The following is a 41834-nucleotide window of genomic DNA, read 5'->3' on the forward strand; positions in this document are numbered from 1 at the left end:
GAACCGGTGCGGGCGCGCCCGGCGGAGGCGCGGCGCAGCCGGCCGCCGGTCACCTGGTTGGCGGCCAGGCGGCGCAGCAGCGGCCGCACTCGGTCCTGGTCGGCGAGGGCGCGCAGGGCGAGGCCCGTGGAGACGAGGAGCGGGCGGTCCGTGCCGAGGGCGGCGTCGAGGGCGGCGAGGCCCTGCTCGACGGTCAGCGGGCGCAGGCCCTGGCGGCGCATGCGCTCCAGGTCGGCCTCGGTGAGGGCCTCGCTCAGGCCGGTGCGGGTGTCCCAGAGGCCGTAGGCGAGGGCGGTGCCGGGCAGGCCCTCGGCGCGGCGGGCGGCGGCGAGGGCGTCGAGGTAGGCGTTGGCGGCCGCGTAGTTGGCCTGGCCCGCGTTGCCCCAGGTGCCGGCGAGGGAGGAGAGGAGGACGAAGGCGGTGAGCGGCAGCTCGCGGGTCAACTCGTGGAGGTGCCGGGCGGCTTCGGCCTTCGGGGCGAGGACGTGGTCGAGCTGCGCCTCGGTGAGCGCGGTGACGGGGGCGTCGGCGAGGGTGCCGGCGGCGTGGATCACGGCGGCGAGGGGGTGCTCGGCCGGGACGGAGCCGATCAGCGCGGCCAGGGCTTCGCGGTCGGAGACGTCGCAGGCGGCGACGGTGACGCTCGCGCCCAACGCGCCCAGCTCGTCACGGAGTTCAGCTGCTCCGGGTGCTTCGAGGCCGCGTCGGCTGGCGAGCAGCAGGTGACGCACGCCGTGGGTGACGGCCAGGTGCCGGGCTGCGAGAGCGCCGAGGCCACTGGTGCCGCCGGTGATCAGCACGGTGCCGTCGAGTGCCGGGGCGGCGGCCGTCTCGCGCAGCCGGACGAGGCGCGGCGCGCTCAGCGTGCCCGCGTGGAGGGCGAGTTCGGTCTCGTCGGTGGCGAGGGCGGCGGGGAGCAGCGGCAGGCTCTCCTCGTCGAGGTCGACCAGGACGAACCGGCCCGGGTGCTCGGCCTGCGCGGCCCGGATCAGGCCCCAGGCGGCGGCGAGCGCCGGGTCGGACACGGCGGGGGCGACGGCGCCTCGGGTGACCACGGCGCCCCGGGTGACCACGGCCAGGCGGCAACCGGCGAACCGCTCCTCGGCCAGCCACTCCTGCGCGAGGGCCAGTACCTCCCGGGTGACGGTCCGGACGGCCTCCGGGCCCTCACCGCTGCGGACCTCGGCCAGCACGACCTCGGGCAGCGGCCCGGCGGCGGCCAGCGCGTCGAGGCCCTCGTACGGGTCGACGCCGAGCGCGGAGGTACGGACGGCTGCCAGGCGCGGGGCCTGATCGGCGGTGGGGACGGGCAGCTCGACCCACTCCACGCCGAGCAGCGCGCCGGACGCGCCGCCCGTCAACTGCCCGGCGGTGACCGCCCGCAGGACCAGCTCGTCCACGGACAGCACGGGCGCCCCGGCGCCGTCCGCGACCTGGAGGCGGACGGACGGGCCGTCCGCGCGGGCGACCCGGACCCGCAGCTCGGTCGCGCCCGCCGACCACAGGGTTACGCCCGACCAGGAGAACGGCAGGCGGGTCTCGGACTCCTCCTCGCCGCCGCCCAGCGCGATGGTGTGGAGGGCGGAGTCGAGCAGCGCCGGGTGGAGGCCGAAGCGGGCGGCGTCGGCGTGCGTCTGCTCGGGCAGTTCGACGGCGGCGAGGATCTCGCCGTCCAGCGACCAGGCGGCGGTGACGCCCTGGAACAGCGGGCCGTAGCCGAGCCCGAGGTCCGCGAGGCGGTCGTAGAGGCCCTCGACGGCGATCGGCTGGGCACCGGCCGGGGGCCAGGCCGTGAACTCCTGGGCGGGCGGGACGTCCCGGCCGGCGAGCAGGCCGTCCGCGTGGAGGGTCCAGGGCTCCTCGGAGTCCCCGTCGGCCGGGCGCGAGTGGATGGTGACGGCGCGGTGGCCGGTCCCTTCCGGCTCGGAGACGGTCACCTGGAGCTGGCGGGCGCCCTGCTCGGTGAGCACCAGTGGGGCCTGGAGGGTGAGTTCGTGCAGGTGGGTGGTGTCGGTGCGGTGGGCGGCCTGGAGGGCGAGTTCGACGAAGGCGGTGCCGGGGAGGATGGGGGTGCCGTGGACGGTGTGGTCGGCGAGCCAGGGGTGGGTGGTGAGGGAGAGGCGGCCGGAGAGGACGAACTGGTTACCGGCGGCCAGCTCGGTCACCGCGCCCAGGAGCGGGTGCTCGACGGCGCTCAGGCCGGCGGTGGTGAGGCCACCGGTCGTGGGCTGGGGCTTGATCCAGTAGTGCTGGTGGTCGAAGGCGTAGGTGGGCAGGTCGACGGGGGCTGTCTGGGCGGGGAGCAGCGGGGTCCAGTCGATGGTTGCGCCGCGTGTCCAGAGGGTGCCGAGGGCTTCGAGGGTGGTGCGGGCTTCGTCGTGGTTGCGGCGGGTGAGGGGTGCGGCGGTGGTCTGGGGGGCGTCGGCGAGGATCTGGCGGGTGAGGGCGGTGAGGATGGCGTCGGGGCCGGTTTCGATGTAGGTGGTGATGCCCTGGGCGTGGGCGGTGGTGAGGGCGTCGGCGAAGCGGACGGCTTCGCGGACGTGGCGGACCCAGTACTCGGGGTCGGTGAGTTGCGCCGAAGTCGCCATCTGGCCGGTGACGTTGGAGACGACGGGGATCGTCGGTTCCCGGTAGGTGACGGTGGTGGCGACCGTGCGGAACTCGTCGAGCATCGGGTCCATGAGCGGGGAGTGGAAGGCGTGGCTGACGCGCAGGCGCTGGGTCTTGCGGCCTTCGGCGGCGAGCTGCTCGGCGATGGCGGCGACCGTGGCGTCCTCGCCCGAGATCACCACGGAGGTGGGCGCGTTGACGGCGGCAATGGCTGCGGTGTGCTCGTGTCCGGCCAGGAACGGGAGGACGTCGGCCTCGGTGGCCTGGACGGCGATCATCACGCCGCCCTCAGGCAGCGCCTGCATCAGGCGACCGCGCGCGGCGACCAGCCGGGCCGCGTCCGTCAGGGAGAAGACCCCGGCGACGTGCGCGGCCGCCAGCTCACCGATGGAGTGGCCGATCAGGGCGGCGGGTCGCAGCCCGTGGCTCTCCAGCAGGCGGTAGGCGGCGACCTCGAACGCGAACAGAGCGGGCTGGGTGTACTGCGTCCGGTCCAACTCATCCGAGTCCGACTCGAAGCACAGTTCGCGCAGCGACCGCCCGAGCAGCGGATCGAACGCCGCGCACACCTCCTCGAAGGCCGCCTCGAACACCGGGAACGCGGCACACAACTCCCGCCCCATCCCCGCCCGCTGAGCCCCCTGCCCAGTGAACAGCACCCCCACCTTCGGCGCGTCGGACACGGCCTCGCCACCGACCAAAGCCCTGAGCCCGTCGACCAGTTCGCCGACCTCCGACCCGGTGACCACCGCCCGGTGCCCGAACACCGTCCGTCGCGCGAGCGCGGCCGCGACCGCCGCCGGTTCGGCCTCCGGCCGCTGCTCCAGGAACGCGGCCAGCCGTGCCGCCTGCCCGCGCAGCGCTTCGGGGTTCGCGGCGGAGACCAGCAGCGGGACGAGCCCGGTGGGCGTCTCCACCTCTTCGACGCTCTCGGCCTGTTCCAGGATGACGTGCGCGTTGGTGCCGCTGATGCCGAAGGAGGAGACGGCCGCCCGGCGCGGACGGTCCACCGCCGGCCAGTCCCGCTGCTCGGTCAGCAGCTCCACCGCGCCCGCCGACCAGTCCACGTGCCGGGTCGGCTCGTCCACGTTGAGCGTCTGCGGCAGCACACCGTGCCGCATCGCCATGACCATCTTGATGACGCCGCCGACACCGGCCGCCGCCTGGGAGTGCCCGATGTTGGACTTCAGCGACCCGAGCCAGAGCGGTTCCTCGCGCTCCTGCCCGTACGTCGCCAGCAGCGCCTGCGCCTCGATCGGGTCCCCGAGGGCCGTGCCCGTCCCGTGCGCCTCGACCGCGTCGACGTCGGCCGAGGCCAGTCCGGCCTGGGCGAGTGCCTGCCGGATGACGCGCTCCTGGGAGGGGCCGTTGGGGGCGGTCAGCCCGTTGCTGGCACCGTCCTGGTTGATCGCCGAGCCACGCACCACGGCCAGCACCCGGTGGCCCTTGGCCTGCGCGACCGACAGCCGCTCCAGTACGAGGACGCCGACGCCCTCGGCCCAGGAGGTGCCGTCCGCGCCGGTGGAGAAGGACTTGCAGCGCCCGTCCGGGGCCAGCCCCCGCTGGCGGCTGAACTCGACGAACGACGAGGGCGTGGCCATCACCGTCACGCCGCCCGCCAGCGCCAGCTCGCACTCGCCCTGGCGCAGGGCGTGCGCGGCGAGGTGCAGGGCGACCAGGGAGGAGGAGCAGGCGGTGTCGACCGTCACCGCCGGGCCCTCCAGGCCGAGGGTGTAGGCGATGCGGCCGGAGGCGATGCTGCCCGCGCTGCCGGTGCCGACCATGCCCTCCAGTTCCTCCGGGACGGCGGCCACGGGCGGCTGGTAGTCGTGGTACATCACGCCCGCGAAGACGCCGGTGCGGGAGCCGTGCAGGGCACGGGGGTCGAGGCCGGCGCGCTCGATCGCCTCCCAGGAGGTCTCCAGCAGCAGCCGCTGCTGCGGGTCGATGGCGACGGCCTCGCGGGGGGAGATGCCGAAGAACGCCGGGTCGAACCGGCCCGCGTCGTGCAGGAACCCGGCCTCCCGGCAGTAGGAGGTGCCGGCCTTCTCCGGGTCGTCGTCGAACAGGGTGTCGAGGTCCCAGCCACGGTCGGTCGGGAACGGGCTGACGCCGTCCCGGCCGTCCGCGACGAGCCGCCACAGGTCCTCGGGCGAGGCGACCCCGCCGGGGAACCGGCAGGCCATGCCCACGATCGCGATCGGCTCCTGCTGCCGCTCCTCCATCTCCCGCATCCGGCGGTTGACGTCCCGCAGCTCTGCCGTGGCGCGACGCAGATACTCGCGCAGACCGCTCTCGTTGTTCGACATCGCCAGTCCCCTAGCCCTAGCTCAGAGATTCAGAAGGTCGGAAGATCAGAAGGTCGCAACTCTGACCCAGTCAGATCCGGAACCCGGTCAATCCAGAAACCCGGTCAGTCCTGGAACCCGGTTAATCCAGAAACCCGGTCAGGTCCGGAACCCGGGAAGGCTCCGAACCCGGTCAGGATCAGAAGTTGTGCAGCTCGCTCTCCAGCGCCGCCAGCAGGTCGTCCTCGGACGCCTCGGCCAGCTCGGTGTCCGCCGTCGACCGCGCCAGCTCGCGCAGCCTGGCGGCCACCTCGTGACGCAACTCGTCGTCGGGGGAGAGCGCCGCCATCGCCGCCTCGATCCGGTCGAGGTCGGCGAGCAGCGGGTTGGGTGCCTCGGCCGGGGCCAGCTCGGCGAGCAGGTGCCGGGCGAGGGCGGTGGGGGTGGGGTGGTCGAACACGAGCGTGGCGGGCAGACGCAGGCCGGTGGCCTGGTTGAGCTGGTTGCGCAGTTCGAGGGCGGTGAGCGAGTCGAGCCCGAGGTCCTGGAAGAGCCGGTCCACGTGGACGGCCTCCGGCCCGGCGAACCCGAGCACGGCGGCGATCCGGCGCCGGACGACGTCCAGCAGCAGGTTGAGCTGCCCGGAGGCGTCCAGCCCGGTGAGCCGGGCGGTGAGCGCCTCCCGATCCGAGGGGCCCGAGGCGCCGGCGCCGCTGGAAGCGGAGGCGGGGCCGGCGGCGGCCCGCGGCGGCCGCGCGGTGATCAGGCGCCGCAGCAGCGGCCGCACCGGCGTCCGCTCGGCCAGCCCCCGCAGGTCGAGCCGCGCGGGGACGAGCAGCCCGGCGTCGCCGAGCGCGAGGTCGAGGGCGGCGAGCCCCTGGGCGTCGGTCAGCGGCAGCACGCCGGAGGCGGCGAGGCGGCGCACCTGCGCGTCGTCCAGCTCACCCGCCATCCCGCCCGCGTTCCAGAGCCCGTACGCGAGCGCCGAACCCGGCAGGCCGGCGTCCCGCCGCTCGGCGATCAGGGCGTCCAGGTAGGCGTTCGCGGCGCCGTAGTTGGCCTGCCCGGGGTTGCCCCAGACTCCGGCGAGCGAGGAGAGGACGACGAAGGCCGTGAGCGGCAGATCCCGGGTCAGTTCGTGCAGGTGCCGGGCGGCGTCGGCCTTCGGCCGGAGCACAGTGTCGAGGTCCTCCGCCGTCAGCCCCTCGACCAGGCCGTCGTTCAGGACACCGGCCGTGTGGAGGACGGCGGTGAGCGGGTGCTCGGCCGGTACCGAGGCGATCACCGCGGCGAGCGCCTCGCGGTCGGAGACGTCGCAGGCGGCGACGACGACCTCCGCGCCCGCCGCGACCAGCTCCTCCCGCAGCTCGGCGGCCCCGGGGGCGCCGGGGCCGCGCCGGCTGACCAGCACCAGGCTGCGCACCCCGTGGGCGGTGACCAGGTGCCGGGCGGCCAGCGCGCCGATCCCGCCCGTCCCGCCGGTGATCAGCACGGTGCCGTCGAGCGCCACGGCGGCGCCCTCCGCCTCCCGCAGCCGGACCAGGCGCGGAGCGCTCACCGTCCCACCGCGCAGCGCGAGTTCGGGCTCGCCCGTGGCCAGGGCGGCGGGGAGCAGCGGCAGGCTCTCCCCGTCGGCGTCGACGACCACGAAGCGGTCGGGGTGCTCGGCCTGCGCGGCCCGCAGCAGTCCCCGGGCGGCGGCGAGCGCCGGGTCGGGCGACTCACTGCGGGTGACCACCACCAGCCGGGGTTCCCCGCTCTGCGCCAGGTGCAGTTGCACATGGGCGAGGGTCTGCCGGGTGGCGCTGCGCAGCCGGGTGAGCGGGTCGTCGGCGGGGTCGGTGGCGATCTCCGCCAGCGCGTACGACTCGGGGGCGTGCTCCCCGGCGCCGGCCACCGGCTCCCACGCGACGTGTAGGAGCGCGTCCGTCGCGGCGCCCAACTGCCCGGCGGCCAGCGGGCGCAGGGTGAGGGCATCGACGCTCAGGACGGGCGCGCCGGCCGGGTCCGTCAGGTGCAGCGCGTACTCCTGCGGGCCCCGGACGGCCAGGTGCACCCGCAGTACGGTCGCGGTCGAGGCGTGCAGGGTGACGCCCGACCAGGTGAACGGCAGCAGGGTGTCCGACCGGCCCGAGGCCACCGAGTGCAGGGCGATGGGGTGTAGGGCGGAGTCCAGCAACGCGGGGTGCAGCGCGAAGCCGTCCGCCCCGGCCGCCTCGGGCAGTTCGACCTCGGCGTACAGCGCGCCCTCTGTGCGCCACGCGGCGCGCAGGCCCCGGAACGCCGGTCCGTACTCCAGGCCGACGGCCGCCAACCGCCCATGGGCGTCGTCCAGTTCGACGGGCTCGGCCTCGGCGGGCGGCCATGCGGCCGGAGCGGGCTCCGCCGTCGAGGGATCCGCCGTCGAGGGATCCGCCGGAGTGGGCTCGCCCAGCAGCCCGGTGGCGTGCACGACCCACCCGCCGTCCTCGGCGTCCCCCTCGGCGCGGGAGTACACGCCGGCCTCGCGCCGCCCGTCCTCGCCGGGCGCCTCCACGACCACCTGCAACCGGAGGGACTCTCCCTCGGCGATCACCAGCGGTGCCTGGAGGGTGAGTTCGTGCAGGCCGGGTGCCCCCGTCCGGGCGCCGGCCTGGAGGGCGAGTTCGACGAAGGCCGCGCCGGGGAGGACGACGGAGCCGTGGACGGCGTGGTCGGCCAGCCACGGCTGGTCGGCGAGGGAGACCCGTCCGGAGAGGACGAGCCGGTCCCCGGTGGCGAGTTCGGTGGCGGCGCCGAGCAGCGGGTGCGCGACGGCGTCGAGTCCGACGGTGCTCGGGTCCCCGGCGGTGACGTGGGTGCGCAGCCAGTAGTGCTGGTGGTCGAAGGCGTACGTCGGCAGGTCCACCGGGCCCGAGGCGCCCGATCCCAGCGGCGACCAGTCGACGTCGACCCCGCGCGCCCAGAGCCCGCCGAGGGCCGTGACCAGCGTGGTCGCCTCCTCGTGCTCGCGCCGGGCGACGGGGAGGGCGACCACCCGCTCGTCCTCGGCGAAGACCTGCCGGGCCAGCGCGGTGAGGATCGCGTCTGGACCGGCCTCCACCAGGGCGCGGGCCCCGGCGGCGTGCGCGGCGGCGAGCCCGTCGGTGAAGCGGACGGCCTCGCGGGCGTGGCGCACCCAGTACTCGGGATCGGTGAGCTGCCCCGAACCGGCCAACTCACCGGTGACGTTGGAGACCACGGGAACCGTCGGCTCGCTGTACGCGACCGTGGCGGCGACGGCGCGGAACTCCTCCAGCATCCCGTCCATCAGCGGCGAGTGGAACGCGTGGCTCACCCGCAGCCGCTGGGTCTTCCGGCCCTCGGCGGCCAGCTTCTCGGCGACCGCCGTGACGGCCTCCTCCTCGCCCGAAACCACCACCGACAGGGGCGCGTTCACCGCCGCCACCGCCGCCCGGGACTCCAGCCCGGCGAGCAGCGGCAGCACCTCCGCCTCACTCGCCCGGACGGCGACCATCGCCCCGCCCTCGGGCAGCTCCTGCATCAGCCGCCCACGTGCCTCGACCAGCCGCGCCGCGTCCGCCAGCGAGAACACCCCGGCGACGTGCGCGGCCGCCAGCTCGCCGATCGAGTGCCCGACCAGCACGGCCGGCCGTACCCCGAACGCCTCCAGCAGTCGGTACGCGGCGACTTCGAACGCGAACAGTGCGGGCTGGGTGTACTGCGTCCGGTCCAGTTCGTCCGAGTCCGAGTCGAAGCAGAGGGCGCGCAGCGAGCGCCCGAGCAGCGGGTCGAAGGCCGCGCACACCTCCTCGAAGGCGGCCTCGAACGCCGGGAACGCGGCGCACAACTCCCGTCCCATGCCGGAACGCTGGGCGCCCTGCCCGGTGAACAGCACGCCCGCCTTCGGCAGCCCGTGCGCCACGCCCGTCACGGAGAACTCCGCCAGCCTGCCCGCCAGTTCGGCCGAGGAGGACCCGACGGCCACACCCCGGTGCTCGAACGCCGTCCGCCCCCGCAGCGCGGCGGCGACGGCAGCCGGGCCGGGCTCGCCCGGCTGCGACACGAAGGCCGCCAGCCGCGCCGCCTGCGCCCGCAGCGCCTCGGGGCTCGCCCCCGACAGCAGCCAGGCGTGCGGCCCGGCCTGCACAGAACCCTGCACAGAACCCTGCACAGACGTCGGAGCAGAAGCCGGCACGACAGCCGACGGCGCCTCGACGGGCTCCGCCTGCTCCAGCACCACGTGCGCATTGGTCCCGCTGATCCCGAAGGAGGACACCCCGGCCCGGCGCGGCCGGTCCAGCGCGGGCCACTCCCGCTGCTCGGTGAGCAGCCGCACCGCGCCCGCCGACCAGTCCACGTGGTGCGTCGGCTCCTCCACGTGCAGGGTCCGCGGCAGCAGGCCGTGCCGCATCGCCATCACCATCTTGATCACGCTGCCGACACCCGCCGCCGCCTGCGCGTGCCCGATGTTGGACTTCAGCGAGCCCAGCCAGAGCGGCTCCTCACGCCCCTGCCCGTACGCGGCCAGCAGCGCCTGCGCCTCGATCGGGTCCCCGAGCGCGGTGCCGGTGCCGTGCGCGTCCACCGCGTCGACGTCGGCCGAGGCCAGTCCGGCCTGGGCGAGCGCCTGCCGGATCACCCGCTCCTGGGAGGGGCCGTTGGGGGCGGTCAGCCCGTTGCTGGCGCCGTCCTGGTTGATGGCCGAGCCGCGCAGCAGCGCCAGTACCCGGTGGCCCTTCGCCTGGGCGACCGACAGGCGCTCCAGCACCAGGACGCCCACGCCCTCGCCCCAGGAGGTGCCGTCCGCCGTGGTGGAGAAGGACTTGCAGCGCCCGTCCGGGGCCAGCCCGCGCTGGCGGCTGAACTCCACGAAGGAGGCCGGGGTCGCCATGACCGTGACCCCGCCCGCCAGCGCCAGCTCGCACTCGCCCTGGCGCAGCGCGTGCGCGGCGAAGTGCAGGGCGACCAGCGAGGAGGAGCAGGCGGTGTCGACCGTCACCGCGGGGCCCTCGAAGCCGAGTTCGTACGAGACCCGGCCGGAGGCGACGCTCGCGGCCTTGCCGGTGCTGGCCATGCCCTCCAGGTCGCCGGGTACGGCGGGGAACGGCGTCGCGTAGTCGTGGTGCATCAGGCCGGTGTAGACGCCGGTGCGGGAGCCGCGCAGGTCACGCGGGTCGAGGCCCGCGCGCTCCAGGGCCTCCCAGGAGACCTCCAGCAGCAGCCGTTGCTGCGGGTCGACGACCATGGCCTCGCGGGGCGAGATGCCGAAGAAGGCGGGGTCGAACTCGGCGGCGTCGTACAGGAATCCGCCGGTGCGGGTGTAGCTGGTGCCGTGGTGGTCCGGGTCCTCGTCGAAGAGCCGGTCGAGCGGCCAGCCCCGGTCCTGCGGGAACTCGCCGATGGCGTCCCGCCCTTCGGCGACCAGCTGCCACAGCTCCTCGGGCGAGGTGACCCCGCCGGGGTACCGGCAGGCCATGCCGACGATCGCGATCGGTTCGCGCGCGGCGGAGGCCAGCCGGCGGTTCTGCTCGCGCAGCCGTTCGGTCTCCTTCAGCGACGCGCGCAACGCATCGATCAGCTTGGTGTCGTTGGCAGCCATCTCTGCTACTCGCTCCTCGCGGCCGGGCGGAAGGACAAGGACAAGGACAAGGACAAAAGACAAGGGCAGGGCGAAGCGGACCGTCCGTGCCCACGGCACCGGAGCGCGACCACCAGGGCGGGCGCGGGCACGGACGGCGTACAGGGGCCGTCCGGGCCGGTGAGGGCGGGCCCGGACGGCGGGGGACCTTGAAGGGTCAGCCCTGGTGGGCCCTGACCTGGTCGGCCAGCGTCCTCGGGGTCGGGTTGGCGAAGAGGTCGGCCAGCTTCAGCCGGACCCCGATCTCCTTGCTGATGCGCTGGAGCAGCTTCGCCCCCAGCAGCGAGTGGCCGCCGCTGGTGAAGAAGTGGGTGTCGGCGTCGAGGCCCGTGGTCTCCAGCAGGTCGTTCCACATCGCGGTGAGGGCGTCGACCACCTCGTCCCCGGTGCCGCCGGCCGCCGCGCCCTCCCCGCCGCGCGCCCGCTCGGCCCGGCGGGCGATCGCGGCGCGCACCAGCGCGGGGTAGTCGACCTTGTCGTTGCCGGTCATCGGGAACGCCTCGACCACGTGGAAGTCCTGCGGCACGGCCGCCCCCTGGAGCAGCGCCCGGCTGTGCGCCCACAGCCCGTCCGAGAGGTCGGCGTCAGAACTCTCGCCGGCCGGGACGACGAAGCCCACCAGCGCCCCGTCCGTGGTCGGGTCCCCGACCGGGACGACGGCCGCCGCCCGCACCGCCGGGTGCTCCAGCAGCACGGATTCGACCTCGCTCAGCTCGATCCGGTTTCCGCGCAGCTTCACCTGCCGGTCCATGCGGCCCAGCACCTCCAGGGTGCCGTCCGGCAGCCAGCGGGCGAGGTCGCCCGTGCGGTAGTGGCGCCCGTAGCGGGGGTGGTCGGCGAAGCGCTCGGCGGTCAGGTCGGGCCGCTCGTGGTAGCCGATGCCCACCCCGGTCCCCGCGATGCAGAGCTCACCGCGGAGACCGACGGGCAGTTCGCGGCCACGGGGGTCGGCCACGAAGATCCGGGTGTTGGCGATCGGGCCGCCGACGTGCAGCCGGCCGCCCTCCTCCAGGTCGTCCAGCCGGCCGGAGGCGGACCAGACGGTCGTCTCCGTCGGCCCGTAGACGTTGCGCAACTCGCCGCCGGTGGCCAGCAGCTGGCGGGCCAGGGCGGGCGGCAGCGGTTCGCCGCCGGAGAGCAGCTTGCGGCCCTCCAGCCGGGCGCCGGCCTGCTGGACGACGAGCCGCCAGGTGGTCGGCGTGGCCTGGACGAGGTCGACGGCGTGCCGGTCGAGCACCTCCAGCAGCCGGCCGCCGTCCACCCGGGCGTCGTCGGGGGCGACGACGATCAGGCCGCCGGTGGCGAGCGGGACGAACAGCTCCAGGGCGGAGATGTCGAAGCTGAAGGTGGTCATCCACAGCGTCGAGGTCTCCGGCGCGCAGGCCAGCTCCTCGGCGAAGTGGGAGGCGAGGTTGGCGAGGTTGCGGTGGCTGATCAGAGTGCCCTTGGGGCGGCCGGTGGAGCCGGAGGTGTAGATCAGGTACGCGCAGGCGTCCGGGTCGATCTCGGGCAGGGACAGCTCGAGGGCCCGTTCGGGGCCGGGGCCGCCCAGCGGCAGGACCGTCCGCTCGCCGCCCTCGGGGACGGCCACGCCTTCGGCGGCGAGGACGAACCGGGCGTCGGCGTCGTCGAGCTGGTAGGCGATCCGCTGCCGCGGGTGCTCCGGGTCGAGCGGCAGGTAGACGCCGCCGGCCAGCCAGACGCCGAGGACGGCGGCGGCCAGCTCGGCGCCGCGGCGGCCGAGCAGGGCGACCACGGCGTTCGGACCGGCGCCGGCCTCCCGCAGCCGGGCGGCGACGGCCTGCGCGTCGGCCCACAGCTCGCCGTAGGCCAGGGTGGTCTCGTCCGTGCGGACGGCCGGGGCCCCGGGCGTGGCGGCGGCCCGCTCGGCGACGGCGTGCAGCACGGACGGGTACGGCACCTCCTGCTCGGTGGCGTTGGCGCCGTCGATCACCGTCCGGTCGCACCGGGACCAGGCGTTGAGCTCGCCGAGGGTGACGTCCGGGTCTTCGCCGACGGCGAGCAGCAGCGCTTCGTAGCGGTCGATCATCAGCTCGACGTCGGCCCGGTCGTAGGCGTCGCGGTAGAAGGCGGCCCGGATCTGCAGCGTGTCGCCGGACTCGGTGACGAAGAACTCCAGGTCGAACTTGCTGTAGCCGTTCTCGACGGTCACCAGCCGGGCCTTGCCGCCGCCGATGGTGAAGCGCGGGTCGCTCTGCGGCACGTAGTTGAAGACGTGGCGGAAGAGTGTGTTGCGCCAGGAGGCGTCGGCCCGGGGGACGATCTCCAGCAACTCGTCGACGGGGAAGCCGGCGTGGCCGACGGCGTCCAGGAAGGTGCTCCGCAGGCCCGTGGTCAACTCGCGGAACGTCCGCTCGGGAGCGACGGACTGACGCAGCGTCAGCACGTTGATGTGGTAGCCGACGGTCCTGCTCTGCTCGCGTCCGCGCACGCTGATCGGCGAGCCCACGGTGAGGTCGGGGCCCGCGCCGTGCGAGGTCAGCAGGGCGAAGTAGCCGGCCAGCAGGACGACCACCTCGGGGGCGCGCAGCTCGCGCTGGAGGCGCTTGGCGGCGGCGGCCGCGGCCGGGTCGAGCCGGCGGGTGACCCAGTCGCCCTCCAGGGTGGTGCGGGCGGGCAGCGGGCGGTCGTTGCCGAGGTCGAGCCCGGAGGTGCTCAGGCCCGCGACCTGCCGCTGCCAGAACTCCCGGCTGCGGTCGTTCGGTCGGGGCTCCGTCCAGCGCGGCGCCTCGCCGGCCAGCTCCTCCGGGGTGGGCTCCCCGGAGTCGAAGGCGTCGTAGAGGTCGCGGAACTCCTCCACCACCACGCCGGTCGACATGCCGTCGTAGACGCTGTGGTGCAGCACCAGGCAGAACACGTCTCCGCCGACCTGCCCGCCGTCGGACTGGTCGCCCACCGGGCCGGAGCCGGGCGGCAGTTGGACGTGACGGGCGCGCAGCAGCGGGCTGCCGTCGGCGCGGAACGGCGTGGCGGTGAAGGCCGTCAGCTCCGCCAGCACGTCGGCGCCCGGCTCGGGGCGGCTGTGCGACAGCGGGACGGCCGCCCGCTCGGCGGGGACGGTCGTGCGCAGCAGTTCGGAGCCGGCCTCGCCCTCGGTGGCCCGGAAGACGGTCCGGAGCACCTCGTGGCGGCGCACCAGCGCGGTCAGCGCCTGGCGCAGCACCTCGTGGTCGAGCGGGCCGTCCGCCTGGAAGGTGAAGGTCAGGTTGTTCACCCCGGCGCCGGGGACGAGGTCCTCCAGCAGCCAGAGCGCCCGCTCCTTGCTGCTGGCGGGCGTGCCGTCGGCGACGGCGCGGTCGGTGTGTTCCATCTCGGTGCCTCCGGTCGTCATCGTCATCGGATCCCTCGTCGTCCCTCGTCGTCCTTCGCGTCTTGGCCCTCGCGCCTACCGGGAGGCCAGCAGCCCGTCGACGGTCTTGGCCACCGCGTCGCCGCGCAGCAGATCGGCGTGGACCAGGCCGGGGAAGGGGATCTCCTCGGCGACGAACGGCCCGTCGCGGTGCAGGATGTCGTTGCGCACCCGGCTGAGGCCGTTCTCCGCGCTGGAGGAGGACAGGGCGGTCGCGGCGGCCCAGCGCGGCAGCGGCTCGGCTTCGTCGGCGATCGCCAGGTAGGCCATGAAGGAGGTGAACGCCTCGACCACCTCGACCACGAACTCCTCGTCCAGCCCGGTGCGTTCGCAGGCCAGGGCGATCGCGGCGCGGAAGCGCTCGATCAGCACCAGGGCCAGCTCGCCCGGGTCGGTGATCCGCTCGTGGGCCTCGCGGCCGGCCTCGCGCAGCTCCTCGATCTCCCCGGCGGCGAGGAACTGGTGAAGGCTCTCCACGAACATCGCGAACTGCCAGTACACCGTGCCGGCGTCGACCAGCTCCGGGTCGAAGAGGATCAACGCGGGCTTGCTGCCCTGGAGTTCGCCGATCTTCTCGGCCAGCAGGGCCGCGTGCACGCCGCCGACGCAGAAGCCGAACACGGCCCGCACCGGCAGCCCGGCCGCGCGCACGTCGTCCAGCCAGGGCCGGAGGTAGGCGTCGTGGTCGGTGACGCCGATCTCGGCGGGGGCGACGATGCTGCGCCAGAACGCGTGGCCGCCGGTGAGGCGGGCGGCGAGCTCGGAGAAGTCCGCCTGGAGGCGACCGGTGGCCGGGAAGTCGACGGCGAGGAGGACCTCTCCGGTCGTCCCCTCGGTGATCTTCGTCCAGCTGGGCGTCGGGACGCTCATGGTTCCCCCTCGGAGATGCGCGTGGGCACGGGTGTGACGGCTGGTGCGGTGACCGGTCGCCGGTGACGCTAGTCGGCCCGGACCACCCCGACCCACCCCTAAGGACCCCTAAAGGGCGAGGTGGGGGGCCCTGTCCCGGTTCGGGTACGACGCGGACCCCGTACGGCAGGGGGTGTGCCGTACGGGGTCCTCATGAGGCGCCCGGGGGTGTCAGGAGCGCCTCGGCACGGGGATCACGTACCGGCTGAAGACGAGGTCGCGCAGCACGTCGTCGCCGCCCTCGACGATCGACACGTAGCGCATGTCGCGCATCAGCTTTCCGATGGGCAGGTCGTCGGTGTAGCCGAGGCCGCCGAACATCTCGGAGCCCGCCGTGGCCACCTCCCAGCCGGCCTGGCCGCAGAACATCTTGGCCGTCAGCGCGGACTTGAGGGTGCCCTGCCGGTTGAAGACGGCGGCCGGGTCCGCGCCCTCCATGATCTCGTCGTAGTCCCGCGCCGCCTGGCGGCACTGGCTCTTCATGACGTCGATCAGCATCTCCATCTGCCCGAGCTTGGCCGCGAACACCGGGCTGTCGGTCAGCGTGCCGTCCCGGAAGCGCTTGGTCTTCGCGTACTCCATGCACAGGTCGCGGATGCGCCGGGCGATGCCGAGGGCGGTGGTGGCGATCAGGATGCGGCTGGCGTTGAGGCCGATCTCCAGCAGCCGGAGCCCGTTGCCCTCCAGCCGGTTGGCGGCGGGCACCCGGCAGCCGTCGAAGTGCACCTCGTACGTGCCGGAGGCGCGCAGCCCGATCATCTCCCAGCGCCGCACGACCGTCAGCCCGGGCGTGTCCCGGGGCACGACGACGGCCATGTGGTCGCTCGGGTCCTCGGCGGAGCGGGCCACGACCACCAGGAAGTCGGCGAAGCCGGAGTTGGTGGAGAAGAACTTCTCGCCGCTGAGCACGAGTTCGTCGCCCTCGCGGGCCGCGGTGGTCGAGGTGCGGCCCAGCTCGCTGCCCGCCTCGCGCTCGCTGCCGAGCGTGGCGCAGTAGCCGCCGCGCTCGGCCATCGGGCGCAGGTGGCGCTCCTTGAGCTCCTCCGAGCCGTACAGGGACACGATGCTGGTGCCGAGCACGGAGATGAACAGGGTGAACGCCACCCCGGCGTCGCCGTAGGCGAGTTCGTTGACCAGGTCCACGCCGTCGGCCAGCGGCAGGCCCTGGCCGCCGCTCTCCTTGGGCAGCCACCAGTTGGCGAGCCCGGTCTCCGCGAACCTCCCGTACAGGGGCAGCGGCATCTCGTCCCGGGTGTCGAGCTGGGCGTGCCGGTCCTTCAACTCCTGGGCGACGAAGCCGCGGACGGCCTTCCTGAGGTCGGGCGCCACCATGCGGTGCTCCTCTTTCTCGGTATCTGGGTGTGAGTACGGGCGGGGGTTACGAGTCGCTCTGCATGGCGAGCTGGATGAGGTCGTCGATCTGCATGCTGTCGATGTCCTGGTCGTCCGGACGGTCGCCGCCGTCCTGGCCGTCCTCGCCGTCCTGGCCGTCCGCCGCAGGGCCGCCGCCCTCGGTGAGCCGCAGCAGGGCGTCCAGCAGCCCGGCCTCGCGCAGCTGCCCGACGGGTACGGCGGCGAGCATCCGCCGCACCTCCTCGTCGCTGGGGCCCCGGTCCTCCTCGGGGGCCTCCTCCTCGGGGAACAGCAGGTCCCGGACGTGACCGGAGAGGGCGTCCGGCGTCGGGTAGTCGAAGACCACCGTCGTCGGGACCTGGACGCCGACCACCTTGTTGAGCCGGTTGCGGAACTCGACGCCGCTCAGCGAGTCGAAGCCCAGCTCCTTGAAGGTGTAGTCGGTGTCCACCTCGTCGGGCGACGGGTAGTCCAGGACGTCCGCGATGGTGTCGCGGATGATCTCCAGCAGCTCCCGTTCCTGCTCCGCCGCCGGCAGAGCGGCCAGGCGCGCCGCGAAGGCCGACAGGGCGGGTCGTCCGTTCTGGGTCGGCGCGGCGGCCGCCCGCGCCGCCTGCCGGGCCTTCGGCCGGACGAGCCGGCGCAGCAGCGCGGGCACCTCGTCGCGCTCGCGCAGCGCGGCCAGGTCGAGGCGGGCGGGCACGGTCACGGCCCGGCCGAGGCCGAGCGCCAGGTCGAACAGCGGCATGCCGTCCGCCTCGGTGAGCGGGGCGACGCCCAGGCGGCGGAACCGGGCCAGGTCCGCCTGGCCGAGCCCGTCGCCCATGCCGCCGCCCGCCGCCGCCCCCAGGTCCCACAGGCCCCAGGCCAGCGAGGTGCCCGGCAGGCCCTGCGAGCGGCGCAGTTCGGCGAGCGCGTCGAGGTAGGCGTTGGCGGCGGCGTAGTTGGCCTGGCCGGCGGTGCCGAGGGTGCCGGCGATCGAGGAGTAGGTGACGAAGGCCGTCAGCGGCAGCTCGCGGGTCAGCTCGTGCAGGTGCCGGGCGGCGTCCGCCTTGGGGCGGAACACCCGGTCGAGGCGGTCCTCGGTCAGCGCGTCGACCGGGCCGTCCGCCAGCACCCCGGCCAGGTGGACGACGGCGGTCGGGGGGTGTGCGGCGATCAGCGCGGCCAGGGCCGCCCGGTCGGTGACGTCGCAGGCGGCGAGGACGGTCTCGGCGCCCAGCTCGGCGAGTTCGGCGGCGAGCTTCTCGGCGCCCGGCGCGTCCGCGCCCCGGCGGCCCGCCAGCACCAGGCGGCGGACGCCGTGCTCGGCGACCAGCCGGCGGGCCGCCAGCGCGCCGAGGCCCCCGGTGCCGCCGGTGACCAGCACCGTGCCGTCCGGGTCCCAGACGCTCGCCGCCGAGCCGGAGACCGTGGCCCGTTCGAGCCGGGGCGCCAGCAGGCGGCCCCGCCGCACGGCCAGCTCCGGCTCGTCCGTGGCGAGGGCGGCGGGCAGGGCCTCGACGCTCTCCGGCGCCCCGTCCAGGTCGACCAGGACGAACCGGCCGGGGTGCTCGGCCCGCGCCGAGCGGACCAGGCCCCAGGCGGCGGCCAGCGCCGGGTCGGGGGCGGACCCCGGCTCGGCGGCCACCGCGCCCCTGGTCACCAGCGCCAGCCGCGAGCCCTCGAAGGCGGGCTCGGCCAGCCACTCCCGCACCAGCTCCAGCGCCCGGAGGACGGTCTCCCGGGCCTCGCCCCCGGCGGGCGCGAACAGCGTCGCCACGGTGTCCGGTACGGGCTTCGCGGCCCGCAGCGCCGCCAGGCCGGCGAAGCCCGTCCAGCCGGAGGGCAGCCCGGTGCCCAGCGCGGCCACGTGCACGGGGGCGTCAGGGCCCGGTACCTCGCTCCACTCCACGGTCAGCAGCGAGCCCGCCGAGGCCCCGGCGAGGGCGGCCGCCAGCTGCTCGGGGGAGGCCGGGCGCAGGTCGAGCGCGTCCACGGTCAGCACGGGCGCCCCGGCCGCGTCCGCCAGGTGCAGCGCGACCTCCTGCGGGCCGCGGACGGTGATCCGCACCCGCAGCGCGGTGGCGGCGGAGGCGTGCAGGGCGACGCCCGACCAGGCGAAGGGCAGCAGCACCGGCGCCTCGGCGGTGTCCATGCGGTCCGGCTCCAGCACCATGTGCAGGGCGGCGTCGAACAGCGCCGGGTGCAGGGCGAAGCCCTCCGCCCCCGCCTCCTCGGGCAGCTGGACCTCGGCGTACACGCTGTCGCCCGAGCGCCAGGCGGCGCGCAGGCCCTGGAACGCCGGGCCGTAGTCGTAGCCGCGCTCGGCCAGCAGCCGGTACGCCTCCTCCAGTGCGGCCGGCTGCGCGCCGGGCGGCGGCCAGGCCGTCAGGTCGGCGGCCGGGGCGGCGGGCTGGGCGGACAGGCGCCCGGCGGCGTGCAGGGTCCAGGCGCCGAGGTCCGCGTCCTCCGGGCGGGAGTGGACGGTGACGGCCCGCGAGCCGTCCTCCTCCGGGGCGGCGGCGCTCACCTGGAGCAGCCGGGCGCCCTGCTCGGTGAGCACCAGCGGTGCCTGGAGGGTGAGTTCGCCCAGGCCCGTGGTCTCGGTACGGGCGGCGGCCTGGAGCGCCAGCTCCACGAAGGCCGTGCCTGGGACGATCACCGTGCCGTGCACGGCGTGGTCGGCCAGCCACGGGTGGGTGGCCAGGGAGAGGCGGCCGGAGAGCACCAGCTGCTCGGTGCCCGCCAGTTCGGTGGCGGCGGCGAGCAGCGGGTGCCCGACGGCGGCCAGGCCCGTGGCGCTCAGGTCCCCGGAAGCGGCGGGCCGGGCCCGCATCCAGTAGTGCTGCCGCTCGAAGGCGTACGTGGGCAGGTCCGCCGGGGCGGCGGCGGGGAGCAGCGCGGGCCAGTCGATCGCCGCGCCGCGCGTCCACAGCGCGGCCAGCGCCTCGACGGCGGTGCGCGCCTCGTCCCGGTTCCTCCGGGCGAGGGGGACGGCGGTGACCTGCGCATCCTCGGCGAGGATCTGCCGGGTCAGCGCGGTAAGGATCCCGTCCGGGCCGGTCTCGACGAAGGCGGTGACGCCCTGCTCCCGGGCGGCGGCCAGGCCGTCGGCGAAGCGGACGGCCTCGCGGACGTGGCGCACCCAGTACTCGGGGTCGGTGAGCTGCGCCGAAGTCGCCATCGCCCCGGTCACGTTGGAGACGATCGGGATCGTCGGCCCGCCGTACGCGACGGTGGCGGCGACCTTGCGGAACTCGGCCAGCATCGCGTCCATCAGCGGCGAGTGGAAGGCGTGGCTGACGCGCAGCCGCTGCGTCTTGCGCCCCTCGGCGGCCAGCTGCCCGGCGATCGCCTCGACGACCTCCTCCTCGCCCGAAATCACCACCGAGGTGGGCGCGTTGACGGCTGCCACCGCCGCCCGGGATTCCAGCCCGGCGAGCAGCGGCAGCACCTCCGCCTCGCCCGCCTGGACGGCGGCCATCGCGCCGCCCTCGGGCAGCTCCTGCATCAGCCGGCCGCGTGCCTCGACCAGCCGCGCCGCGTCCGCGAGCGAGAACACCCCGGCGACGTGGGCGGCGGCCAGCTCGCCGATGGAGTGGCCGACCAGCACCGAGGGCTTGACGCCGAACGCCTCCAGCAGCCGGAACGAGGCCACCTCGAAGGCGAACAGGGCGGGCTGGGTGTAGCGCGTCCGGTCCAACTCATCGGATTCAAAGCACAGTTCGCGCAGCGACCGCCCCAGCAGCGGGTCGAAGGCCGCGCACACCTCCTCGAAGGCGGCGGCGAACACCGGGAACGCGGCGCTCAACTCCCGGCCCATGCCGGAACGCTGGGCTCCCTGCCCGGTGAACAGCACGCCCACCGTGGGCAGTCCGTGCGCCACCCCGGTCACGGCCGGATCGGCCAGGGCGCCCGCCAGTTCCTCCGAGGAGGCCCCGACGACCACGGCCCGGTGCTCGAACGCCGTCCGCCGGCTCAGCGCGGCGGCGACGGCCGCCGGTTCGGCCTCCGGCCGCCGCTCCACGAACGCGGCCAGCCGCGCCGCCTGCCCGCGCAGCCCGTCCGCCGTCCGGGCGGAGAGCGGCCACACCACCGGCCCGGCCTGCTCCTCCGAGAGTTCCTCGGAGGGCTCGGCCTGCTCGAGCACCACGTGCGCGTTGGTCCCGCTGATCCCGAAGGACGAAACGGCCGCCCGACGCGGACGGTCCACGGCCGGCCAGTCCCGCTGCTCGGTCAGCAGCTCCATCGAGCCCGCCGTCCAGTCCACGTGCGGCGTCGGCTCGTCCACGTTCAGCGTGCGCGGCAGCAGGCCGTGCCGCATCGCCATGACCATCTTGATGACGCCGCCGACACCCGCCGCCGCCTGGGTGTGCCCCAGGTTGGACTTCAACGAGCCCAGCCAGAGCGGTTCCTCGCGCTCCTGCCCGTACGTGGCCAGCAGCGCCCGCGCCTCGATCGGGTCGCCGAGCGCGGTGCCCGTGCCGTGCGCCTCCACGGCGTCCACCTCGGAGCCGGCCAGTCCGGCCCGGCCGAGGGCCTGGCGGATGACGCGTTCCTGGGAGAGCCCGTTGGGGGCGGTGAGCCCGTTGCTGGCGCCGTCCTGGTTGACCGCCGAGCCGCGCACGAGCGCCAGCACCCGGTGCCCCTTGGCCCGGGCGGCGGAGAGTCGCTCCAGCACCAGGACGCCCACGCCCTCGGCCCAGGAGGTGCCGTCGGCGGAGGAGGAGAAGGACTTGCAGCGCCCGTCGGTCGCCAGTCCGCGCTGGCGGCTGAACTCCAGGAACATGCCGGGCGTGGCCATCACCGTCACACCGCCCGCGAGGGCGAGGTCGCACTCGCCGAGCCGCAGCGACTGCGCGGCCAGGTGCAGGGCGACCAGGGAGGAGGAGCAGGCGGTGTCCACCGTCACCGCCGGGCCCTCGAAGCCGAGGGAGTAGGCGATCCGGCCGGACACCACGCTGCCCGCCATGCCGGTCAGCAGGTAGCCCTCGGCGCCCTCGGGCGCCTCGTGCAGCCGGGGCCCGTAGTCGGGGGCCATGACGCCGGCGAAGACGCCGGTGCGGGAGCCGCGCAGCGCGGTCGGGTCGATGCCCGCCTGCTCGACGGCCTCCCAGGAGGTCTCCAGCAGCAGTCGCTGCTGCGGGTCGGTGGCGGCGGCCTCGCGCGGGGAGATGCCGAAGAACGCGGCGTCGAAGCGGCCCGCGTCGTGCAGGAAGCCGCCCCGGGTGACGTAGCTGGTGCCGGAGTGCTCCGGGTCCGGGTGGTAGAGGCCCTCCAGGTCCCAGCCACGGTCCTCGGGGAAGCCGGTGATGCCGTCGCGGCCCTCGGCGACGAGGCGCCACAGGTCCTCGGGGGAGGAGACGTCCCCGGGGTAGCGGCAGGCCATGCCGACGATGGCGATCGGGTCCTCGTCCACGGCCGTGAGCGCGGTGACGCCGCTGTCACGGGAGCCGTCACGGGAGCCGTCACGGGAGCCGTCCGCGGCCCCGAGGACGGCCTCCCGCAGGTGCCGGGCCAGCGCCGCCGGCGTCGGGTGCTCGAACAACACCGTGGCGGGCAGGGCGAGTTCGCACTCGCCGCCGAGCGTGTTGCGGATCTGCACCGACAGGTGGGAGTCCACCCCGAGATCCTTGAACGTCCGGTCCTCCTGGACGGCCTGCGGATCGGCGTGCCCCAGCGCGGCGGCCGTGTGGGCGACCACCAGCCGCAGCAGCGCCGCCCGCCGGTCCTCCTCGGACAGCGGCTCCAGCTCCCGCCGCAGCGCCGAGGCGGGGGCCTGCCCGGGCTCCTCGGCCCTGTCGGTCCCGCCAGCCCCGCGGGTCCCGTCCGCCGCGCTCGCCCGCAGTCTCGGACGGGCCGTGGCCGCCTCGCCGTCCAGCCAGTACCGCTGCCGCTGGAACGGGTACCCGGGCAGGGCGATCAGCTCGCCGCCCAGCGGCGCGAACACCGCCGACCAGTCCACCGGCAGGCCCCGTACGTGCCCCTCGGCGAGCGAGGTCAGGAAGCGTCCGGCGCCGCCCTCCTCGCGGCGCAGCGTGCCGAGGGCCAGCGCGTTCGCCCCGGCGGCCTCGGCGCTCTCCTGCACGGAGACGGCGAGCACCGGGTGCGCGCTGGACTCGACGAAGAAGGCGTGGCCGTCGTCGAGCAGCGCCCGTACGGCGTCGGCGAACCGGACGGTGCGGCGCAGGTTGGTGTACCAGTACGCGGCGTCCAGCCCGGCGGTGTCGAAGGGGGCGCCGGTGACGGAGGAGTAGAACGGGATCTCGCTGCCGCGCGGCTCGATGCCGGTCAGCGCCTCGATCACCTCGCGCTCGATGAGCTCCACCTGCGCGCCGTGCGAGGCGTAGTCCACGGCGATCCGGCGGGCCCGCACGCCGTCCGCCTCGCAGACGGCGAGCAGTTCCTCCAGCGCCTCCGGCTCCCCGGAGACGACGCTGGAGGCGGCGCCGTTGACGGAGGCCAGCGAGATCCGCTCGCCCCAGCGGGCCAGCAGCTCGACCGTCCGCTCGGCGGGCAGGGCCAGCGAGACCATGCCACCCAGGCCGGACAGCCGCTCCTTGATGGCCCGGGCGCGCAGCGCGACCACCCGGGCGCCGTCGCGCACGCTCAGCGCCCCGGCGACGGTCGCGGCGGCGATCTCGCCCTGGCTGTGGCCGACCACGGCGTCCGGCTCGACCCCGGCGGCCCGCCAGACGGCGGCCAGCGAGACCATCACCGCCCACAGGGAGCACTGGACGACGACCACGTCCTCCAGCGGGGCCGCGTCCGGGCCGCCGCGCACGACGTCCACCACCGACCAGTCGACGTGCTCGCCCAGTGCCGCGTCGCACTCGGCCAGCCGGGCGGCGAACACGGGGGAGGAGTCCAGGAGTCCGGCGGCCATTCCGGCCCACTGCGAACCCTGGCCGGGGAAGACGAAGGCGACCTTGCCGCTCACGTCCGCCCGCCCGGTCACCAGCGCGGGCGCGGGCTGCCGGTCGGCCAGCGCGGCCAGCCCGGCCAGCGCCCCGACGCGGTCGGCGGCCACGACCACCGCGCGCTCCTCGAGCGCCGAGCGGGTCAGCGCCAGCGAGCGGCCCAGGTCGGCCAGTCCGTGTCCGAGCCCGGAGGCAGCGGCGGCCACGGCCACCTGCCCGGCCTGCGCCCGCAGCCCGGCCCGGTCGGCGGCGGAGACCGGCAGCGGCACCGGCACCTCACCGGTCAGCAGCGCGGGCCCGGTACGCCCGACGGGCTCGCCCGCCGCCCGGCCCGTCCACTCCGCCACCACCACATGGCAGTTGGTGCCGCCCATGCCGAACGCGGACACGCCCGCCAGCAGCGGCCGGTCCGCCTGCGGCCAGGGCCCGAGCTCCGTGCGGACCTCCAGGCCCAGCTCGGCGAGCGGGATGTCCGGGTTGGGCGTCTCGTGGTGGAGCGTGCCGGGCAGCTCCCGGTGCTGCACGCTCAGCAGCACCTTGAGCAGGCCCGTGATCCCGGCCGCGCCCTCCAGGTGGCCCACGTTGGTCTTCACCGAGCCGACGACCAGCGGGCGCAGCCGCCCGTCCGCCGTGCCGAGCGCGCCGCCGAGGGCCGCCGCCTCGATCGGGTCGCCGACCGGGGTGCCGGTGCCGTGCATCTCGACGTACTGGACGTAGGCGGCGTCCGTCCCCGCCCGCCGGTGGGCGAGCCGGACGACCTGCTCCTGGGCCTCGCGGTCCGGGGAGGTGAGGGTGGCGCCGCCTCCGTCGTTGTTGACGGCGCTGCCGAGCAGCAGGCCCCGGATCGGGTCGCCGTCCGCGACGGCCTTCGAGAGGAGCTTGAGGACGACGACCGCGCCGCCCTCGCCGCGCACGTACCCGTTGGCGCGGGCGTCGAAGGTGTGGCAGCGCCCGTCCGGGGAGAGCGCGCCGAAGGCGCCGATGCGCTCGGTGGTCTCCGGGACCAGGTTGAGGTTGACGCCGCCGGCCAGCGCGAGGTCGCTCTCGCCGCGGCGCAGGCTCTCGCAGGCGAGGTGGACGGAGACCAGGGAGGAGGACTGCCCGGTGTCCACGGTGAGGCTGGGGCCGCGCAGCCCGAGCACGTACGAGAGGCGGTTGGCGATGAGGCTGCGGTGCAGCCCGGTCATGGTGTGCGGGGTGACGGCCTCGGGGCCGAGCTGCCCGGTGAGGGCGGCGTAGTCGTCGGTGATGACGCCGAGGAAGACGCCGGCGGGCCGGCCGGTGAGCCGGTCGGCGGCGAGGCGGGCGTCCTCCAGGGCGTGCCAGCCGAGTTCGAGGGCGAGCCGCTGGTGCGGGTCCATCGCGACGGCCTCGCGGGGCGAGATGCCGAAGAACGCGGCGTCGAACTCGTCGACGGAGTCGAGGAAGGCGCCGCGCGGCCAGGAGGTGCGGGGGCCGTGCTCGTCGGACCAGCGGCCGGCGGGCGCCTCGGTGACGGCGTCGCGGCCCTCGCGCAGCAGGTGCCAGAAGGCGTCCGGGCCGGTGGCCCGAGGCAGTCGGCAGGCCAGGCCGATGACCGCGACCGGCTCGCCGACCGGCTCGTCGGTGGTGTGGTGGTTCATGGCGCGCTTGGACATAACCCCATCCACTTTCAGGAGAGTTCGGGAGCGGTGGTCAGCAGCTCGGCGGCCAGGAACTCGGCCAGAGCCAGGGGAGTCGGGTACTCGTAGACGGCGCTGAGGGACAGCTCCAGAGCGGTCTCGTCGCGCAGCCGGTTTCCGAAGTCGACGGCGGACAGCGAGGTGAAGCCCAGGTCGAGGAAGTCGGCGTCGGGCTCGATCTCGGCGCCGGAGCTGTGACCGAGGGCGCCGGCGCATTCGTCGCGCACGAAGCGGCACAGCTCCTCGACGAGGGCGGCCTCGTCCAGTCCGCGCAGCCGGTCGAGGAGGGTGGGCGCGCTCTCCTGCTCCTCCTCCGCGTCCTCGGCGCCGGCGGGCCGCTGCCCGCGCCACCAGGCGGTGAGCAGCGGCAGCAGCCGGTCCAGGGGCTCCTGGTGCTCGGTGGCGCCGCCGAGCAGGGCGAGCAGCTCGGCGCTGTCCCCGGTGTCGACGGCCTGCCAGAACCGGCCCTCGACGGTGCCGGCCCGGGCGGCGGCCGCGGGCGCCTGCCCGGTGCCCTCCAGCCAGTAGCGCTTGCGCTGGAAGGCGTACGTCGGCAGCTCGCCCGGTGCGGCCGGGGCGGCGGTGACGGCCCGGGCCAGGTCGACGCGGTGGCCGCCGACGTACAGCCCGGCGAGCGCGCCGAGCAGGGCGGTGGCCTCGGGCCGGTCGCGGCGCAGCGCGGGGAGCACGGTGGCGTCGGCGGTGTGGGCGGCGAGGCTCTCGCGGGCCATCGCGGTCAGGATCGCGTCCGGCCCGACCTCGACGAAGACGCCGACGCCCTGGGCCCGCAGCGCGGCGACGCCGTCGGCGAAGCGGACGGCCTCGCGGATCTGGCGCACCCAGTACTTGGGGTCGGTGAGCCGCCCGGGCTCGGCGAGCGCGCCGGTGACGTCGGAGACCACGGGGACGGCGGGCTCCCGGTAGGTGATGCCCTCGGCGACGGCCGCGAACTCGGCGAGCACCGGATCCATGTGGGAGGAGTGGAAGGCGTGGCTGACCTGGAGGCGCTTGGTGCGGCGTCCGGCGGCGGCCAGCGCGGCGGCGGCCTCGGTGACGGCGTCCTCGTCGCCCGAGAGGACGACGGCGGCGGGGCCGTTGACGGCGGCGACGCAGACCCGGTCGCCGTACGGCCGCAGCGCGGCGAGCACCTCCTCCTCGCCGGCCTGGACGGCCACCATGGCGCCGCCGGCGGGCACGCTCTGCATCAGCCGGGCCCGGGCGGTGACCAGCACGGCCGCGTCCGCCAGGTCGAACACCCCGGCGACGTGGGCGGCGGCCAGCTCGCCGATGGAGTGCCCGAGCAGGTAGTCGGGGCGGACGCCGAAGTCCTCCAACAGCCGGTAGAGCGCCACCTCCACGGCGAACAGCGCCGGCTGGGTGTACTCCGTCCGGTCCAGATCGTCCGAGTCCGAGTCCGAGTCCGAGTCCGAGTCCGAGTCGAAGCAGAGGTCGCGCAGCGAGCGCCCCAGCAGCGGGTCGAAGGCCGCGCACACCTCCTCGAAGGCGGCCGCGAACACCGGGAACGCGGCGCACAACTCCCGCCCCATGCCCACCCGCTGGGCGCCCTGCCCGGTGAACAGGACGGCGATCGGCCCCGGTGCGGCGGCGCGGCCCTGCACCACGGAGGGGTCGCCGCCCCCGGAGGCCAGCGCGGCGAGCCCGGCCAGGGTCGCCTCCCGGTCGGCGCCGAGGACGACGGCGCGGTGTTCGAGGCCGGCCCGGCCGACGAGCAGCGCGGCGGCCACGGCGCCCGGGTCGGCCTCCGGACGGGCGCTGAGGTGGGCGTGCAGCCGCTGCGCCTGCCCGCGCAGCGCCCGGGGGCTGCGGGCGCTCAGCGCCAGCGGCACCGGCCCCGCCGCCGCGCCGGGCGGTTCGGCGGCCTGCTGTTCGGCCTGTTCGGCCTGCTCCGCCTGTTCGAGGATCACGTGGGCGTTGGTGCCGCTGATCCCGAAGGAGGACACCGCCGCCCGGCGCGGCCGGTCCACGGCCGGCCAGTCCCGCTGCTCGGTGAGCAGCCGCACGGAGCCCGCCGTCCAGTCCACGTGCCGGGTGGGCTCGTCCACGTGCAGGGTCTTCGGCAGCACGCCGTGCCGCAGGGCCTGCACGGTCTTGATGACCCCGCCGACGCCGGCGGCGGCCTGCGCGTGGCCGATGTTGGACTTCAGCGAGCCCAGCCAGAGCGGTTCCTCGCGCTCCTGCCCGTAGACGGCGAGCAGCGCCTGCGCCTCGATCGGGTCGCCGAGCGCCGTGCCGGTGCCGTGCGCCTCGACGGCGTCGACCTCGGCGGGGGAGAGGCCCGCCTCGGCGAGGGCCTGGCGGATGACCCGCTCCTGGGAGGGGCCGTTGGGGGCGGTCATGCCGTTGCTGGCGCCGTCCTGGTTGACGGCCGAGCCGCGGATCAGGGCGAGGACGGGGTGCCCGTTGGCCCGCGCGTCGGAGAGGCGCTCCAGCACCAGCAGCCCGACGCCCTCCGACCAGCCGGTGCCGTCGGCGGACTGCGCGAACGCCTTGCAGCGCCCGTCCGGGGCGAGGCCGCGCTGGCGGCTGAACTCGACGAAGACGCCCGGGGTGGCCATCACCGTGGCCCCGCCGGCGAGGGCCAGGGTGCACTCGCCGCGCCGCAGCGACTGCGCGGCGAGGTGCAGGGTGACGAGGGAGGAGGAGCAGGCGGTGTCCACGGTGATCGCCGGGCCCTCGAAGCCGAAGGTGTAGGAGAGGCGGCCGGAGGCGACGCTGCCGGCGCTGCCGATCCCGATCAGGCCCTCGACCTCGGCCGGCGTGGGGGTGCAACTGTAGGCGTAGTCCTGGTACATGACGCCGGTGAAGACGCCGACCCGCTCCCCGCGCAGGGTGTCGGGCACGATCCCGGCCCGCTCGAACGCCTCCCAGGAGGTCTCCAGCAGCAGCCGCTGCTGCGGGTCGATCGCCACGGCCTCGCGCGGCGGCAGGCCGAAGAACCCGGCGTCGAACTCGCCCGCGCCGTACAGGAATCCGCCGAGCGTCGAGTAGGTCCTGCCGCTCGCCCGCGGATCCGGGTCGTACAGGTCGGCCACGGGCCAGCCGCGGTCCTCGGGGAACTCGCCGATGGCGTCCGTGCCCTCGGCGACCAGGCGCCACAGGTCCTCGGGGGAGGAGACGTCCCCGGGGTAGCGGCAGGCCATCCCGACGATCGCGATCGGCTCCTGTTCCCGCTCGGCCAGCTCGGTGAGCCGCTGCTGCGCCTGGTGCAGGGCCGTGGTGGTCCGCCTCAGGTATTCCCGGAGCTTTTCCTCGTTCGTGGACATGCGAACGTCTTTCTCCTCGTCGTGAAGAACGGACGGCCCGGTGAATTCCCGCGCAGGGCAGCGGGCGGGACGCGCCGACCCTAGCCATTCACGCAATTCCGGCTCAACCCCCGACGGCCCCCTAATGCGGCGCCTGCGGGCCCTTTGCGCACCGGCCGGGGCAGCCTGAGGTCAGGGGGAGCCCCCTATTGCGGGTAGGGGTGTCGGGGTGGCCATGAGGGGGGTTCTGCGGGTGGCCGCCCGGGGGCCGCCGCCGCTTGAATGCTAACGACCGGAATCGTCGGAGAGGACGGGATTCAGAATGTACGAGTCAACGGCCCGGGACCGGAGCAATCTGTGGATCCGGCGTTTCCAGCCGGCTCCGGCGGCGCCCTCCCAGCTGGTCTGCCTGTCGCACGCGGGCGGCTCGGCCGGGTACTTCCTGCCGGTCGCCCGGGCGATGCCGACCTCGGTGGACGTGCTGGCGGTGCAGTACCCGGGCCGCCAGGACCGCTCGGGCGAGCCCTGCGTGGAGGACCTGCACGAGCTCGCCGACCTCCTGGTGCGCGAGCTGGAGCCCTGGGCGGACAGGCCGTTCGCGTTCTTCGGCCACAGCCTGGGCGCCTCGCTCGCCTTCGAGGCGGCCGTACGGCTGGAGCGGGCGGGCATCGAGGTGCGGGGCGTGGTCGCCTCCGGACGGCGGGCGCCCTCGCGCCACCGCGAGGAGCGGGTGCACCTGCTGGACGACCGCGCGCTGATCCGGGACCTGGAGCGGCTGAGCGGGACGGACCCGAAGATGCTGCGCGATCCGGAAATCCTCGCGATGATCCTTCCGTACATCCGCAGCGACTACAAGGCTGCGGAACTCTACCGTTCCCGGCCGGGCGCGGATTCCATTCAGGCACCCATTCTGGTGCTCACCGGCGATGCCGATCCCCATGTCACGGATTCGGAGGCGGCGGCCTGGTCGGAACACACCTCCGGGGATTTCTCCCGGCGGGTTTTCTCGGGCGGCCATTTCTTCCTGAACGACCACGCGCTGGCGATCATCCCGGCGATCGCCGAATTCATCGGGGCGAATCGGGAGCTGGCCGGAGTCAAGTGAATCCGGCGCGCCCGGCCGGTGAAATCCGGGCGTTTCGCGAGTGGCCGGTCGGGGCTGTCGGACAGCCCCGACCGGCCGGTCGTGCAGCCCCCGTACGCCCTCGTGTGTCAGTACCGAAAAGTGTGGCACAGATCACAAATCAAGTTGATAGCGATACGCTCCCGTTGCGTATCGAAATCCCCTACAGTCCAGGGCCATGACGCAGACCACGATCCCCGAAGTCCAGCCCCAGGCTGGACATCCGCGCCGCTGGCTGATCCTCGGCGTTCTCGTCACCAGCCTGCTGGTGATCCTCATCGACAACACGATCCTCAACGTCGGTCTCCGGACCATCCAGCACGACCTGAACGCCACGCAGAGCGAGATGGAGTGGGTGCTCGACTCCTACATCCTGATCTTCGCCGGCCTGATGTTCACCTTCGGCGTCCTCGGCGACCGCTTCGGCCGCAAGCTGCTGCTGATCATCGGTCTGGTCCTGTTCGGCGTCACCTCGGTGGTCGCCGCCGTGTCCTCCGAGTCCGTGCCGCTGATCCTCGCCCGCGCCGGGATGGGCCTGGGCGCCGCGATGGTCCAGCCGCAGACGCTCTCGATCATCCAGAACGTCTTCCCGCCGAGCGAGCGCGGCAAGGCGATCGCGATCTGGTCCTCCTTCTCCGGCATCGCCATCGCCATCGGCCCCGTCACCGGCGGCGCGCTGCTCAAGGGCTTCTGGTGGGGCTCGCTCTTCCTGGTCAACATCCCGGTCGTGATCATCGGCGCCGTCGCGGTGCTCATGGTCGTGCCCGAGTCGCGTGACCCGAAGCCCAGCCGGCTCGACCCGCTCGGCGTCGTCCTCAGCACTGCGGGCGTCATCGGCGTGGTCTACGGGATCATCAAGGGCGGTGAGACCAACGAATGGTTCTCGGCCGCCGTGCTGGCCCCCACGGCCGCCGGCATCGCCGTCCTCGCGCTCTTCGTCTGGATGCAGACGCGCAGCTCCGCGCCGGCCCTGGACGTCAACCTGTTCCGCAACCGGCTCTTCTCCAGCGGCACCCTGGCCCTGTCCGTGACGATGTTCGCGCTGATGGGCGCGCTGGTCTTCATGGCCTACTACTGGCAGGCCGCCCGCGGCTACGACGCCCTCAAGGCGGGCCTGTTCGCGGTGCCGGTCGCCGTCGGCATGATGATCGGTGCGGGCAAGAGCTCCGGCCTGACGGCCAGGTTCGGCCACCGCGGCCCGGTCTCCACCGGTCTGGCCATGATGGGCGTCTCGCTGATCGCCTGGGTGGTCGTCGACCAGGACACCACCGTCTGGTACATGGTCTTCTTCAGCCTGGTCTTCGGCCTGGGCATGGGCAACGTGTTCGCCCCGGCCACCTCGCTCGCCATGTCCGCCGTCCCGGTCACCAAGGCCGGCGCGGGCTCGGCCGTCACCAACACCGTCCGGCAGATGGCCGGTGCGCTCGGCATCGCGGCCCTCGGTTCCGTCCTCTCGGCGGCCTACCGCGACGAGATCACCGACGCCGTCGACGCGGCCTTCCCGGAGCCCATGCGGCACAACGCGGCCGAGTCGATCGTCGGGACCGGATCCGAGGCCGAACGCCTGGTCGCCCAGGTACAGTCGGGTAGCGTTCCCCAGTCCGCGCTCGCCAATCTGCACGGACTGTTCGACAAGGCCCAGGACGCCTTCATCTCGTCGATGCACGTCACGTCGATCGTCGCCGGCGGATTCGCGCTCCTCGGCGCGTTGGCGGTCTTCCTGGCGATGCCCAGTCGGAACCCTCGCACCGAATAGGAGGCCCCACCATCCCAACCACGAGTGCGTCAACCCAGCGAACCACCAAGGTCCGTGCGGGCCGGCCTCGGAGTGAGGAGGCCGAGCGGGCGATCCTCGACGCCACGCTCTCCCTGCTCGCCGAGGTCGGCTCGGAAGTCCTCTCGATGGAGACCGTAGCGACTCGCGCGGCCGTCGCCAAGACCACCATCTACCGGCGATGGAAGACCAAGGACGAACTCCTGGTCGCCGCGATCTGTTCGCTCCGGGGCGAGATGCCCGGACTTCCGACCTCGACGGACCTGCGCGAGGCCCTGCTGGAATGCGTCAAGGGCATGCAGCAGATGCACGACGACCCGCGGTACCTCCGGCTGGTGCCCCGTCTGTACGGGGTGGCCGACCTCCATCCGGAGCTCTACCGCCAGTACGTCAACCAGGCCATCGCCCCCCGGCGGGACATCGTCCTCCAGGTCCTCCAGCAGGGAGTGGCCGAGGGGTCGATCCGCAAGGACGCGAACCTGCGCCTCGCGATGGACCTGCTCCTCGGGCCGGTGCTGATCCGCTCCTTCCGGTCCTCGGGAGCGGATCCGACCGATCCGAGCTACTCGGAGCTGGACCCGGCGGAACTGGTCGACGCGGTACTGGACGGGCTGGCGCCCAGGTGACCCACCCGGTCACGGGGGAAGCGGAAGACGACACACCGGAGCCCGGCGGACCCCGCCGGGCTCCAGGCGTTCCCGGGCGCTCCTGAACACGAGGGCCGCAACTGCGCCGCCCGGCCGCCCACCTGGCGCACCTAGCGCACCTAGCGCACCTAGTGCACCGACCCGTCGAACCGCTCGTCCTCGCCCAGTGGTTGCCCGACGGGCGGCACGAAGACCCGCTGGACCCTGGGCCTGGTCAGCCAGTTGACCCTCCGTACGTCCCGGGCCAGCGCCCGGGGCCGCCAGAGCTCGGTGAGCGCGGTGACGGCGCCCAGCACGATCCCCGCCGCCAGCCAGCCGGCCACCACGTCGCTGGGCCAGTGCACCCCGAGCGCGATCCTGGTCCAGCCGATGGTCAGCACCGTCGCGCCGGCCACGGAGCACGCGGCGATCCGCCCCCGCCGCTGGACCCGGTACCAGAGCAGGCCCACCAGCACCGCGCAGGTGATCGCCGAGGCCATCGCGTGCCCGGACGGGAAGGAGGAGCCGTCCGCGTGCGAGACCGGGTCGTTGAAGGAGGGCCGCGGCCGGTCGACGGCCGCCTTGAGCGCCCACTGGGCACCCCAGCCGGCCAGTGCACACGCGGCCACCCAGCCGGCCAGCACCCGGGCGCCGACCAGCCAGAGCCAGCCCGCCGCGATGGCGAGCAGGACGCGCATCGTCACCGTGCCGCCGATGTCGGAGAGCGTCTGCACCGCGGCCGTCCAGATCCGGTGGTCCCGGGCGTAGACGTGCAACTCCCCGGACCAGACCTGGTCGAAGCGCTCGAGCGGGTGCCAGTGCCGGGTGACCAGAGCCGCGAGGAGGCCGAACAGCCCGGTACATCCCAGCGCGAGCGCCGCGTCCCGGAGGAGGCGACGGTGACGCGCGGTGACGGACGTCCAGCTGTTGGTCAGGTGCATGTCTGACACCTTCCCAGTGTCCTGACCCCCACAGGGGCCCGGGGGATAGCGATTCGGCATCGGTTCTGGGGAGGACCTGCGTGCGCCGGGGTGTGCGAGCGGGCGGAAGCCCGGGCGCGCGGGAACGTACGCGACCCCACGGGGGTTCACCGGAAAGGGGCCCGGCGTTCGCCTCACGGTTCGAACTCCCGCCAGGGCGACGGTCGCAGAAGGTGCCCGACCGGTCACTCAGTGTCCATGGATGCGGTGAAAACCGGCAGGATACTCCATGAAGCGGAAGAATCTGAGTGACTTGGGAATGTTGTCCGGATTCTGTTCGTTGGATCGTTACGTGTGAGGGCCCGAGGGCCCACACTTCTTGTCCTCCCGGGGCAGGCAGGCAGACCTCGGCAACACCAGCAAAGGGAGCAAGCATGGCCACCCGTGCCGTCGTTCGCGACAGGGCCGACCGGACTCGCGCGGCCCGCCCGACCAACCTCGAAGCCGACCGCGACCTTGTCGGCATGTACCTCGACGAGATCGCCAGGACGCCCCTGCTCGATGCCGCCGAGGAGGTCGAGCTCTCGCTGCGGATCGAGGCCGGAGTGTACGCCCAGCACCTGCTGGAGCAGGACGAACTCCCCAGCGGCGTCACGCGCGAGGAGCTCGAGACGATAGCCGCGGACGCCGAGCGCGCCAAGGACGTCTTCATCCGGTCCAACCTCCGTCTCGTCGTGGCGGTCGCCCGCCGGTACCCGCGCAGCGGCCTCCCGCTGCTGGACCTCATCCAGGAGGGCAACGCCGGCCTGGTCCGCGCGGTCGAGAAGTTCGACTACGCCAAGGGCTTCAAGTTCTCCACCTACGCGACGTGGTGGATCCGGCAGGCGATCACCCGCTCGATCGCCGACCAGTCCCGCACGATCCGCCTGCCCGTCCACCTGGTCGAGGAGCTCGGCCGCATCCGCCGGGTGCAGCGCGAGAAGTCCAAGGAGCTGGGCCGCGAGGCCGAGCCGGCCGAGATCGCGGCCGAACTGGACACCACCGAGGCCCGGATCAAGGACGTGCTGGACTGGGCCCGGGACCCGGTCAGCCTCAACATGTCGGTCGACGACGAGGGCGAGACCCAGTTCGGCGACCTCGTCGAGGACACCGGCGCCACCTCCCCCGAGGACGCCGTGATGGTCATGCTCCGCCGCGAGGAGCTGGACGGCCTCATCGGCCGGCTGGACGACCGCACCGCCTCGATCATCCGCTCCCGCTACGGGATGGAGGACGGCCGCGAGCGCACCCTCACCGAGGTGGGCAAGCAGCACGGCCTCACGCGCGAGCGCATCCGCCAGATCGAGAAGCACGCCCTGGCCGAACTCAAGAAGATCGCCGACCACGCGGGCTTCGAAGCCGCCTAGCACCCTTCCCGCCGGCCCCGGTACGGAGCGCTCCGCACCGGGGCCGCGGCCTGCCGCGGAACTCTTAGGCTGGAAGGACAGCAGGCAGACCGACGGGGAGAGACGGGGAGAACAGAGTGAGCGAACAGGGACAGGGACAGGGACAGGAACCGGAGACGGACCAGGACGCGCAGGCCAGGGCCCGGGCCAAGGCCCGCCTGATCTTCGGCGACCCGCTGGACCAGCCCTCCCGGGACGACACCGACGCCGGCTGGGGCGGCCGCCCCGGTGCGGGGGAGAGCAGCGGGCGGGGGCTGGACTGGTACCTGAGCCAGCGCCCGCCCCATCACGGCGAATGACGAGGACGGGCGGTCAGCGCTGCGCGACCAGCGCGTCCCGGATCTCGGTGAGCAGTTGGACCTCCTTGGCCTCGGCCTCGGCCGCCACCTCGGCGAGGGTCTTGCGCTTGGCGGCCAGGCGGTTCATGGGAACGATCAGGATGAAGTAGACGACGGCCGCGGTGATGAGGAACGACAGCGCGGCACTGAGCACCGACCCCCACAGGATGAGGATTCCGTGCGTGACCTCCCCGGTGGCGCTCACCTCACAGGGCCCCTTGAGGCAGGAACTGTAGGACGCGAGGTCCTTCGTCCCGAACACGCCGACGATCGGATTGATCACGCCTTTGACGAAGGCGTTGACGATGTTGGTGAATGCGGCGCCGATGACCACGGCGACGGCGAGATCGACGACGTTTCCACGCAGCAGGAATTCCTTGAAGCCTTTCATGCCGCCTCGAACGACGAAGTCGTTCCCGCGTCACGGGTGATCTTCGGAAGCCGCCGATTGACAACCCGTTCGGCCCACCTCCCCGCCCGCGGGCGGCGGCAGACCGGCCCGCGCCGCCCCGGAGGCGAGCGCCGCAGCCACCGCGAGCAGCACCAGCGCGGGCACGCAGCCCCGCCGCCGCAGGACGCTTCGCCAGCGGTGCCGGCCGCCGCAGCCCCGCCGGATCGGCGGAAAACTCGGCACCTCCCGCCGGGGCGGCACGGCGGGAGCGGGCAGGGGGACGGTGAAGCTCATGGCGGTCACGGGGGTACCTCCGGGTTCGACGGGTTCGACGGGCTGGTGCCCACACGATGTGCGCGAATCCCGCCCGGCGACAGTCCTTTCCCACCGCCTGTGGATAACCCGCCCCCACCCGAAACCTCATCCCCCCGAACGGGGTAATCCGCCGCCCCGAAGGCATAGAACCCGGATAACCCCGGCAGCCCCGATACCCCCGATACCCCCGATACGCGAAAAGGCCCGCCCACCCCGCACGAAGCGGGGTGAACGGGCCTTTCGAAGTGTTCCCGAAGTCCTCAGCTCGCGGCCGGAGCCGGCGAGGAGGGCGCGGAGGACGAGGAACTCGTCGACGGGCTGGAGGTCGAGGACGAGGAAGTGGTGGACGACGTCGAAGACGACGACGAGGACCCCACCGCGCTGCTCGAGGACGAGCGGCTGTCGGTCCGGTAGAAACCGGAGCCCTTGAACACGACGCCCACCGCGGAGAAGACCTTGCGGAGCCGTCCCTGGCAGTCGGGGCACGTGGTCAGCGCCTCGTCGGTGAACTTCTGCACCGCCTCCAGGCCGTTGCCGCACTCGGTGCACTGGTACTGGTACGTGGGCACTTGTCTTCCTCCTGGCACTCTCGCCTGATGAGTGCTAACGATGGTCAATGATGCGGTATTCCGCAGGATCAGTCCAGCGACTCAGGTGTGAGATGGGCCCTGCACAAGGATTCGACGGGGCCGCACGGCGCCCGGGGTCAGCAGGTGCCGCATCGACACCAGCGCCGCCAGCCCCAGCCCGGCGCCGATCACCGGCACCAGGAACCCGACCGAGGGCCCGTGCCCGTCGATCAGCTTGCCGGCCACCATCGAGCCGATCGCCAGCCCCAGTCCGATGGCCCCGGTCAGCCAGGTGAAGGCCTCCGTCTTGGCGCCGTCCGGGACCAGCGTCTCGACCAGGGTGTAGCCGCTGATCAGCGTCGGAGCGATGGCCAGGCCGCAGACCAGCCCGGCCACGGTCAGCGCGACCAGGTCGGGCATCGCCCACAGCACCGAGGCGCCGAGCACCAGCATCGAGTAGCTGACGACCATCCGCTGCGCCACCGGCCGCCGCCAGGCGATCACGCCGTACAGCACACCGGCCAGCATCGAGCCGCCGGCGAAGATCCCGTACACGGTGCCGCCGGCGTCGTGCTGCCCGACGGAGTCCGCGAAGGCGTTGACCGAGACCTGCATGCCGCCGAACACGGTGCCGACCCCGAGGAAGGCCCCGGCCAGCAGCCGCACGCCCGGCGAGGCCAGCGCGGAGGCGCGCCGCACCCCGGGCTCGGGGAGGATCCGGGCGGGGGCGGTGCGCCGCTGGGCGGCGAAGGCCAGGCCGCCGACGAGCGTCAGCGAGGCTTCGGCGATCAGCGCGGCGGCCGGGTTGGCGAAGGCCGCGATGCCGGAGGCCAGGATCGGGCCGATCACGAAGGTGAACTCGTCCGTCACGGACTCGAAGGCGAAGGCGGTGGAGACCTTGGCGGCCGCGCCGTCGGTCGCGCCCTGCGCGCCGAAGGTGGCCACCCAGCGGGCCCGGACCATCGCGCCGACCTGCGGCACGCTGCCGCCCGCCGGGACGGCGGCCAGGAACAGGCTCCAGGCCGGGGCGTGGCCGAGCGCCAGCGCGATCAGCAGGCCCACCGAGACCGCGTGCACCAGGACGGCCGGCACCAGCACCGCGGCCTGGCCGTACCGGTCGGCCAGCCGCCCGGTCTGCGGCCCGATCAGCGCCTGCGCCACGGCGGCGACGGCGGTGACGGTACCGGCGGTGCCGTACGAGCCGTGGGTCTGGGTGACGAGCAGCAGGATGCCCATGCTGAGCATCGCGTAGGGGAGCCGGGCGACGAGCGCGGGGGTCAGGAACCTCCAGGCGCCCGGAGTGCGCAGCAGCTCGCCGTACCCGACGCGGGCCGGGGTCGCCGGGGCGTCGGGCGCGGTGGGTACGGCAGTGGCCGAGGTGGCCGAGGTGGCCGGGGGAGCCGTGAGCACGGCGGTGGGGTCGTCGACCGTTCGGCTGGCCGTCACGGTCGGTCCTTCCTGCTGCCTGGTAGCGCGCGGCAGGGCATGAAAAGGCCCCGACGGCGCCGAGAGTCGTCCTCTCGCGCGTCGACCGGGGTAGATACCGGGTCGGCCCGGCCTGGTGGGCGGGGGTCCGGACCGCGGCCGCCGAGCGGTCGCGCCAACTCTGCTTCAGGCAGATGCTGGGTGTGGTCTAGCGGTTGTCGTACGGATGATCCCTCCCAGCATACATTTACGCGCGTAGACCCGCCAGGTCGACCGACCCGGCCCCCGTCGAAGAACAGCTGAACAGGAGCCGGTCCGGCCGGGTGGAAGGCGTCACCGCCCGTTCAGCCACCCCGCGAGCTTGCCGCCCTTGTCCACGGCCCGCAGCCGCCGCTCCGCCGCCTCGCCGACCTCGTCGGTGGTGACCACCAGCAGCTCGTCCCCGCCGCGCAGCATGGTCGCCTTGTCCGGCACGAAGGAGCTCCCCTCCCGCACGACCAGCGTGACCGCCGCCCCCTTGGGCAGCCGCAGCTCGCTGATCTCCACCCCGGACATCTTCGAGTCCGGCGAGAGCGTGACGGAGAGAAGGTGTCCGTGCAGCTTCTCCAGCGGCGCGGACTCGATGTCGAGGTCCTGGCCCATCGCCCCGTCGCCGATCCGCAGCCACTTGGCCACCCACGGCAGGGTCGGCCCCTGGAGCAGGGTGAAGACGACGACCAGGATGAAGACGATGTTGAACACGTCCTCCGCCCGGTGCGCGCCCGAGACCACCGGGATGGTGGCCAGCACGATGGGCACCGCGCCGCGCAGTCCGGCCCAGCTCAGCAGCGCCTGCTCGCGGGCGGGCACCTTGAACGGGGTGAGCGTGAGGAACACCGACAGCGGCCGCGCCAGGAAGACCAGCACCGCGCCGATCACCAGCGCCGGGAGTATCGCGGAGCCCATGGTCTCGGGCACGGACAGCAGCCCGAGCAGCACGAACATCCCGATCTGCCCGATCCAGGCCAGCCCGTCCGCGAAGCCGCGCACGGCCGGGCCGTGCGGCAGCTTGGCGTTCCCGAGGATCACCGCGCAGATGTAGACGGCGAGGAAGCCGGAGCCGTGCAGCAGCGAGCCGGCCGCGTACGCGAGCACGGTGAGCGCCATCACGGCGATCGGGTACAGGCCGGAGGAGGGCAGGGCGACGTGCTTGACGGCGTAGGCGCCCAGCTTGCCGACGGCGAGGCCGATGACGGCGCCGATCGCCAGCTCCGCGAAGATCGTGCCGAGCAGGACGTACCAGGAGTCCATCTCCCCGGCGGTGGCGAAGGCGACGACCAGGATGACCACGGGCGCGTCGTTGAAGCCGGACTCGGCCTCCAGCAGTCCGGTGAGCCGCTGCGGCAGCGGGACCATCCGCAGGACGGAGAAGACGGCCGCGGCGTCGGTCGAGGAGACTATGGCGCCCAGCAGCAGTGAGGTCCGCCACTCCAGGCCGACCAGCCAGTGCGCCCCGGCGGCGGTGACGAACACGCTGACTCCGACGCCGAGCGTGGCGAGCACGGTGGCCGCCGGCATCACCGGCTTGACCTCGCGCCAGTTCGTCTTGAGGCCGCCCTCGGCCAGGATCACGACCAGGGCCGCGTAGCCGAGCACCTGGGTGAGCTCGGCGTTGTTGAAGGTGACACCGATCCCGTTCTGGCCCAGCGCGACTCCGATCCCCAGGTAGATCAGCAGACTGGGCAGTCCTGATCGGGTGGAGAACCGCACGGCGACCACCGCGAACAGCAGGATCACGGAGGACTCGAGGAGCAGCTGGTTCAGATGGGAGACGTTCACGCAGGGGCACCTCGGGCAGGCATGGGCGGACGGGGTGTCTGGTGGTGCTGTGGTGCGGCCCGTCGAAGGGGGCCGCGGGCGATCCGCCGAGGTCGCCGCGGGGCGCCCCGTTAAGAAGTCGTCAATGCTCCCCTTGCGGATCGTTACTCAGTCTAACATTTTGCCATATCTTTAGCTTGGTCCCCCGTTCACGGAGCCGGGCCGACTCGGCCTAATGTGGTGCCCTGTCACGGCCGCAGGCCCTGGACACGCCCGCCCGCCCCGAAGTCAGGACCGCAAGGACCCAGATGCCCCGCTCGAAGAAGTTCCGGCGCGCCCGTCTGATCGTGATCGTGCTGGTCGTGCTGCTGGTGGCCGGAGTCGGCTACGGCGGCTACCGCGGGGTCACCGCGGTCCGCGCCTCCTTCCCGGAGGTCGACGGCAGCGTGAAGGTCGCGGGCCTGAGCGCGTCGGTCGACGTCAAGCGCGACGCCAACGGCATCCCGCAGCTGTACGGCGACACCTCCGAGGACCTCTTCCGGGCCCAGGGCTACGTCCAGGCCCAGGACCGCTTCTGGGAGATGGACGTGCGCCGGCACATCACCGCCGGCCGCCTCTCCGAGATGTTCGGCGACTCCCAGGTCGACACCGACGCGTTCATCCGCACCATGGGCTGGCGGCAGGTGGCGCAGAAGGAGTTCGACACCAAGCTGTCGGCCGACACCAGGAAGAACCTCCAGGCGTACGCGGACGGCGTCAACGCCTGGCTCTCCGAGCACCCCGGCGGCGAGAAGGCGTCCCTGGAGTACTCCCTGCTCGGCGTCGTCAACAGCGGCTACAAGCCCGAGCAGTGGTCCCCGGTGGACTCCGTCGCCTGGCTCAAGGCGATGGCCTGGAACCTCTCCGGCAACCTCCAGGAGGAGGTCGACCGCTCGCTGCTGGCCCAGGACTTCGGCCCGGACAAGATCGCCGAGCTGTACCCGGAGTACCCGTACGCCCGCAACGGCACCATCGTGAAGACCGGCACCGTCGTCGGCGACACCTACCGCCCGGCGGACGGCTCCCCGCAGTCCGGCGCCCCGCAGGCCGGTGCCACCACCCAGGGCGCCGCCGCCACCAAGGCGCTGTTCCAGGGCGTGACCGACCGCGTGGACGCGATGCCGCAGCTGCTCGGCCGCCCCGGTCAGGGCATCGGCTCCAACTCCTGGGTCGTCGCGGGCTCCCACACCACCACCGGCAAGCCGCTGCTGGCCAACGACCCGCACCTCGGCCCGGGCCTGCCCTCGGTCTGGTACCAGATGGGCCTGCACTGCCGTACGGCCTCCCCGGCCTGCCAGTACGACGTCTCCGGCTTCACCTTCGCCGGCATGCCCGGCGTGGTGATCGGCCACAACAAGGACATCGCCTGGGGCTTCACCAACCTCGGCGCCGACGTCACCGACCTCTTCCTGGAGAAGGTCACCGGCCCGGACACCTACCAGGTCGACGGCAAGGACGAGAAGTTCGAGCTCCGCAAGGAGACCATCAAGGTCGCCGGCGGGGACGACCGCACCATCACCGTCCGGACGACGAAGACCGGCGCCCCGCTCATCTCCGACCAGAGCACCGAGCAGCAGAACGTCGGCAAGTACGCCCCCAACGGCCCCTCGGCGCCCGACCGCGGCACCACCGGCTACGGCGTCGCCCTCCAGTGGACGGCGCTCAACCCCGGCAAGACCATGGACGCCGTCTTCGAGCTCGACCGGGCCAAGAACTGGGACGAGTTCCGCAACGCCGCCAAGGACTTCGCCGTCCCCGCGCAGAACCTGATCTACGCCGACGCCAAGCACATCGGCTACCAGGCCCCCGGCGACATCCCGGTCCGCGGCAAGGGCGACGGCACCATGCCCGCCCCCGGCTGGGACTCCTCGTACCAGTGGAAGGGCTCGATCCCCTTCAACGCCCTTCCGTACAGCCTCGATCCGGCCGCCGGCTACATCGTCACCGCCAACCAGGCCGTCGTGGACCAGGGTTACAAGCCCCTCCTGACCAAGGACTGGGAGTACGGCACCCGGGCCAAGGAGATCACCGACCAGATCGAGGGCCTGCTCAAGAACAACGGCAAGATCTCGCCGGACGACCTGCAGACCCTCCAGCTGGACAACACCAGCATCATGGCCAAGACCCTCGTCCCGCTGCTGCTCAAGCAGCAGATCGACGACCCGTACGTGCGCGAGGCCCAGGACCTGCTCAAGGACTGGAACTACCACCAGGACGCCGACTCGGCCGCCGCCGCCTACTACAACGGCGTCTGGCGCAACCTGCTCAGCCTCGCCTTCGGCCAGAAGTTCCCGGCCGACCTGCGGGCCAAGGACAACTGCCTGCTCGCCCGCCGCCAGGACGACCCGACCAAGCCGGACAGCCCCGCCAAGATCGTCACCGAGTGCGGCACCCGCGACCCGGGCAAGGCCCAGCCGGACGGCGGCGACCGCTGGACGGAGGTCGTGCGCCAGCAGCTCGACAAGCCCGACAGCACCTGGTGGACGTACATCGACTCCGAGCACAAGGAGCAGAAGGGCCTGGACAACCTCCTCAAGGAGGCCATGAAGAACGCCCGCCAGGACCTCACCACCCGCCTGAGCAAGGACGTCTCCACCTGGAGCTGGGGCCGGCTGCACAAGCTGGAGCTGCGCGAGCAGACCATGGGCACCGACGACTCCTCGATCGCCTCCGGCGTCGTCCACAAGCTGCTCAACCGCGGCCCGTACCGCCTCTCCGGCGGCTCGGCCGCCGTCGACGCGGCGGGCTGGAACGCGGCGGCCGGGTACCAGGTCGACTGGATCCCCTCGATGCGCATGGTCGTCGACCTGAACGACCTCGACTCCTCGCGCTGGATCAACGTCGGCGGCGCCTCCGGCCACGCCTTCCACGCCAACTACAACGACCAGACCGACCTCTGGCTCAAGGGCAAGCTGCTCACCTGGGCCTACAGCCCGGACGCGGTCGAGAAGGCCACCAAGCACAAGCTGGTGCTCACCAACGGCTGACAGCACCGAGGCGGCGGCCCCCGTCCCCCCCCCGGGGGCGGGGGCCCCCCCCCCGCCCCCCCCCCCCCCCCCCCCCCCCCCCCCCCCCCCCCCCCCGCCCCCCCCA

Annotated in this window: 17 protein-coding genes and 1 pseudogene (1 of these 18 running past the window's edge); 6 read left to right on the forward strand and 12 right to left on the reverse strand. The window is 73.8% G+C overall.

Going from position 1 to position 41834, the window contains the following annotated elements; genetic code table 11:
* The 7 genes and pseudogenes from ACIBCA_RS04815 to ACIBCA_RS04845 form a co-directional block, all read right to left on the reverse strand.
* Nucleotides 1-4928: the start of an SDR family NAD(P)-dependent oxidoreductase gene (locus tag ACIBCA_RS04815; protein WP_396281797.1), read on the reverse strand. Its footprint begins 10849 nt before the window's first position; 4928 of the gene's 15777 nt are visible here — the first part of the coding sequence; it begins with the start codon at nt 4926-4928; its stop codon lies off the left edge, out of view.
* Nucleotides 4929-5100: 172 nt separating this feature from the next.
* On the reverse strand, nt 5101-10482 hold the full coding sequence (locus ACIBCA_RS04820; RefSeq protein ID WP_396281386.1) for an SDR family NAD(P)-dependent oxidoreductase: 5382 nt from the start codon (nt 10480-10482) through the stop codon (nt 5101-5103).
* Between the two features lie 196 nt (nt 10483-10678).
* Nucleotides 10679-13873 (reverse strand): amino acid adenylation domain-containing protein, encoded by a 3195-nt coding sequence (locus ACIBCA_RS04825; protein ID WP_396281387.1) that lies wholly within the window; start codon nt 13871-13873, stop codon nt 10679-10681.
* 54 nt (nt 13874-13927) lie between these two features.
* Entirely contained in the window at nt 13928-14761 is an 834-nt protein-coding gene (locus ACIBCA_RS04830; protein ID WP_396281388.1) for a hypothetical protein, read from the reverse strand.
* 210 nt (nt 14762-14971) lie between these two features.
* Nucleotides 14972-16132: an acyl-CoA dehydrogenase family protein gene (locus ACIBCA_RS04835; protein ID WP_396281389.1), complete on the reverse strand. Its 1161-nt coding sequence runs from the start codon at nt 16130-16132 to the stop codon at nt 14972-14974.
* Nucleotides 16133-16178: 46 nt separating this feature from the next.
* On the reverse strand, nt 16179-24692 hold the full coding sequence (locus ACIBCA_RS04840) for a type I polyketide synthase (RefSeq protein WP_396281390.1): 8514 nt from the start codon (nt 24690-24692) through the stop codon (nt 16179-16181).
* Nucleotides 24693-24706: 14 nt separating this feature from the next.
* Nucleotides 24707-27979, reverse strand: a pseudogene (locus ACIBCA_RS04845) (type I polyketide synthase); the annotation flags it as partial.
* Between the two features lie 322 nt (nt 27980-28301).
* Between ACIBCA_RS04845 and ACIBCA_RS04850 the strand changes: the two are divergent.
* From ACIBCA_RS04850 to ACIBCA_RS04860, 3 genes are all read left to right on the forward strand, one after another.
* The gene (locus ACIBCA_RS04850; protein ID WP_396281391.1) at nt 28302-29084 is read left to right on the forward strand and encodes a thioesterase II family protein; all 783 of its coding nucleotides are present in this window, start codon (nt 28302-28304) and stop codon (nt 29082-29084) included.
* 196 nt (nt 29085-29280) lie between these two features.
* The gene (locus tag ACIBCA_RS04855; RefSeq protein WP_396281392.1) at nt 29281-30858 is read left to right on the forward strand and encodes an MFS transporter; all 1578 of its coding nucleotides are present in this window, start codon (nt 29281-29283) and stop codon (nt 30856-30858) included.
* Between the two features lie 92 nt (nt 30859-30950).
* Nucleotides 30951-31502 carry a TetR/AcrR family transcriptional regulator gene (locus ACIBCA_RS04860; protein WP_267884032.1) on the forward strand — a complete coding sequence of 184 codons (552 nt, stop codon included), beginning with the start codon at nt 30951-30953 and terminating at the stop codon, nt 31500-31502.
* 149 nt (nt 31503-31651) lie between these two features.
* Here ACIBCA_RS04860 and ACIBCA_RS04865 read toward each other — a convergent pair whose 3' ends face one another.
* Nucleotides 31652-32443: a phosphatase PAP2 family protein gene (locus ACIBCA_RS04865; RefSeq protein WP_396281798.1), complete on the reverse strand. Its 792-nt coding sequence runs from the start codon at nt 32441-32443 to the stop codon at nt 31652-31654.
* 413 nt (nt 32444-32856) lie between these two features.
* On the opposite strand from ACIBCA_RS04865, the gene ACIBCA_RS04870 reads away from it, so the two are divergent.
* Both ACIBCA_RS04870 and ACIBCA_RS04875 read left to right on the forward strand, forming a co-directional pair.
* Nucleotides 32857-33828, forward strand: a complete 972-nt coding sequence (locus ACIBCA_RS04870) for a sigma-70 family RNA polymerase sigma factor (RefSeq protein ID WP_396281393.1) — start codon at nt 32857-32859, stop codon at nt 33826-33828.
* A 116-nt stretch (nt 33829-33944) separates the two neighbouring features.
* A complete protein-coding gene (locus tag ACIBCA_RS04875) occupies nt 33945-34166 on the forward strand; it encodes a hypothetical protein (RefSeq protein ID WP_396281394.1) in 222 nt (73 codons plus the stop codon).
* Between the two features lie 13 nt (nt 34167-34179).
* On the opposite strand, the gene mscL is transcribed toward ACIBCA_RS04875, so the two are convergent.
* The 4 genes from mscL to ACIBCA_RS04895 all read right to left on the reverse strand — a co-directional run bounded on the left by mscL (nt 34180) and on the right by ACIBCA_RS04895 (nt 38723).
* Nucleotides 34180-34596: a large conductance mechanosensitive channel protein MscL gene (mscL, locus tag ACIBCA_RS04880; protein ID WP_396281395.1), complete on the reverse strand. Its 417-nt coding sequence runs from the start codon at nt 34594-34596 to the stop codon at nt 34180-34182.
* A gap of 575 nt (nt 34597-35171) precedes the next feature.
* Nucleotides 35172-35480: an FmdB family zinc ribbon protein gene (locus ACIBCA_RS04885; protein WP_396281396.1), complete on the reverse strand. Its 309-nt coding sequence runs from the start codon at nt 35478-35480 to the stop codon at nt 35172-35174.
* Nucleotides 35481-35561: 81 nt separating this feature from the next.
* Entirely contained in the window at nt 35562-36926 is a 1365-nt protein-coding gene (locus tag ACIBCA_RS04890; RefSeq protein ID WP_396281397.1) for an MFS transporter, read from the reverse strand.
* Between the two features lie 312 nt (nt 36927-37238).
* A complete protein-coding gene (locus ACIBCA_RS04895) occupies nt 37239-38723 on the reverse strand; it encodes a potassium/proton antiporter (RefSeq protein WP_396281398.1) in 1485 nt (494 codons plus the stop codon).
* A gap of 287 nt (nt 38724-39010) precedes the next feature.
* Here ACIBCA_RS04895 and ACIBCA_RS04900 point away from each other — a divergent pair, with 287 nt between their 5' ends.
* Nucleotides 39011-41728: a penicillin acylase family protein gene (locus tag ACIBCA_RS04900; RefSeq protein ID WP_396281399.1), complete on the forward strand. Its 2718-nt coding sequence runs from the start codon at nt 39011-39013 to the stop codon at nt 41726-41728.
* Nucleotides 41729-41834 lie beyond the last annotated feature (106 nt).

Source organism: Kitasatospora sp. NPDC051170, assembly GCF_044455705.1.
Lineage (GTDB): Bacteria > Actinomycetota > Actinomycetes > Streptomycetales > Streptomycetaceae > Kitasatospora.

What these genes read in the sequence shown, in the direction of transcription:
- ACIBCA_RS04825 (WP_396281387.1), bottom strand. Translation starts at nt 13,873, where the DNA reads ATGACGACCGGAGGCACCGAGATGGAACACACCGACCGCGCCGTCGCC.
- ACIBCA_RS04870 (WP_396281393.1), top strand. Translation starts at nt 32,857, where the DNA reads ATGGCCACCCGTGCCGTCGTTCGCGACAGGGCCGACCGGACTCGCGCG.
- mscL (WP_396281395.1), bottom strand. Translation starts at nt 34,596, where the DNA reads ATGAAAGGCTTCAAGGAATTCCTGCTGCGTGGAAACGTCGTCGATCTC.
- ACIBCA_RS04855 (WP_396281392.1), top strand. Translation starts at nt 29,281, where the DNA reads ATGACGCAGACCACGATCCCCGAAGTCCAGCCCCAGGCTGGACATCCG.
- ACIBCA_RS04835 (WP_396281389.1), bottom strand. Translation starts at nt 16,132, where the DNA reads ATGGTGGCGCCCGACCTCAGGAAGGCCGTCCGCGGCTTCGTCGCCCAG.
- ACIBCA_RS04900 (WP_396281399.1), top strand. Translation starts at nt 39,011, where the DNA reads ATGCCCCGCTCGAAGAAGTTCCGGCGCGCCCGTCTGATCGTGATCGTG.
- ACIBCA_RS04820 (WP_396281386.1), bottom strand. Translation starts at nt 10,482, where the DNA reads ATGGCTGCCAACGACACCAAGCTGATCGATGCGTTGCGCGCGTCGCTG.
- ACIBCA_RS04865 (WP_396281798.1), bottom strand. Translation starts at nt 32,443, where the DNA reads ATGCACCTGACCAACAGCTGGACGTCCGTCACCGCGCGTCACCGTCGC.
- ACIBCA_RS04830 (WP_396281388.1), bottom strand. Translation starts at nt 14,761, where the DNA reads ATGAGCGTCCCGACGCCCAGCTGGACGAAGATCACCGAGGGGACGACC.
- ACIBCA_RS04840 (WP_396281390.1), bottom strand. Translation starts at nt 24,692, where the DNA reads ATGTCCAAGCGCGCCATGAACCACCACACCACCGACGAGCCGGTCGGC.
- ACIBCA_RS04850 (WP_396281391.1), top strand. Translation starts at nt 28,302, where the DNA reads ATGTACGAGTCAACGGCCCGGGACCGGAGCAATCTGTGGATCCGGCGT.